The sequence below is a fragment of the Alteromonas gilva genome (assembly GCF_028595265.1).
In the GTDB taxonomy this organism is placed as follows: domain Bacteria; phylum Pseudomonadota; class Gammaproteobacteria; order Enterobacterales; family Alteromonadaceae; genus Alteromonas; species Alteromonas gilva.
Genome location: NZ_JAQQXP010000001.1, coordinates 1325901 through 1383571 on the forward strand (window position 1 = coordinate 1325901; position 57671 = coordinate 1383571).

Genomic DNA, 57671 nt, shown 5'->3' on the forward strand with positions numbered 1-57671 from the left:
TTATTCACAGGACAGTTAGTATGAAAAATATAAACCGGTATATTGTATGTATCGCATTGTTGCTCGGAGCAGGTAAAACTATGGCAGATAGTGATGTATCTTTTGAAGCGTTACCGCCTCTCGAAAATTTTCAGGTAAACAATGACAAAATGATCAGCGCAGGCTTACCCAATGAAGCGCACTTTTCGGTATTTAAAGCGCAGGGAGTTTCCACGGTTATCGACCTGATACCGGGTGATCGCAAGGTTGAAGAGACGATAGTGAGTGATCTGGGCCTGGATTATCATAATATTCAGGTCGAGTGGGAAAACCCCACGGTAGCTAATTTTGCAGCGTACGTTGCCATTATGGATGCTGCTAAGTCTGAGCCTGGCATTGTATTAACACATTGCAGAAAAAACTGGCGTGGAGCCGTATTTACTTATCTGTATCGACTCACTCAGCTTAACGAGCCAGAAGCCGAAGCCAGACGCGATCTCGACGCGATTTGGCAACCTAACGACACATGGCTGGTCTTTATCGAAAAGGTAAAAGCCCACTATAACGTTGATTGATTGTCGATGTTAGCAATTTAACATTTACTGCGCGAATGGGCTGCTGAGAGCATGTGATCTGGTTTAACCGCCAGCGGGGGCGCTCAGCAGTCGCAGTTTTTTTACAATAATGTTGTTGGCATAGAGTAGTTTATCAACCGAATTGAAAAAACTAGATGTAGATCAATTTTTAATCAGCCATTGTTGCTATACTTATTGGGTAAGAAGCGTACAAACGCTGCTACTTATATTTATATAATTAAATCTACCCTACATATCTTTCGAACGTCGTAATACGAAAGACTACGCTCTGGAGATAGCCATGACAGTGCATGCAATAAAACCTACTTTTCGTTCAAAGGCTGATTTGGCTTTACAGGTGGAAAGAGGCCACCTGTGGCTACATTGTTTTCGAACGTGTTCGAGTTGTCAGCAGGTGTCTAAAAATCTGACGAAGTATGAATTTGGCGATGGCAGCTCGGTCATTTTAGACTCAAGCTATGATTTTCCTGCCCCGGTAAAGCCTGAAGAGATTGCACGAAAACAGCAACACCTTAAGGCAAGCAATCACTAATATTATGTAATCAACGTTTAAAAAGCGGCCAAATGAGGCCGTTTTTTTATATCTGTAGATTGACACCCGGACTTATGTATGTGAAATTTCACATATGTGAAAAATCGAATGTGTATTATGGATCCTTGTCAGTTTTTTAAGTGTCTGGCAGATGACACACGGCTGCAGTCGCTACTGTTGATAGCGCTTGAAGGCGAAACGTGCGTCTGTGATTTGATGTTTGCCTTGCAACAGGATCAACCAAAAATATCCCGTCACCTTGCAGCGCTGCGAAAATGTCAGATTGTCAGTGATACCCGGCGTGGAAAATGGGTGTTTTACGATCTTTCGCCAACATTGCCAGATTGGGCCAAAGACGTGATCAATAACACCGCGAGAACCAATCCCGCGTATCTTCAGGACGCGTTAAAGCGGTTACGCGCAGAACGCACCGACTCCACCAATTGTTGTTAATTTTGGAATATCATGAAAATTCTCTATATTTGTACCCATAATCGTTGTCGAAGTATTCTTTCTGAGGCGGTCACTAACCAGCTTGCTGGCGGTGTTATAAATGCCCAAAGTGCCGGCAGTCAACCTGCCGGAGTTGTTCACCCCTTGTCAGTGAAATATCTGGAGCAGGCCGGGTACAACACCGATGGTTTGCAAAGCCAGTCGTGGGATGAATTTGAAAGTTTTGCCCCGGACATTGTGGTCACGGTATGCGACTCTGCTGCAGGTGAGAGTTGTCCGGTATGGTTTGGTAACAGTATCAAGGTGCATTGGGGTCTTAGCGATCCGTCGAAAGTGGTTGGTAGCGATAAGGATATCGAAACTGCGTTTAACCAGTGTATTGCGCTCATCGAAGGGCGGGTTAAAGCGCTTATTACACTGGCGGAAACGGCGCAATCAAAAGGCTTTGACCGCGATGAACTGCGCAAGGCGTTAGCACAATTGGGGGCGCAATAAGATGTCGCCACCGCTAAATACTGATTTACCCAACATTGATGAATCGCAAATAAAATGCCCGTCGCTAAACGACTTTGCGGGCGTTTCTTCCACATCGCCACGGCAGGCGAATCATCCGCCACGTATTTTATTGCTCTATGGCTCGTTGCGAACGCGTTCGTTTAGTCGTTTGGTGATAGAAGAGTGTCAGCGTTTACTTACCTTGTTTGGCGCTGAGGCGAGAATATTCGATCCCAGCGGTTTACCGCAACCAGACACTGATGATGGTTCGCATCCGAAGGTTCAGGAACTCCGGGAGCTAATGATGTGGTCAGAAGGGCAGGTATGGTGTTCACCGGAGCGCCATGGCTCAATGACCAGCATATTTAAGAGCCAGTTAGACTGGGTGCCGCTAAATCTTGGTGGTGTTCGGCCCACCCAAGGCAAAACGTTAGCGGTAATGCAAGTGTGCGGTGGCTCGCAGTCGTTTAACGTGGTTAATCAACTGCGTATTCTTGGCCGTTGGATGCGGATGATCACCATTCCGAATCAATCATCGGTTGCCAAAGCATTTTTAGAGTTCGATGACAATGATCGCATGAAGCCTTCACCTTATTACAACCGGATTGTGGATGTCATGGAAGAACTTATTAAGTTCACGCTGCTCACCCGTGCCAACAGCGACTATCTGGTAGACCGGTATTCAGAGCGTGTTGAATCAGCACAACAGGTCAGCGAACGCGTCAATCAGCGCAGCGTATAAACACGCGCAAAAGGAGAATTTTATGGGATTATTTGAGCGTTATCTGTCGGTATGGGTAGGCCTTGCGATTATCGCAGGGATTGCTGCTGGCAGCATGGTACCCGAGTGGTTTGCGGTGGTGGCCGGGTGGCAGTATGCCCAGGTGAACTTAGTCATAGCGGTGCTGATCTGGTTAATGATTTACCCCATGATGGTACAGGTCGACTTTTCGGCTATTAAGGATGTGGGCAAGAAGCCCAAAGGCATACTGCTCACACTGGTTATAAACTGGTTGATCAAGCCCTTTACCATGGCGTTGTTGGGTTGGTTGTTTTTTAAGGTGTTATTTGTCGATATGGTCGACCCGCAAACTGCCAGTGAATACATTGCCGGTATGATATTGCTAGGCGTGGCGCCGTGTACAGCGATGGTATTTGTATGGAGTCAACTGACACGAGGCGATGCCAATTACACCTTGGTACAGGTCTCTATTAATGATGTCATCATGATTTTTGCCTTTGCGCCAATTGCAGGCTTGCTGCTGGGCGTCACTGATATCACTGTGCCCTGGGACACCCTGCTGTTATCGGTCGTGTTGTATGTACTGATCCCATTGGTGGCAGGAGCTCTTACGCGTAAAGCGCTGGATAATCAGCAAGGTAGCTCCCGCCTTGCCCACTTTTTGCAGGCAATGAAACCCTGGTCTATTGTGGGGCTGCTAACAACTGTTGTTTTATTGTTTGGGTTTCAGTCGCAAACCATTTTGGCGAAACCTGAAGCCATTGTACTGATTGCCATTCCGCTATTGATTCAAACCTATGGTATCTTTGCCATTGCCTACCTCTTAGCCAAACGCATGAAACTGCCGCATAACGTGGCGGCACCGGCGTGTATGATTGGTACTTCCAACTTTTTTGAACTGGCTGTTGCAGTTGCAATTTCAGTATTTGGACTAGAGTCTGGTGCCGCTCTCGCGACAGTGGTTGGTGTGTTAGTTGAAGTGCCGGTAATGCTATCGCTGGTGTGGTTTGCTAACCGCACCCGGGATTGGTTTGATTGACGCGTATTTCCTCGTATTAAGAGAATACCTTGTATAAAAGGAAAAGGGATGGCGATGATTTGCTGTTCCTTTTTTGCTTTTCCCCAGCCCACATCGTCTATCCAATCCACTTCGTCGCTGAATTGCCGGTAAGCTGAAACTGGTTGTCATCCGCGAGGTAATCTTTGTCCCGGAATATCCGCCACTGAATAGCGCACCTATATTGTATATTACTTAATTTCACTTCTCTTACGATCCAGCCGTTTTAAGCAATGGATCTTTATGTCGAAAAGGAAATTTAAAGTATTCCTTAACAGTAGGTTAATTTTGTTCTTACTTTTTTAACAAAAATGTTGGTTAAATAGGCACTTATAGGTAATACTGAAAGAAAAGAATTGCAATTAATTGTGATGTTGGAGTGTCGTCAGTGAACCTTTCTATCAAACAAAAGTTATTGCTTATATCGGTATTACCCGTCATTTTAATCGGCGGCATAATGACGGTTTTGTCGGTTTATCAGGTCAATCAGCAGGCTGAAGAACGCCTGACCAGCAGCCGCGCGGTGATGATCAGCGACCGTGAAAAAGAAGTTAAAGCCCTAGTAGAAATGGCTGTCAGCCTGGTAAAGCCAATTTACGATCGGGGCGGCTCAATGGCAGAAGCTACCGAATTGCTTAAGCAGTTTGAATACGGCGAGTCAGGGTACGTGTTTGGTTACGATGAGCAGGGAATACGGGTCTTCAATGGTAAAAACCCCGCGCGCATCGGCGATAGCTTTTGGGATCTGAAAGACAGTAATGGGGTTTATTTAATCCGTGAGCTGATTAAAGCCGGTAAACGAAACCGTTTTGCTGAGGGTGATGAGTATGTCACCTACTACTTTCCCAAGCTGGGGGAAACCACGCCGTTTCCAAAGCTGTCTTATTCGGCTTATTTTCCTGATTGGGACCTGATGATAGGCACCGGCTTTTACATTGATGAAGTGGAAGCGGAATTGGCAGTCATCGAAGAAGAGGTTTATGCCAGTCGCAACCAGTTGGTGACATTTCTGGTGCTCACCTGCATTGGTTTAGGTGGTGTTGCGTTTGTGGTGGGGTTAATGGTGCGACACAGCATCACCAAACCCCTTGATGAGGTCAATTCGTCAATCCGCGAATTAGCGCAGGGTAATGGTGATTTAACCCGCAAGATAAGCGTGAATGACAATTTTGAGATTGGCAAGCTGGCGGGCAATGTAAATCAGTTACTCAGCAATTTACACAGTATGATGTGCATGATCCGTGATCTGTCAAAAGATATGGAGCAGGAAACCGCCAGATTAAGCGACGGCGCCAACAGAGTGGATAGGATTGCTGCTGAGCAGCAGAGTAATACCGACCAAATTGCGACGGCGGTGACGGAGCTTTCGGTTTCTTCACAGAGTGTAACGGATCACGCTAATGCCGCTGCCGAAGCGGCGCAACAAGCTGAAGAGCAGGGTGAATTAGCCGGTAAAACCGTGGCCGAAACGGTTAACAGCATGAACCAGCTGGTGGAAGAAATTGGCCGGGCCAGCGAGGTGGTAAAACGCGTTGGTGGCGACGTTGATGGCATTGTTGGTTTATTGCAGGTGATTGAGAATATCGCGGCACAAACAAACTTGTTGGCGTTAAACGCGGCTATTGAGGCTGCCAGAGCCGGTGAGCAAGGTCGCGGATTTGCAGTAGTCGCCGACGAAGTGAGAAGCCTGGCGAGTAAAACTCAGTCAAGCACCGAGCAAATTCAGGATATGATCCAACGGTTGCAAACGGGCTCTGAATCAGCCCTCAACACCATGGAAACCAGTATTACCCAAAGTCAGAAAACGCAGCAGCAAGTGGCAGAAACGCAAAGCGCACTAACGATGATCGCCAATGCCACGCAAACCATTAACCGCATGAATGCTGAAATAGCCACTGCCGCCCATGAACAAAGTGAGGTGTCTGCGGATATCAGTGTGCGGGTCAATGAGGTCAACGATCATACCAACCAGCTTGCTCAGGCTTCGGCCGATAATAAACAGGTTTGTATTGTCTTTAATGACAAGACGCAGCGTTTGGATAAGCTGGTGGGTCAATTTAAACTCTGAGCGTGTCGTCATTTTGTCTGGGCAGCGCTGTCTGCGCTGCCCAGCGTTTTATTGGAACCCGTATTCCAGATGTTATACAAAAAACGATGCAGGCCCACGCCCTTCCACTTAAGTATGCTGAATAAGGGCAGTGTGGCAGGCTAATGCAAGCAGCCGGCGAATCCGGTATTATGATCCTGTGTAATAATAACAACAGGATCACAATGAAAAAGCTCGCTTGGTTACTCACCACAATCCCACTTTATATGGCCTGTACGCCTGCTACTGATAATGCATCGCAGGCACAACTACCGCAAAGTACCAACCCATCTGCAGATAACATTAAAGCAGGAGTGGATTATCATTCTTTTTCAAATCCGGATGAAGTGACTGTCACTCATTTGGATATTGAGTTGACCGCTAACTTTACGGCAAAGGTCTTATCGGGCTCGGTGACGCTTGATTATGAGAGACAGACACCGAACGCCAGTTCGCTGATTTTAGATACGCGGGATTTAGCAATTGAGCGCGTGACCGCCAATGGCGAAGCGGTAGATTTTAACCTGCGCCCGGCCGATCCTGAATTAGGCGCAGCGCTTGAGATCAACCTTCCGCAAAGCGCTAGTCAAGTCACGATCGAATACGCAACGTCGCCTCAGGCATCAGGTGTACAATGGTTAACGCCAAGCCAAACAGCCGGTAAAGAGCACCCGTTTTTATTTACTCAGGCACAAGCCGTGCATGCCCGTAGCTTTATTCCGCTGCAGGATTCGCCGCAGGTTCGCGTAACCTATAACGCCACTATTCATACGCCGCCGGAATTGCTGGCAGTAATGAGTGCCGCAAACGATCCACAAACGGAGCGGGATGGTGAGTATGATTTTACTATGCCACAGCCGGTCCCTTCTTATTTGATTGCACTGGCCATTGGCGATTTACATTTTAAACCTATGGGTGAGCGCACCGGGGTGTACGCTGAGCCTGCTTTGCTGGAAGCTGCTGCCGAGGAATTTGCCGATACCGAAAGTATGTTGCTGGCTACGGAGAATACTTACGGGCCTTACGGTTGGGATCGCTACGACTTACTTATACTGCCACCTTCGTTCCCGTTTGGAGGGATGGAAAACCCGCGCCTTTCGTTTATTACGCCGACGGTTATTGCCGGCGACAAGAGCCTGGTGTCGTTAATCGCACACGAGCTGGCACACAGTTGGTCAGGTAATACGGTCACCAACGCCACCTGGCGCGATCTGTGGTTAAACGAAGGTTTTACCACTTATTTAACCTACCGCATTATGGAAATGATCTACGGCAACGACCGCTACCGGATGGAAGCGGTGCTGGGCTATCAGGATTTGCAGAACGATATTGCCGCGCTGGATGACAACGATGAGATCCTGGCTATCGATTTACGTGGCCGTAATCCGGATGATGTTTTTTCGAATATTCCCTATGAGAAGGGCGCTTTGTTTTTACGCGAACTTGAACATAAAGTAGGCCGTGACAACTTTGATCAGTTTTTGCTGAATTACTTTGATCACTTTGCCTTTAAAAGCATTACCACTGATGAGTTTGTGGCGTACCTGAATAAAACCCTGGTAGCAGACTATCCTGAGCAACTTAACGAAGAACGCATTCAGCAATGGATTTTTGAGCCGGGGATCCCGGCCGGTGCGCCAGTGCCAGAATCCGACGCCTTTATGCTGGTGGATCAGGCTCGTCAGAACTGGTTAGCCGGTGAGAAAGCCGCCAGCGATATTAAAACCGCCGGCTGGACCGTGCATGAATGGTTGTATTTTTTAAATAATATGCCCGCGCAGTTATCTGATGAGCAGTTGGCTGAACTCGACAGCGCTTTTGGTTTAACCGCAAGTACTAACAATGAGATTGCTCACAGCTGGTTAATGATTGCGGTGCATAACGAGTACCAACCGGCTTATAACCGTTTATACAATTATTTGGTAACCATTGGCCGTAACAAGCTGGTCAAACCGCTGTACCGGGAATTGTCTAAAACACCAGAGGGTAAGGCTTTTGCCCAAAAAGCCTTTGCTGAAGCCAGACCGGGTTATCATCCACTGACTATCAAAGCCAACGAGGGCTTTGTTGAATAGAATTAGCTTGCTTCTCTTGCAGGCATGCCCGCCATCGCGGGTATGCCTGACTGTTAATTAACCCCATGTCATAACCCCCGCCTTTTACTGTTTCATCCCCAGGTCTGAACTCTTTCAGCACGCATTAGAGCGAAACGTTGATCTTAATTGATTGTTAACAAAGCAATTTGCAAAGTCTTACAAAGCTTCTTATCAAGAGAGTTTTCGGTGTGCAGTTGACCTTATAGCTGGCACGTAGGTGCAGGCCTTTACAACTTAGGTATAAATTTTGTGCAATTGCTCACCCAAAGGCAGGGCAAAATCCGTTTTATCGTCTATTACTTTTTTATTGAGGCTAAGATGTGACTACATAAGGTTATTGAAATGTTCTGGAAGTATTCGACCAATTCTCAAGCACTACAAGCGCTTGAACAATGCATTATGGCAGTGGTGACCATTGATGAAAATAATCAGGTCACGTTTTTTAATCATGCAGCTGAGAAAATCTGGCACTACAGCAAAGAAGAAGTGATTGGCAAAAATGTGGCAATGTTGATTCCACAGGCACTGCGCGCCAATCATGATGGTTACGTTAACCGCCACAGAACAACCAATGAAGATCGCATTGTCGGCAGTTCAAGGGAAGTGCAGTTACAACGTAAAGATGGCTTTAAAGTATGGGTGCAACTGTCGCTATCAAAAATCAATGTGGGTGGTAAAACTCACTATACTGCGTTTGTCAGGGATGTGTCCAAAGAGCGCGAAGACCGTGAGGTGATATCGCAAACTCTTGAGCAAGCGCTGGATGCGGTTGTATGTATAGATGAGCACAACAATGTGACCTTGTATAACGCGGCGGCTGAGAAGTTATGGGGCTACAACAGAGATGAGGTTATCGGGCAAAATGTTAAGATGCTGGTCCCGCAGGCAATTCAGGCCAATCATGATGGGTACGTTGACGCGAATCGTACCACCGGGCAGGACAAAATAGTCGGCACCAGCCGCGAAATTAAAATTGAGCGCAAAGACGGTGAGGTCCTTTGGGGGCAGTTGTCGCTGTCTAAGGTTCGGTTAGACAATAAAACATTGTATACGGCGTTTGTGAAAGATGTGACGGAGGAGGTTCATCAACGAAAAGAGCGCGAGATGCTATCGCTGGTGGCCAATGAAACTGATAACTCGGTCATTATTACCGACCGCAACGGGCTTATCGAGTATGTGAACAATGGCTTTGAACGATTAACCGGTTATCAGCTTGCCGATATCCGCGGTAAAAAACCGGGCACATTTTTACAAGGGCCAGAGACGGACCCGTCCACCGTGGAGCGCATCAGGCAGCACATTTCCTCGCGGACGGCGTTTTACGATGAAATCCTCAACTACACCAGCAAGGGAGAGCCGTATTGGGTGTCGCTGTCGATCAATCCGGTATTCGGCGACGACGGTAACTTAAAGAATTTTATTTCAGTACAGGCCAATATTACCGACGTAAAACAAATGGCCCTCGACTTTACCCGCAAGCTCAATGCAATTAATGACTCGCTTATTCTGGTTGATATTAATGTACATGGCGAGGTACTCAATGAAAGCGAACTGTTAGCACAAAAGCTCGCCGGCCGGATGTCTCAAAACGAATTCGCCAGACAGGTATTTAGCAACTTAAGCGCCGAAGAACGCAGCAAGCTCGACACGGCCGGGGCGATTTCACTGCAAGTGAATATGTCACCTGATAACCATCCAATTAGTCTTGATGCGGGCTTATGTGCACTGAAAAACTTTAAAAATGAAGTTACCCAGTATGTATTGTTTGGCATTGATATTACGGCACGCAAAATAGCTGTCAGAGAAACCCAGGAAGCCATGCAAGGAGTGTTAACCGTGAGCCAAACCATCAGTAATATTATTGGCACCATTAATGGTATTTCAGAGCAAACCAATTTACTGGCTTTAAATGCCGCAATTGAGGCCGCCAGAGCCGGTGAGGTGGGGCGGGGCTTTGCGGTGGTTGCCGACGAGGTAAGGAGTCTGGCTTCTCACTCCCGTCAGGCCAGCAACGAAATTGACAAACTGGTAAAAGACACTGTTTCGCGTATTGATGAACTGGCAACGATGCTGAATCGAATTGACAGTTAACCTGTCGCACGGAATATCGGTTTTTCAACCGGCTCAGCAAGTAGTTGGCATGCCTGAAACACCGTGCTAACTTAACCGCCAAAAGGTCAAGGAGTCATTTTGGTGAAACGAACATTATTTATCTGTTTAGCCGTGTTGGGGATAAGTGTTTTAAGGCCAGCTGTCGCAGAGATATTCCAACAAAAAGTTGAATTGTATGCTGGCGACATTCCCAACGCCATCCGCACTGACAACCCCGGCGTGGTGCATGATGAGCGCTTTAACGATCAGTTTGTGATCGGAATAAGTAAGCCCTCACTTACCGCTTATCTTCCAGAAGGTAAAGACAAGGCGAGCTCTGCAGTGGTGATTTGCCCGGGTGGTGGATATTTTGGGGTATCGGCCATTAAGGAAGGCCAGGAAGTTGCTGAGCGTTTTGCGGAAAATGGTATTGCCGCGTTTGTATTGCATTACAGAATGCCTAGTCCGGAGACAATGAACAATCCGGATACTGGTCCGTTGCAGGATCTGCAACAAGCGCTCGCAGTGGTGAAGTCCCGGGCCGAAAAGTGGCATATAAATCCTGATCATATCGGCGTGATGGGGTTTTCTGCCGGCGGTCATTTGGCTGCTACCGCCGCGACCCATTATCAAAAGCCGGTGCTGTCGTCGCTGACTACAGAGCTGGTTACGCCGGATTTTCAGATTCTGGTGTATCCGGTGATCAGTATGCAATCGGGCATTACTCATCAGGGATCACGGGATTTACTGTTAGGCAATCCTGCCTTAGAAGCCAGAGTTGACGCCTTTTCCAACGAAAAGCGGGTCTCCGGCGATACCGCTCCGGCGTATATCGTGCATGCGAATGATGACCAGGCTGTGGTAGTCGACAATGCGCTGGAATACTACAATGCCTTGCGTGCCCACGACGTATCGGTACAAATGCTATTGCTGCAAGAGGGCGGTCACGGTTTTGGTATGCGCCATCCAGTTGATTGGTTTGATGGTGTACTTCAATGGGTAACAGCGCGATCAAATTAACGTTTCTGGTTAATTAACGCTAATCTAAAGTGGATTGTTATCGCTGCAGGGCATCGGCAGCGATAATATGACCTGCCGCGATAACATTATTTGCCACTCTGTCACTTTAAATCATTAAATCAACCCCTCACAAAGGCCAGTTTACAGTCCAAAACGATTGGTTACACTTTACTGGCTAAACCTCATAAATAATTGATGTTATTATCCGCCGTAATAATTAACCCCCAAAACTACAAAAAATCTATCTACTTTTCGACAGTGAGGAATTATTAATGAAAAGACTCTTATCCTGGGTCTCATGCATGTTGTTGCTGGTGGCTCATAGCGCCATCGCAAAAGATGTAGAATATCGGTTGCCAAGTGCAATTGAACCAACTTTTCAGCAAATTCACTTAAACATTGATCCTGATAAGCCTGACTACTCAGGTTCGACCATCATTGACGTTACCGTAAAAGAAGACGTCACTAAGGTGGGCTTTTATCAAATGGATATTCAGGTTACTAACGCCGAGCTGCGTCAGGGCAATCGCATTTATCCGCTGCGTATCGAACATGGCGATTTTAATATGACCTGGGGGCTTAGCTCTGCTACTGTCCCTGCCGGCAAATACGAGCTGGCGATTGATTTTGAAGGTAAGGTAAACACCTCCTCTGATGGTATGTATTTGTCGAGCTTCGAGGGCAATAACTATATTTTCACGCAATTTGAAGACATGCATGCCCGCAAGGCGTTCCCGAGCTTTGACGAGCCAGACTTTAAAATTCCGTACCAAATGACGATTACCACTCCTGAGCAGCAGGTTGTGGCGTCGAATACGCCGGTTGAAAAGCGCACCGTTGAAGACGGGATGCAAACCGTAACCTTTATGAAAACTAAACCCATGCCGACCTATTTAATTGCCTACACAGTGGGACCATTTGATAGCGTAGAGATGGAAGGTTTGTCGGTTCCCGGTAAACTGTACGTGCCAAAAGGCTATGCCGATAAAACCAAATTTGTGGTTCAGCATACGCCGGAAATTCTGCAAGCGCTGGAGAACTTTTTTGGTAGCGAATATCCTTACCGCAAACTCGACTTTGTCGCGGTACCTAACTTTACTCACGGCGCAATGGAAAATGCCGGTCTGATTACGTACCGCGATAGTCTTTTGCTACTGGAAGATAATCCGGGGTTGGCAGAGCGTTCTGGCCCGCTTAATGTGATTGCCCACGAACTGGCTCACCAGTGGTATGGCAACCTGGTTACCATGGCCTGGTGGGACGACCTGTGGTTAAACGAAGCGTTTGCTTCGTGGATGGCCAGCTATGTGATGATGGAGCTTTACCCTGAACTGAACTTTAAAGACCGTATCATTCAGGAAGGTGCCTTTAGTGCAGACGCCAGCCCAACAGTGAAGCCAGTTAAAAAGGTTGTTCGCACGCAACCGGATGTCATGGACGGATTGGGTTTAAATTACTCGAAAGGGGAATCCATTCTGCAAATGATTGAGTCACTGATCGGCACAGAGAACTTTCAGAAAGGTGTTCAGGCGTATATGAAAAAACACGCCTGGGGCAACACCCAGGCCGACGATTTGTGGGCCGCGCTGGACAAGGTGTCTGATTTTGATTTAAGCGCCATGATGAAAGGCTATCTTGAGCAACCGGGCTACCCGTTGATGGAAATAAGCAACAACGGTGAGATCAGTCAAAAACGTTTCCATTTAGCCGGTGCGAAAGTTGCGCCGCAAACCTGGGCTGTGCCGCTCAATATCAGTTATAAAAAAGACGGCCAGATAAAGCGTGAAATTGTATTTATTGACAGCGCTACCACGCGTTTACCGCAACTCGCCGAAGCGGACTGGGTATTCCCTAATGACAATGCAACGGGCTATTTCCGCTGGCGTATTACCGCTGAGCAGCTCGATGGCTTGTTAGCCGATCTGGATGTGCTTAACAATCGTGAAAAGAAAAACGTCCTGTACAACGCCCAGGCTTTGTTGAATGGTGGTGAAACCGGTATCGACACTGTTATGCAAGTGCTTAATGCACTCGCTCAGGACGAAGATCCGGTAGTGATCCGTGCGTCGGTAAGCACTCTGGCGGGTTTTCTGTATTTAGTTAATGACGACAACGAAGCTGAGTTTGCCGCATTGCTTAACGACAAATATATGCCGTTGTTGAATAAACTCACGTTGACGCAGAGTGATGATGATGACGAAAGTGTCATTCGTTTGCGTACTCAGTTGTACAGTATGTTAGGTCATCACAGTGACAACGAAGCGTTAACGGCAAAAAGTAAAAAGCTGGCAGAGCAGTATTTGGCGGATACCTCGAGTATTTCTAACGGTATTGCCCGCACTGCACTGAGCGTTGTCACAAAGGGTGAAGATGCTGACCCGGCCTGGTTTGAGCGCATTATGAAAGTCTTTGCGGACAGTAAGCTGCCCAATGTTAAAAACACGCTACTTTACTCTATGAGCTATGAAGATGAAGTAATGGTCAATAAAATGTTGGATCTGGCTCTGACCGATAATGTAACACCAGCGAATACCATCAGTATGCTGGGTGTGGTTGCCCGCAACCTCGACGATCAGACGTTATTTTATAAATGGCTGAAAAACAACACCGCCGCGGTGCTTGAGAAAATGCCTGACTACCATGTATCACGAATGCCTGAGTTTTTATCGACTACGTGTGACAGCGATAACTTAAGTAAGGCTATTGCGTTTTATGGTCCGATAAAAGATGACCATGAAGGCATGGCGCGCAGTTATGAAATCATGATGGATGAGTCGAATCAGTGTCTGCGTTTAAAAGACACCTATCAGGATGAGTTTAATACGTTCCTGAGCTCACTATAGAGCGCACTGTCGAAGCGATTTAAACATCGTAAGGTCGTTTTTAAAGGCATCGCTGAGCGATGCCTTTTTTGTTGCCGTTGCCATTTTGGTACCTGCTGTTAGCCTTGCTCTGGGGCCGTGTCTTGCAACACCAGTCGTTCAACAATGCTTTTGACTGCCGGACCGATGAGCATAATTGCCGGCAAAGCAATAATAAATGACTTTGGCCAGGCTGTGAGCCAACGATTAATCAGATCATCCGTCAGGCCAACGTTAAGCAAAGTCACGACGAATGACATAAAAGCAGACATAAAGAAAGCCATAAAAACCGAAAATAACAAAGGGGCAAAGCGGGAAGGAAACATAACAACGGACTCCGATATAACAACACTGACTAAAATTAGAACAATGATAGTCTACAGTGTTGCGAATATGGTATAAATGCCCTATTTGTTAATGTTAAATTGCAAATATGAAACCATCAATCGATGACATTGCCTTGTTTATACAGGTCGTTAAGCATGGCAACCTGGCCGGTGCAGCGCGACAGTTGAGCTTGCCTGCGGCCACGGTGACCCGGCGTTTACAGAAGCTTGAGCATGCCACAGGAGCAAAATTGTTGCACCGCTCTGCACGTCAATGTGTGCTCACTCAGGACGGTGAAGTGTATTACCAGACCTACGCCGGGCTCGTCGGGCAGTTTGAATCAGCCTGGCAATTACTCAGTGAAGAAAGCCAGCAGTTGAGCGGTAAGCTTAAGGTGCTGGCGCCGGTCAATATATCGCACAGTATTCTGCGGCCCATGTGGGTATCATTTACACGCCAGTATCCCGATATTGAGCTGGAGTTACTATTGAGTAATCACCCTATGGATATCATTGAAACGCAGGCCGATCTGGCGGTACGGATCGGAAAACAAAATGATTCCTCGTTATATCAGCGCCGTTTGGGCCAGATAGATACACTGCTGGTCGCCACCCCCGGTTATATTGAGCGATTCGGGATGCCGCAGCACCCCGGTGAATTAGTTGAGCATGATCTGATTGGCCTGACAATGCGACCCAAATGGTTATTGCACAACGAATCAACAGGGCAAACCTTTACGGTTTATCCACGCTGCCGTGCACAGATCAATGACCCGGTATTGGTAAAGCATTTCGTGTGCGACTCCCAGGGCATTGCGTTGGCGCCATGGCTGGAAGTCAAAGCGGAACTCGAAGCCGGTCATTTAGTGAGAGTACTGCCACAATGGGGCGGCGAAGTCAGAGAGTTACTAATGCTGTGGCCTGGCGGCAAGCTAATGACAAAGCGACTTAAGTGTCTCAGTGAACATATTTATCAGTATGTTCAGCAGCATCTTTAATCTACCAATTATCACATGTAGCAGGCTTGCTATCGGTTGTTGCAAAGTAGTGCGGTAAAAAAGCTGCACAGTAATCATGAATGAGGAGTAACGGCGTGTGTGGTGATGTAATCATAATTACGCAATAAAGAGGCCGGCCTTAAGCCAGAACCAGCATGTTACGCCCATGTTGCTTACCTTTGTATAGCGCGGTGTCGGCCCGTTTAAAGGCTTCCGTGAATCCTTCTTGTTGAGACAGTTTGGTTGCTCCAATCGTGGCTGTAAGTGTTAACTGATGCTGGCTGAAACGTTTACGGGCTATTTCCAGGCGAATATTTTCAGCTAAACGTTTAGTATCGTCGGCATGTTTACAGCGAAATAAAACAATAAACTCCTCGCCCCCCCAACGACTCACCAGATCGGTTTGCCGGCAGTTCTGTTTTATTAGCTGGGCGATTTCTTCAAGCACTTGATCGCCCACGTCATGACCGTAATTATCGTTAACTTGTTTGAAATAGTCGATATCGAGAATTAACATGGCGAAATTGTCGAGTTCACCCATACGTTCTATTGTTGATAGCGTTTGAGCCAGACCCTCGCGGTTGCTCAAACCGGTCAGTACATCGGTTTCTGCCTGAACCCGGTATTGCTCACTGATAGCAGCTAATTCAAGTAGCTTTACTTCATCGGCTTTCACGCGTCGCTGAAGTTCAAAATAATGCCACAGCCCCTGGCTAACAAAAATAAATCCCCAAATTATCAATAGACTAAGGTATAACTGTTCTTTCGTAAAATACCTGCCGCTAAAAACAACACTATTAATGGTGATTTGTTCAGGCCCTGAGGTCATGGATTTTGAGCTGTTAACGCCCATAGTAATGACGTCGCGCCAATCAGGATGAGTGTCTGAGGGAGCTATTTTGTTTTCGCTAATCCACCAGTCAAGGACCCGGAAGTCCTTGAGTTTGAGTTCCAGCATGCGGGTTAAATCTGCGGTATCAACAATTGACGCCATGGCTTTATCGGGGACGTCAGTGCGACCATGGGTTGAATAAAAAGTACTGCGGACAATGATCTGAACTGTAGGGGCGTTACCCTGGTAGGTGACATCAATCAACATCTTATCGAAGCCATTACTCAGATCAAGGGTAAGATCCTTTCCATCCCACCATGTAATGGCTGAACCACAATAAGATGTTACGCCGTTGCCAATACTGCATTCATATTGAGTTTGCGCCTGGTCAATCCAGCGCACCGAACTGGTGCCGCCTATTTCTTTATCACTAAACAAACTCACAACCGCATTGTCGGTTGGAAACACTTGCTGGGTTTTATCAGGAATTAAATCATAGCCGAGAACCAACGCTATCGAAATGGCAAACAGCAGGATTTTCAAACGTGAAATAGTCGAAAAATTTAAAAATACTAACGACACTATTTAAAGATCCACAGGCAAGGCATACGCCACACGTTGAAAATTCATCAGGTAAGCCAAAAGCTCACTCCTGTCTAATTATGTCGTCCTTGTTATTTCGTTACCTGACGGGCACATTTTGTGTTCACGACTGCACATATGTGCAATTGTATGACTTATATTTATAGCATAAAAAAAGACCAGCTACAGCAACTCTGGTTAATTAAACACCGTAGCAACGCAATATCACTCATAAAGGTCATGTGCTGAGTTTGATCAAGCCGTTCATTTGCTTGATGAAACATCATTTTTTAATGATTGAAGTGGCGCGGCCGGTTATCAGTCGTTAACCGGCGCCTGCCATTGATCCCCGGACAGAAACAGCGTAAATGCTATATTGGTTTTAACATTGGCTCTTTTATTTATTAGGGATTTCATCAACAGTACGATGTACTGGCCTGCCAACCCAGTAAAGCACAAGATAACCTAACACTGCCGATAACGCAGAGCCCGCCAGAATGCCTACTCGTTCATCAAAAATCTGATTAATTCCCGAATGCTGAAAGGCCAGACCGCCGATAAATAGGCTCATGGTAAATCCCACGCCGCAAAGTAATGAACAGCCATAAATGTGTTTAAGGTTGAGGTCAGACGGTAGTGATGCCAGTTTTAACTTTACGATCAGCCAACAAAATGCAAAAACCCCAACTTGTTTACCGACTACCAAACCTAGAAATATTCCCCAGGTGACGGGGTGAAAAATACCTTCTGGCGAAATATTACCAAAGTTGATACCTGCGTTAGCAAAGGCAAAAATAGGGATAATGGCAAAGCTAACGACTGAGTTTAGTTCATGCTCCAGGCGAGTCACCGGTGAGCTTCGGCTGTCTTGCTTCGACCGCATAGGTATGAAGGCAGCCAACAGCACTCCCGCTAACGTTGCATGAACACCAGACTTAAGCAGGGCAACCCAAAGCACCACGCCAACAATAATGTAGCCCGGCAAATCCACAACATTGCGACGGTTCATTATCCATAAAATACCAAAGCAAACCGCCGCAATAAATAATGCGGTTACCGTAATATTCTCGGTATAAAACAGCGCAATGATCACAATAGCGCCAATGTCGTCAATAATAGCCAGCGTTACCAAAAACACTTTTAGACTGGCTGGTGCGCGGCTGCCTAACAACGCCATGATGCCTAATGCAAAGGCGATGTCTGTCGCCGCGGGAATAGCCCAACCGGATATGGCAGTAGGACTGCCCCAGTTAATCGCCACATATATCAGCGCGGGAACAAGCATACCGCCAATGGCGCCGGCAGCAGGTAAAATGATATCTTTGGGGTTAGATAGCTCGCCTTCACAGACTTCACGTTTGAGTTCCAATCCAACGTGGAAAAAAAACACCGCCATTAAGCCATCGTTTATCCACAGCAGCAGTGGTTTATCAATGCTAAAGCTACCCGCGGCAATAACAACCGGTAACGATACTAATTGATCGTAATAAACATTCAGAGGAGAATTGGCGACAATTAATGCCGCTACCGTGGCGAATATTAACAATATACCGGCAGAGGACTCGCGCTTCAGGAAATTCTCTACCACATCAGAAATTTCAGTAATTTTATCCATTTACTCTTCCGCGTTGTTAAACTCACTATACGTCTACATCCTAAGGATAGATTAATCAAAAAGCCATGAAAGTTTACCTTTGAGTTGAACGAAGCAGCGCAACATACTGGTTAACCTGCGCGGTTATGTTATGAATGTTGCGATGATAAAGCGGCGCTATGTGGCGCCGCCAGTCATGAGTAACACGTTAAAGGTCGACGGTTTTGGTTAACTCAAAGTCGAACTCATCAACGTTTATCACTTTTTTGCGCAGCGTATCAGCACGGGCAATTTGTGCCGCGTCGTCGGCTGTAATAACGCCCGCCTGCAGGGCGGCTTCACTGAGTTGGAATATACTGCCCTTGCGAGGTAATTTTTTGGTAATCTGGGCGGCTTTTACTTTCTTCACCAATGGTGCCAGCTCGTCAATAGCGGTCATGGCCAGGTTGAGTATTGCCACAGGATCATGGTCATGCTGCCCCATATAGCACATCGGCGTAATGCTGTTGCGAAATGTCTTATCCTGGCATAACCGTAAGGCGAGTTCTGTCTTTAAGGTATCTTTAGGTGGGTTATAACTGCTTCCCCATGGGAACAGCAAGCGTTTCAACAATGTGCCCACCAGTGGGTTGGAGATGTGACGGCAGTAGCCTTTTAACGCCACCTCGCACTTGTATAAGCTTTGGGTAATGAGGTAATCCACCGTCGCTTGTTCACTTTGCGGAGCGCCACGGCTGTAAAAGTGCTTAAGTACAGCTGATGATAAATATAACTCACTGAGTACATCACCTAAGCGGGCCGAGAGCATCTCACGGCGTTTTAACTCGCCGCCGAGCATCAGCATGGCAACATCAGCACACAAGGCCAGTGCATTACTCATACGTTGAATTTGTTGGGTGTGGCGTTTGTTGGCATCGGATTTAGGCGCATTGGCAAAGCGCGCACCGGTTAAACCATGACCAAAAGCCGCTAAGGCATTACCGATTGCGAATCTGATATGTTTACCCAACAGTGGCTCAAATTTCGCCAGCCCGGTGTCAAAGTCTGGCTCAGCAGCTGCGACCATTTCGTCAAACACGTACGGATGACAGCGCGTGGCTCCCTGACCGAATATCATCAGATTGCGCGTGAGGATATTAGCGCCCTCTACTGTAATGGAGACTGGCATCGCCATATACAGCGAGGCCAGATAGTTATTGGGGCCCATTTGAATACCTTTACCACCGCTGATGTCCATAGCAATGTTGATGCTCTGGCGTGCCAGTTCGGTCATGTGGTATTTGGCAATGGCTGTTACCACCGCAGGTTTTTGACCCAGATCGATGGCGCCGGCAGTAAGGTGGCGAACGGCTTCCACCTGATAGGCATTGGCGGTTAACTGTGCCAGTCCTTCCTGCACGCCTTCAAACTCATAAAGCGAGCAGCCGAACTGCTGACGAATTGTGCTGTAAATTGCTGTGGTTTGCGCACTCAGTTGCGCGTTGCCGGTAGATAACGCCGGCAAAGATATACCGCGTCCTGCGGATAAGCACTCCATCAGCATGCGCCAGCCTTTACCGGCATACCCGGCACCGCCAATAATCCAGTCAAGCGGAATAAACACATCTTTACCGCGCGTGGTGCCATTCATAAAGGCCTGTTCCAGCGGCAGATGGCGCTGACCTGTTTCAACCCCCGGATGATCAGTAGGTATTAAGGCGCAGGTGATACCAATGTCCTTTTTATCGCCTAATAATCCATCGGGATCGAACAGTTTGAAGGCCAATCCGAGTACCGTAGCAACCGGTGCCAGCGTAATATAACGCTTGTCCCAGTTCAGGCGAATACCCAGGGTATCTTTGCCTTCGTACTCACCCATAGTGATAACTCCCGTATCGGGGATACCACCGGCGTCTGAACCGGCTTCTGGGCCGGTTAACGCGAAGCAGGGGATGTCAGTGCCATTTGCTAATCGCGGTAGCCAGTAATTTTTTTGCTCTTCAGTACCGTAATGACTGAGTAATTCGCCGGGGCCCAGTGAGTTGGGCACCATCACGGTGACACCGGCACTGACCGAACGACTGGCAATTTTTGACACAATCGTCGAATTTGCCAGGGCAGAAAAAGCTTTACCACCATACTCTTTGGGTATGATCATGGCAAAGAAGCCTTTTTCTCGCATGTACTGCCAGGCCGCCGGTGAAAAGTCTTTATCTGTATGGACAGCAGAGAAGTCGTCGATCAATGTCATCAGTTCATTGACTTCATTGTCGATAAAGGACTGCTCTTCTGCAGTAAGCTTGGGAAGATCCAGAGAATACAGTCGTTGCCAATCTGGCTTGCCGGCGAATAAATCGCCCTCAACCCAAACAGAGCCTGCCTCCATAGCTTCGCGTTCGGTTTGCGTCAGTGGCGGCAAAACATTTTTAAACCATTTAAAAATCGGGCCGGTCAGCCATTGCTGGCGTAGTGATTTTACTTTTAACAGCGCAACGATCAGCGCCACGACTATCAACCAAAAGAGCATAAAAAATCCTCGGTAAATGTACCTGTTTGCCTGTACGTAACGCTCGGAATTAAACAGGTGTTTGAATTGCGTAAATTTAAACACTTGTTTTAATTTTCGTCAATCGACAAATTAACGCAATAATCTACGGCGGCAAGCAAAGCATTGTCCGCTGTCACCGCGCTCGTTGTGACAGCATTACTTCAACAGTGTAGATGTTCGGCAGCAATAATGTGCGCAGAACGCAGCTTTTGTATCAAAAGCGGCACGATTATTACGCTTTAAAATGGCCACAAGATGTGGCGGCAAGCATTGCGAAATATTTTCACACTGTCTGTGTAAACTACAGTGAAACCGCCGGTTAAAAGCAATGCATACCAATTTTTGTTTATTGTTTTCAATAGATTAAGTTTTGGCGCAAAGATTGAATAGTAGTACTTAGAGCGTTAAGTAAATGACGGAGGACATTATGTCTACCCATCAAAATGACAGGTCAAAACTGACCAGTGCCAAACATATTCAGATAGCGTCAATATTTAGTAGTAAAGAAACTGCCGACGATGCCATTGATGAGGTTGTGAAGTCGACAGACGTGGGCCAACAGCAAATCACCCTGGTGCAGCCCGGTGACACAGAGTTTAATCGTAAGCTCGAAGGCGACAGCAAAGCACTGGGTAAAATGATGTGGTATTCGCACCTGATCCTCGGTGCCTCAGGTCTGGTGGTCGGGCTCATCATTGCCTACTTGCTGGTCGCTTACGGACCCGCCTTAACCCAGCAAAATCCCACTGCAACCTATATTGCGATGGTATCACCAGGCATATTTACCGGTGTATTCGTTGCTGGTTTATTAAGTTTACGGCCGGATCGGACGCAAATTATCGACGTGGTGCGTCAGGCTGTTAAACGGAGCCAGTACGCGGTGGTCGTGAACCTGCGAAAAGATCAGTCTGTATCGCGCATTAGTGAATTGTTTAGCCGCAACAGCAATAAGGTTGTTGAGTCTATTCAGTAAAGGGGTATGTGTTCCCTTTCCCGTTTTGCCCACAGTGTTTGCTGTGGGCTTTTTTTTATGCGGTCGCGCGCAGAAATGATTATCGACACTTTTTAAAATAATCAAATATCGTAGTATAGGCATAGTTTAACTACATTTGGCTGACAATCATTATGGCTATCCACGAAATCACACACCCGCTTATTCAACATAAAATTGGTTTAATGCGTGAAGCTTCAATCAGTAGTAAAGACTTTCGCGAACTCGCTGCTGAAGTGGGAAGTTTGCTGACCTATGAAGCAACCAGACACTTGCCAACAGAGACCGTAAACATAAAAGGCTGGACAGGGGAGGCCTTGCAGGTAAAGAGTATCAAAGGTAAAAAAATCACTGTGGTGCCTATTTTGCGTGCAGGGCTGGGGATGCTGGAAGGAGTTCTGAATTTAATTCCTAATGCAAAAATCAGTGTGGTGGGGCTTTATCGCAATGAAGAAACATTAAAACCGGTGGCTTATTTTGACAAAGTGGTGAAGCAAATTGATAAACGTACAGCATTAATTGTTGACCCAATGCTGGCGACTGGCGGAACACTTATAGCCACCATTGACCTGCTCAAAGCCAAAGGGTGTCAGAACATCTCAGGATTATTTTTAGTTGCCGCACCGGAGGGGATCAAAGCGGTTCAGCATGTTCACCCCGATGTTGAAATTTATACCGCGTCAATTGATCAGCGACTAAACAAAAAAGGCTATATTTTGCCGGGGTTAGGCGATGCCGGAGATAAAATATTCGGCACACGTTAGCGGCAATAATGTGTGGCGTGTTGAAAATAACAGCATAGACACTGGCTTATCGTAAAACTAAAAAGCATAAAAAGGTTAAACGATTTAGAAACTTTAACATATTGTTTTATGCTAAAATTATTGTTGATTTTAAGTTAAACTTAACGCACTTAACGTTGTCTTAAGCTAATCGCGTCAAACGTTGTTAACTTTTACCGCTGGTGTCGGAACAATAATAATTATCATGAAAAAACTCACACTCAAAGATGTAGCAAAGCAACTCGGCGTATCGACCGCAACCATCTCCAATGCGTTTAACCGTCCGGACCAGTTGTCAGCGTCGAAGCGCACTGAAATTCTTGATGCGTGTAAACGGATTGGTTACACCGGTCCTAACCGGGCGGCGCAAATTCTCCGTAAAGGGCAGTCCAACATTGTGGCATTGGTACTTGCCGACAGCCTTGATTATATGGTGACAGATCCGGTAGCAAATACTTTTATCCAGGGCGTTTCCCGGGTGTTGCGGGAAAATCACAAACACCTTTTGTTGTATGCCGGTGACTCTGAGTCGATTATTGATGTAGTGGACTTTGTTGATGGTTTTATTTGTTATGGTGCGCCGCGTAACCCCGATCTATCTGTTCAACTTAAACAACAAAATAAGCCCGTTGTCACAGTCGATTTTAACCTTGAAGGCAGTCCTGCAATCAATATTGACAACGAACAAGCCAGTTATGAAATAGCCAAAGCAGCATTAAAGCCAGGCGATAAAGTGGCTATTCTCGGCTTACGATTAATTGAGTCACCGAACACGTGCCGAATTTACGACAGCCCATTACTCGATGCCGAGTCATCTATTACTCACCGGCGTCTGGACGGATATTTTCAGGCACTCAAAGAAGTAGATATTAAAGTTGAGTCCGACTGGATCTGGAACCTCCCTGAGAACGCGGGTATGTATGCAGTGCAGGCGGCCAAAGAAGTGTTGAGCTGTCATCCACGCCCGAATGTTATTTTATGCATGAGTGACATTATTGCCCTGGAGTTGTTGCAATGCGCGTTGTCGATGGGCATCGACGTGCCGGGTGAGTTGAGAATTACCGGATTCGATGGTATCGAAGAAGCCGCCAGAACCCGTCCTTACATGGCTACGGTATGTCAGTCCAGCGTTGAAAAAGGCATGCAGTCTGCCAGGTTACTGTTGAGCGGCGAGAATAAAAGTATGTCATTGCCTTACGAAGTAAGGCTGGGCGAAACCATTTGAGTGTTGGCTGAATAACAGGGCAATGCATTTTGCTTATGCCCCGGGCAATTCACTTATTGTACCGGGATGAACTCTATTGCCTGCCCACCGCCCGGTTTTAAATTCAAGGTCAGGGATTGGCCGGCATTAACCTGTTGTTCAACAATTTCGTAGTCCTCGGGATTGTTCTCCCAATGCGCATCGGGGCCGTCCTGGTAGCGGATCGCCTTATAGGTCACATGCGGATCAAGAAAGTTAAGTGCGAGGGAAAGAGTTCTGGGCTCTTCATTAGTCGTAGCGCCGACATACCAGTTATTACTGTGCTTATCCTGTCGCGCCGTCACTAAAAACTCGCCAATGTCTCCTTGCAATGCGTGACTTTGCTGCCAGTCTGTTGGCACTGCATCAATGAAGGCAAAGGCCGGATGACCAGCGTAATTTTCGGGCAAATCTGCAGCCATCTGTAGCGGACTGTACAGCGTCACGTAAAGTGCCAGCTGTTTCGCCAGTGTCGTTGGCACGCGGTTGTGCGGACGATACTTCTGGTAATCAAAATTAAATATTCCGGGAGTGAAATCTATAGGCCCGGCAAGGCCACGCGTAAAGGGAATGATCACTGTATGATTAGGCAGGTTACCGGTATCCGGACTGCCACCGTTATACTCCATACCGCGCACTGACTCACGGGTCATAAGATTTGGATAAGTGCGTCGCAAGCCGGTGTCTTTAATTGTTTCATGGGCATTTATCATAATCTGATTAGCCGCCGCGGTTTTTACCACCCTGGCAAAATGACGCACCATAAACTGGCCATGGTGCCATTCTTTACCGTCTACGCGGGTGCCTACATAACCCATTTTTACGGATTGAACTCCAAGAGCCTCATACAAAGAGAAACCGTCTTCCATTTGTTGCTCGTAGTAACTAATGCCTGCTGCGGTTTCGTGGTGACCAATCAGTCGAAGCCCCTTGTCTATGGCATACTGACTGACTTTTTCAATGTCAAACCCTGCGGTGGCATCGGTAAAGCTGAATGTTGGGGCTCGCTCCCACCAGTTGCCTTCCCAGCCAGTATTCCAGCCTTCTACCAACACGCCGTCAATATCATGCTGACTGGCAAAGTCGATATATTCCATGGCACGTTTTGTTGTGGCACCCTGTTTCGGACCCGGCGACCAGTCTTTTTCGCCAATGTGCATTTCCCACCAGATCCCCATGTATTTGCCAGGCTTAATATAGCTGGTATCGACCTGTTCTGCCGGCGGCTCGTTTAAATTAAGCAGCAACGAAGAGTTAAGTAACTCCACGGCTTTTTCGGCAACAGTAATGGTGCGCCACGGCGAGCTAAATGGCAGGTTGATATAGGCTTTGTCACCGTTTGCCCAGGGAACTAAATCAGCAGTGAAAGTAATTTGATTATCTGACTGGTTACGCAAGGTCATCGACGTATAGTCAACCAATGCGGCTTCGTGCACAGCGACCGCGATCCCCGCCTGTTTGTCTTCCAGCGTGAGCGGTGTATGGGCGACATCAACGCTGCTCAGCGCTGAGTTCATGTACTGATATTCGTAACGTTGGTCGCGGTAAGCCGGAATCCACCAGGCTGAAAAGTTGCGGTCAAAGGCAAACTCTGTGAGCTCATTAGTAACAGTAAGCTGAGCTGGGTTGTTATCCGTTTCAGGTAATGTGTAGCGTAAACCCAGCCCATCATTAAATACCCGAAATACATAGCCAATGCGGCGTTCAGGACTGGCTTTTTCAGCCAGAGCCAGCGTTAACTGTTTGTAGTGGTTGGTGATGACGGCTTGCTCCCCCCAGACTGGCTGCCATTGCTGGTTGGTGATACTGACGTCGGCACTCTCAAGCTGTAAATTAGCCTGCAGCGGCGGGGCGTTTTTCAAAGCCAGGCCAAGTTTCGACCAACGCAATACCGGCTTATCGTTAAAGCTGAGCCGGTAATAGAGCGAGTCGCTCTCAAGTTTTACTTCTAACAGCACCTGCTCATCAGGCGAAACAATTTTCCAGTATTTTTCAGCATCAGCATCAGCATGGGCATGGAGGCTGAAAATCAACCATAAACTAACACTGATTATTAACCTTTGCATGACGTGTTACTCCGTATTTCGGGGCGCGTAGCCAGGCGGGGAAAAATTCATTAAACAGCCGCTGAAAAACGCTTCAAGTTCTTTTTCGGTATAGAGGTCGCCCTGACCGGGTTGATTGGCACCGAGGGCCGGAAAGGCGCCGTATCCGGCCAACAGGCAGTGCCATGATGTACTGCCAAAATGTGAATCAAGTTGTTGGCGCTTAATTTCTGCACGCAGATCGCCACGCCGGTACCAGACATCTAAAATCTGTAGCAGCGATTCTGACAGATATTCATTGTGACGGTTGGCCTGCCAGTATTCGCTGTCACTGCGGGTATTGAGTTTATAATGGGCGACAATGTAATCGCGCACCCGCTCAAAACGCTTACTGACTAACTGGTTATAGCGGTGTTGCTGCTGTTCACCGAGACCGCCATCATTAACGGTGTCGATAAACTGCTCCACACTGGTTTGCACTAAATGCAATGCGGTGGCTTCCAGGGGCTCAATAAAACCCTGCGACAGACCTAACGCCAAACAGTTTCCTGACCAGTGCCGGGCTACCTGGCCGACGTTCATAGTCAGTGTTCGTAGATCGGCACTAGCTTCGTTTATCTGCAAGTGCTTGCACAGTTCGGTTGCGGCGCGCTCGTCATCAATAAAATGACTGCTGTAAACATAGCCATTGCCGGTGCGGTTGGTCAGGGGGATTTGCCATGCCCAGCCGTTTGACAGTGCCGTTGAACGCGTTTCTACCGGAGTGTCACTGAGCGCGGGCGTGGGGCACACCACGGCGCGATCATTATAGAGATTGTTGGCGAAAGATTTGAACGGTACCTTCAGAGTTTGTTGTAACAACAAAGATTTGAAGCCTGTGCAGTCTATAAAAAAGTCGCCTGTGATGATGTTGCCTTCAGCGGTTTGTAAGCCGGCAATATCACCATTGGGATGGCGCTGAACCGAGGATATATTGCCTGCCATGTAGTTAACCCCCAGCCGGGCTGCATGGCTTTTTAAAAACTGCCCCAGCAACGCAGAGTCGAAGTGATAGCCATACTCAACGCGAAACGGGAAGTTTGCCGGTGTGACCGGACTGCGCCGGTATCGGGCAAGCCAGCCATTAAACAAAAAGTCGCCGGGGGTGGTGTTGACATCAAGGCCTAATCGCCGGGTATAACAATTAACATCAAAGGGGCGCTCGCTGAACGTATCCAGTTGACTAATAAACGGATGAGAGTAGGTGTTTATACCAGAGCCGGGACTCCAGTCGTCAAACCGAATGCTGACCTTATAGGTTGCATTACACGCAGGCATCCAGATACTTTCAGCAATGCCCAAATCGTTAAAAAAACGTTTAAGGGTAGGGGTTGAGCCTTCGCCGACACCAATAATGCCAATCTCCGGTGACTCTACCAGCGTAATGTGCACCGGACGAAGCGCGTTGTTATCTGCTGACCAGTGGGTAGCCAGTAAATTAGCCGCCATCCAGCCAGCGGTGCCGCCGCCGGCAATGACAATGCGCAGCGCCTGGCTGTTGTCCTGTGTTGGCGTTTTGCTGGTCATAGTGAGGTGTACTGCGAAATAAACGTATCATGCGCCAGGAGTTTGGCCAGCGGTTGGTGTTTGGCATGATGGATTTGCCGCATGGCATCAAGCAGCGCCTGGCTGTCCATGGCGTCGGCGGCCGGGTGATAGTCGGCAGGGAACAAACCTTGCCCCATCATGACCTGTACCCAGGAAGCATCGCGGAAGATATCGCTTTGTTCATTAAAAATAGCCGCGGTGTCTTTAAAGGCGGCTATTTTTTGCTCCAACCGAGTGGGGATTGACATGTTGCGCATATCCCGCCAAAAGTCAGAATCGTCGCGTTCGTTGACATGGTAGTGCAAAATAATAAAGTCGCGAATGGTCTCAAACTCATGCTGCGATTCAGCGTTATACAGGTCGGTCATCGCCTGTGAAATGCCCTGATTGGGGAACATCTTCATGAGGCGGATAATGCCCGACTGGATTAGGTGAATACTGGTAGACTCAAGGGGCTCTAAAAAACCACTGGATAAACCAATGGCAACGACATTTTTACACCATTGCTGTTCGGTACGCCCGGTTTCAAAGCGTATCGTCCTTGGCTCGCCAATGGCTTTGGTATCGAGATTGGCCAGCAGGGTGTTTGTGGCGTGCTCATCGGTTAAGTATTTTGAGCTGTAGACGATGCCGTTGCCGTTACGGTGAGTTAACGGGATACGCCACTGCCAGCCAACCGGATGCGCAATACTGCGCGTATACGGCAAAGTTTTATCATGCCGCTCGCTGGGCACAGCCTGGGCAGAGTCAGCGGGTAACCAATGGCTCCAGTCTGCGTAATTTACCCCTAATGTCTGGCGAATCAACAGGCCTCGTAGTCCGGTGCAATCAATAAACAGATCGCCCGTTATCTGCTTGCCATCCTGCAGTTGCAGCGCCGTAATAAAGCCGTCTTCAGTGCTTTGTTGGACGTGTTCGATAATACCTTCGGTACGGGTAACACCGGCTTGCTCTGCAAGCTTACGTAAAAACTGCCCGTACAGGGCCGAATCGAAGTGATAGGCATAAGGCATATCATAGAGCGGATTCTGGGTGTTAATTTTATTGAATTTGCCCGCCTCACAGGCCAGATAATTAAGGTCAAAATCCCACAGTGACTGCGCCATGTTGGCTTGTTGGGCTTTCAACCAGTAATGATGAAAACTACAAAATCCCATGGTGGTGCCTGGCGCGCCAAAGGTGTGATAATAGCTCTCACCCGGTACCCGCCAGTTTTCAAACTTTATGGCCAGCTTTATGGTGCCGTGCGTTTCACGCAGGAACGCCTTTTCGTCGATACCTAAAAAACGGTTAAAGGTTTGGATAGGCGGGATTGTGGCTTCACCGACGCCGACGATACCAATCTGTTCTGACTCAATAAGCTCTATGCTTACCTTATCACTAAGCACTTTTCTGAGCAGTGCTGCGGTCATCCAGCCAGCGGTGCCGCCGCCGGCAATCACCACTTTTTGTACCGGTGTCGCCATGCATGTTCCTAATGAGTAAGTAAAAAGACTGTGCTTTTGACTCTAGCTAATTAAGAGCTAAAAGCAAAACCTATTATAGTTGACAAAGAAAAGCCCCGTTAAGCATGCTTAACGGGGCTCACAAGCTCGCTTAGTAGAACGAGTAGTTAAGGTTCAGCATGTACGAAGGACCAAACTCTCGACGCAGTGTAACTATACCGTTACCACCGATGGTTTCTTCTTTCTCATCTGTCAGGTTAACGCCCTGCAGCGAGACACGCAGCCCTTTGAGGTACTCAATACCGCTGTCTTCAAAGTCGTAGCTGATTTGCGCATCGATTTGCGTAATTGCATCACGGGTCGCGGTTTCAATTTTGTTGGAGCCGCCGCGCTGATAGGTGGCAAACTCCGAACGGTCGGTCGCAGCTACGCGAAATTCAAAGCCATTGCGTTCATAGTAAGCTGTCAGTGATATGATCTCATCAGATTGACCCGGGATAGGCGAGCCATTGTCGAGCTCTGCATCAATAAAGGTTGCAGAACCGGCAATACCAAAGCCTTCCAGCGCATCAGCAAACATACCCAGAGGAATGTTGGCAGTCAATTCTGCGCCCTGAACGGTACCTTTAAGGCCGTCCTGGAAGTACTCAAAGTAACCAAAGTCAGGTGGTGTCGCCAGGTCGCCCGATGAATAGGCGATGTTGGCCGGACCATACAAACCGTCTTCCTGAATCACGCGGTCGTGGAACCCCGGGATAAAGTAATTGGCACCATTGTTGGTTGAGTCGTTGGTAAAGTTAATGAGTTCACGGGCATCATCTGTCCAGTTAACCAGATCTTTGTAGAACAACGCGAGCGACACGTAACCCTGATCGTCAAAGTAGTTTTCAAACGAAATATCAAAATTGTTCGCTTCGAGTGGACGCAGGCGCGGATTGCCCTGGAATTTAGACCACGGAGAACCGTATTGCTCAACCGCATCCTGACTGTTCGGAATGGCAATGAGGTCAATATTCTGGTCGAACTTTACAAAGCCTGATGCTTTCATCTGGTCGATACGGGCGCGGCTAATCGTTTTGTTGGCGGCAAACCGTACAAAACGGTTGTCAGCCACTTCAACGCTTACGTTTAAACTCGGCAGGAAGTGATTGTATGAATCGCCATCACTCAGCGCGCAGTCAGCATCTACCTCGCCGTTGCCGTCATCGTCACAAACTGCGAAGTTTGAACCAACAACACCGATGTAACCGGTAGAGGTTTGATCAGTTTGTACATACTGTGCACCGAAATTACCGTTTACAAAGAAACCCGCCACGTCGGTTTCAAAATTAAACTTGGCATACAGGGTGGTTACTTCTTCTTCTACAGTAAATGTATCACCTAAGCGATCCGGCTCAAGCAAACCCGCATCATTAAGGGTATATTCACCATCGCGGTAGGGGGCGAAGCCGTTGTAAGCAACAACCTGACCTAAACCAGCCCAACTAAGATCGGCTAAGCCGTTATACAGGTACTCAGCTGGGATTGCCTCAGAAAACGGGTAAGATGACGCGGTGGCAAAAAAGCCTTTGTTGTCTTTCATCTTATAGCGATCGCTGTAGTTAAAGCCAAACTTAACTTTATTAATCATGCCCCATTCAACATACCCTTCCGTTTCTAAACGCACGGTGGTGAGTTCTTCTTCGAAGTCGGCATAGTTTAAGAAGCCGTCTTGCGCGTTCAGGTAGCTAAATGGCGTTGGGTTGCCGTTTTCGTCAGTAAATACCGTGTTAACGTCGGTGGTAAACTGGTCGGCGATATTGGCCATGCCGCCACCCCATTGCTGAGGGCCGGTAAGTTGCAGTAATGCCGGGTCTGCAAAAGCACCTAAACCCGAGCTACCAGTAAAAAATATACCGTCAGCGCTCATTTGGAACTGACGCGAACCAAACTCATCAATAGCACCGTTACGAGCCAGACCGGCGTAGGATTCGCCGCGAAGATCACGTTTTTCCGATTGGCTGTCAGCCACGTCCAACATTACCGACCAGTTGTCGTCGATGTTGTATTTAACATTTAATCCAAAGGTTTGTAGTTCGCCGTCTTTTTGCGCCGGATCAGTTCGCAGTACCGGGTTCGCATTCACCTGTGTACCCGACACATTTACGCCGGTACCGGTCAACGAATCAGGATCTGCGTTGAAGGGTTCAATGAAACCGCGGATAACGCCTGAGTCAGAGTAATCAATGCTTAATGCATCGACCACGATGTCAAGATTATCGGTAGGACGCCATTGGAAAATGGCTGATACGGTGTCACGCTCAAGTACACGGCTGTTAGCTTGGGTATCTAATCCGGTTGGTAATATCTGACCGTTGTCATTTTCGCTGTAACCCCACACACCATATTTGCGTTCGTTACGAGGAGACTCTGTGGTGGCCACAGCAACCGCTAAGCCGATGGTGTCATCGGCAAATTTTTCTACGAATGAGAGGGCAAAGCGCTTACCCGTATTATCAAACTCAGGGTTATCTGAATCGTTTCCACCCATTTCATAAACACCCGTCAGCGTGAGTGTTTCCTGAGCGGTTAAAGGACGGACCGTTTGTAAATCAACCGTACCACCAATTCCCTGTACCAGGAGATCCGCTTCAGTCGTTTTGTAGATGGTGGCGCCCGTCATGATTTCAGAAGGATAAAGATCGTATTCAACGCCTCGGTTGTCGCCAATACCAATTAATTCGCGCCCATTTAATGAGGTACCGGTAAAATCTTCTTTAAAACCGCGTACTGAGATACCGGAGGTGCGCCCGCCGACCCTTTCACCGGCAAGGCCCGGCAAACGTGCTAAGGATTCGGCAATTGAAGAGTCGGGCAGTTTACCGATATCTTCTGCAGAGATAGCTTCAACAATTGAGGCTTTGTCCATTTTAATGGCTTGCGCTCGCATTAATGAGCCACGGATCCCTTTAACGGCGATAACTTCAACTTGTTGCTCGTCAGCCTCATTATTATTCTCTTGCGACACAGTGTGTCCTGAGTACATTGCTGATGTCACAGCCAGTGATAACAGCGCTGGTTTAAAAATGTGTTTACTCTTCATATCTAGTGCCCTAACTAAAATTTATACAGCGTAATCTTGTTACATCGGTGTTAACAATAGTTAAATATTTAATGGTGGTCAAGATTTTTCTTAATCAATTAAGTAAAATAAATTAACAATATTAATGCGGGCTTTGGGGTTGTTTTGTATGGGGTTAGTGTGAGTGGTGTATTTCGATTAAGTTTGAGGGTGCAGAAAATGCCCACGAGACACACGAGTTATCTCATAGAAGTGCTTGAATAATGATGAGAATAGTACAAGTTTTGTGGAAAGCCAGTGCGAGGTGAACACAACATGACATAACTGCCGGGCGCGCCAGGTTCAGATGAACGTATTCAATGTTATTAAGTTGGCTTAGAGCGTTAGGTTTTGCTGTTGTTTGCAAACGACAGCGTCGGGGGGAGCGTCACCGAAGCGCAGGCGCAGGGCTAACAAAGTGTCCACACCGTGATGAAAGACTTAACGTAATCCCATCCCTCGCGCGGGTCAATAACAAAGAAGATGAAACCTATGGTGTCAGCGCTACTGAGAGATTAATACCGGGTCATTTCAGCCCGTCGCATTGGCATTTGATCAATGTCCTGGAACACAACATCAAAATCGAGGGTGTCGTACACCCCCTTGTTGCCGCCATCCAGTCCGATTAGCAATACAGAGACACGGCCGAGCCTTTCGTTTATTTCCCCCGACTCCATAGCCTTAACTGATTCGGGATAGCTCAGCACAGTGCCCGGCGTCACCACCTGCAGTATCAGTTTTCGTTCCTGCAGGGCGACTTGTTGTGTCTGAGCGCGCTTTAGCCAGTCTTGCGCCTGCTCCTCTGTTTCAGCCTGTGCCAGTACAACGCGGTACTGCCATTGATATTGACCGATGCCGGCGTGTGCTTCGATACTCAATAAAATAAAGATTATCAGGATAAACGTTTTCATACTCTTGATATACGCTGCAGTGGCGAAGAAGATCGACTGCACAACACAAACGCCCATGCATCCTCGCAGCGATCGAGTAATGAGGCATAAGACTTTGCTACTGTTTAGATAGACGCAGGAAATTCACTTTTGTCACAAGCAACAAAAACCGCTACCCTGCAGCAATGATTTACAGTGTTACGATGCAAAGTTACATAGGATAAAATCAAGATGGCAAACGAATTCAATGTATTGGGTAAACCATTAATGCTGTGTTGCCACAATGGCGGTTTCACGCGCGAAGGTTTTTGCTATGTACCGCAATCAGACTTTGGCAACCATAGTGTGTGTGCCGTGTTGACTGATGAGTTTTTACAATTTTCCGCCAGCCGCGGCAACGATCTGTCCACGCCAAGGCCAGAGTTTTCTTTTCCCGGTCTTAAAGCGGGTGATAAGTGGTGTTTGTGCGCCAGTCGCTGGCTGGAGGCCGAACGTGCCGGCAAGGCGCCAAAAGTCCTTCTTGAGGCCTGTAATCAAGCCTGTTTAGAAATAGTTGATTTGGCGACGCTACAAAAGCACGCGATCTAGCTAAACAAAGGACTCCTCGGGTCGGTTTTACCAACCTCTCCCCCTCAAACCTGCACAGATTGAAAGCCCGTTAATCCAACGTTTGGCGCCCGTGATTGCTAGTTTTTATATTGCTTGTATAAGCGCGAAACAGTTCTGCCAGTCCGCGGGTCTGGGTTAAATCACTGTGACAACGCGTAACATGACGCTTAGGCGATACCATCGGCCATGACCTGTCCGTTACTGATACTGCTATGAATGTTCAGGCTTTAGTCCAGCGGACCTCTAAACATTCACAGCCAGGCTCGACAGGCCTGGCTATTGCATGGATGAACCGCGGTAATAATTACCGTTTTTATCACTCAGATCTGGTGAAATAGGTATCACTAAAGTTATGGCTTAGCTTTTCTTTATAGGTAAACGGGTGAAATTTAAAACCAGTTACTTGTCGCGCCGGGTTGACATCAAAGTGCATAAACGCGTCACTGGCAGCGTTTTGATTGTCCCAGCGAATGACAAACGTGTGATCTGAAAATGGTTCGAGGGTGCCGGTTAACATCGTCATCTTGTCTGAGCTTAAACGTAACTGGCCGGCCTGATTCAGGGTAATCTGCATGGTGCCATACCAGGTATCGGTAAACTCTCCGCTATAGGCCAGGGGATCGAGAACGACTTCACCGATACCCTCTGGAACATCAAGATTGGCCAAATAGCGTTGTTCGCGCTCTGCCTGATATTCTTTTAATGTCTGTACCCAGTCAGTGGTTTCCTGCGGGGCAATATAACTTTTAAGAATGTGCTGCATCACTGCACTGCGAGCCCCGTAGTTTGAACCGTTGTTCAACAATACAACGGCTAAGTGCAGTTTGGGAACCATCGCCACATAGGCCTGATAGCCAGATAAGGTACCCGTGTGCGAAATCACCTGGTAACCGTGTACATCGGCCAATCGCCAGCCTAAACCATAGGCTTTAAATAGTGTGTCATCCCACTCATCATCGGTGTCTGATACCGACAGGACAGTGCGGGCCTTGTGAATAGTCTCAACTTGCTCAGGGGTTAATATCTGCGCGCCATTTTGGCCGGTGCCTTTGTTTAACCACATTTGCAGCCATTTGAGCATACCGCTGGCATTACAGACAATGCCACCTGCTGCTGCTGACACCAGCTCAGAACCCTGGATGCCATTGCGAGGAATAGCATAAATACCGCGTTCATCGTTGTGTCCATAACTTAATGCCACATTGTTTAAGGCGGCATCAGTTTGATCACCGGCAAAACACTGCATATCCAATGGCGCAAAAATCTTGTCGTTAATGACCTCGGCAAAGGGTTTTTGATACAGTTTGGCAACCACTTCGCCAGCGGTAATGTACATTAAATTACTGTAAGCATAGGCGCTACGAAAACTGCTGACTGGTGTTAAATAGCGCAGGTTATGAATAATTTCTTCGCGGCTGAAACCACTGGGCTCCGGCCATAGCATGCTGTCACCTGCGCCACTGGCGAGTCCCGAACGGTGCACCAGTAAATCCATAAGCGTAAACTCACGAGTCACCCAGGCATCCTGCATTTGGAAACCGGGCAATATATCTGTCACCCTGGTGTCCCAGCTCAGTTCAAAATCTTCAATCGCCATTGCCAATGCGGCAGCGGTAAACGCTTTTGACGTTGAAGCCAGACGAAAATACGTGTCGGCGTTTACCGGCAATGCAGGGTCGAGCTGGCGTTGGCCAGCGCCATCGAGGTAGACCACTTCACCGTTTTTAATAATGCCAACCGCCATGCCGGGGGTGTAAAACGTTTGCAGAGCGGCATTGACGACGTTGTCGAGATTGGCTAGTCCTGCTGCGGACGACAGTTCTGGCTGCGCAGCGCAGGCTGAGGTTGTCGTCAGCATCAACGTGGCGAAAATGTGTTTGATGCGCAATGTGATCATAGCGAGCCCCTGTATTATTGCTTTTTATGCCCTAAAGGCGGAATATTTTATTCAATTTGCAATGCACCACGGGGATTGTCAATGCATAATACGATCAAGCGTGCTGTATATGAGCCTGAATTAGTGCTATTCGATTAGTTAGCTATACGGGCTTGTTCCAGACCAGTGCTTTGAAATGCTTACGGCACATAGATTCGTAGCGATCGTTGCCGCCAATTTCGACCTGCTCGCCGCTGGTGACTGCCAGGCCGTTTTCATCCATACGCACGACAAAGTTTGCTTTGCGCCCGCAATGACACACGGTCTTAAGCTCAAACAGCTTGTCGGCCCAGGCCAACAGGTAATGACTTCCGGTAAAAGTATCACCTAAAAAGTCGGTCCGCAGGCCGTAGGCTAACACGGGTATATCCAGTTCATCGACGACTTCAATGAGCTGATACACCTGTTCTTTGGTTAAAAACTGTGCCTCATCAATAAATACGCAATCAATATATTGCTTGGCGTGCAAGGCAGAGATTGTGGCCAGTAAGTCATCGGCTTTGCTATACAGCTGCGCGTCAGCTTGCAAGCCAATTCGCGATGCGACTTTACCGGTGCCGTAGCGATTATCAATGGCCGCGGTAAAAATAAGCGGGTTCATGCCCCGTTCGCGATAGTTATAGGCAGATTGCAGTAACGAGGTAGATTTTCCGGCATTCATTGCCGAGTAATAAAAGTAAAGTTGCGCCATGGTGAGGTTTATTTTGTCTTTTGCCAGTTAGTGTACCATTCATCGAAGTCTTTTTTCTTTAATGGGCGGGCAAATAAATACCCCTGCAGGTAGTCGACTCCCATGGTTTTCAGTAAAGATGCCTGCTCTTGCGTTTCGACACCCTCTGCAACGGTTTTGCAGCCAAACTCTTTGGCCATCAATAATGTTGCTTTTACGATAGTATCGTTGCAGTCGGTTAATTTTGTCACGAAGGATCTATCGATTTTGATGAGATCAAAATCGAGTGACTGTAATAGTTTTAATGATGAAAATCCGGTGCCGAAGTCGTCGATAGCCACCTTAATCTGTCTTGATTTCAGTGCATTGATACGCGCAGTCAGTACCGCCGTATCGTCGGCAAAAATAGACTCGGTAACTTCCAGGTGAAGGCGCTCTGGCGATAAGCCAGAGCTGTTGAGTGCTCTGTCTACCTGGCTGATAAAGTTCTCGTTAAGCAGTTGTAATACAGACACATTAATGGATACACCAATGTTTTTATCTTCCCATTGGGCGGCATCAATACAGGCTCTGTGCATAATCCAGGTGCCGATGGCGTTAATCGCTCCGCTTTGTTCGGCTAACGGGATAAACTCATCGGGCCGAACCCACTCGCCCTCAAATTGCCAACGGGCCAGTGCTTCAACTGCCCATAAGTCATTGGTCCTGAGGTCGATAATAGGTTGATACATCACCGATAACTGGTGTTTTTCTATCGCTTGCCAGAGGCCTTCTCTGAGTTGTTGATCGTGACGCATCTTTTCATACAATGCTTCGCTGTAGAGTCCGACTTTACCCGGCGCGATATTTTTCTGGTGATACATCGTAAGGTCGGCCAGTTGTATCAGTGTCGCGGGATCGTCACTATCGGTGGGATACACCGCAATACCTATCGTTGCGCCAAGGGATACGTTGCTCTCGTTAATGGGGTTGAGGTTGGTTAGACTGCTGGCAATGGCAAGCGCAATAGCGCTGGCAGACTCTGCATTGGCATGAGGCAATAAAATAATGAATTCATCGCCGCCCCAACGTCCTATACAGTCAGGCTCACAATACTGAACCAATTTGGAAGACACCTCTGACAAAACGATATCTCCCGCTTTATGGCCCAGGCTGTCGTTGATTTGCTTAAAGCCGTCCAAATCGATAAACAGTACGGCCATGGAGTACTGATTGATGGCTGAATTATTGATTAATTCATTAAAATGCAGCATAAAACCGGTTCGGTTTAATAATCCGGTCAAGGGGTCGATACTGGATAGTTTATGTAGTTCGATGGTGCGACGTTCAACTTTTTGTTCAAGACTGTTATTGGCGTTATCGAGTTTTTTATTGGCTTCAATTAATTCCTTATTAACCCGGTCGACTTCGTTACGCTCTTGCCGCATTAACGCAACCAGCTCCTCTTTTTGATATTTGATATCAATAGCCTGACATATAAATTTATTGGCTTTTTTGGCGGCATTTAACATTGCTAACCAAAATACGATTCCCAGCATGCCGATGAGGTTAAAGTCTTCATGAGAATCAAACACAGCGCGCAGCGACAGGGGCAAAATCATCAGGGTAGTGTAAAGCATCACGAGCGGCAGGTGCGGGGCTAAAATGGTTGCCGCGCCGCCAGCCATCGCCGATATGATGATCATAGCGGTGGTTAGTTCAGGCAGTGTCATGTAAGGGTATAAGCTCACTACGTAGGTGGCCCAGAGACATGCAGTGATGGTGGCGCCACTGATGAACCTGAAAAGTGGCCATCGCGCGTTATACTGACCTTTCCTCAGGCGCAAAAACCAGTAGGCACTGTCGAATCCGCGGATCAGGCATACTACAACCATTAACACCCAAATTGTTAATTTAATATTGTTCTTAACCGGAGTACCAAAACCAAATGCCAGTACGCTAACGCCTAACAACGTTACAATAAGACCGCTAAAGCTGTTTCGGTAGAGTAACTCAACAACTTCCCTTGTCTTTGAGTAAAGCACCTGGGGTTCTGGAGATTGGGGCATAGTGGCTTACTGCTAATAATCAATATTTGAATAGGGAGCGTAGTAGCCAGCATTGGTGTCCCGATGGGCTATAAACGCCACGCAATGATTCGACAGTGTTATGTTTTAGGCTCGATTTTGCAAGCGCTTTTATTGGGCAGCAGATATAAAAAAGCCGGGTAATGATTTACCCGGCCAGTGTGCTTCGCTGCGCTGTTATGCTGCGTCTCTGGTTGTTTCTGAACTTACTTCAGGTGAAACCAGGTCCAAATCAAAGGTAAACTCGTCCACTCTGATGGCCAGTTTACGTTTTTCATTGTAGCTGTGCAGATCGGCGGCTTGTTGCGCATCAATCACGCCACGTTCCTGCAGTTTGTTCAACGCATTTTCAAAGGATACGAAAGGTACCACCGGTTCTTTGCGCAGGGCTTTTTGTACCTTGCTCAATAGTGGAAGTACTTTGTGCTTCGCTTTAAATGCCTGCTCGTTGATGTCGTTACCATCACCAGCGATGGGTTTGACCAGGTGAGTCAGTTGCGCTTTAACGCTGTCATCCTGCAGTGCAGCTAAAGAGAGCTCACGAACCAGGTCATCGCTGATGGTGCTTACGCTGCCACTGTAGGTGTTGGTCAGTAAGCGCATTAAGCCACGGGTAGCAGTGTTAGGGAAATTTCTTACGAAATTCACCAACGCTTGCTCAGCCTGCTGTAACGACCATTGCATGGCGTAGTCAAAATAAGGCTTCGCCTGCTGACGATCTTCAACGCGTTGCTCATAGAAGCGGATAGCGGCCATCGCCCCGTACAGGTAGCTCATCACGTCGCCCAAACGCGCCGACAACAACTCCGCTTTTTTAAGGTCGCCACCTAACACTGCCAGTGACAGATCCGCCATTGGGGCCAGCTTAGCTGATAATGCATTAAGGCGTTTCTCATAGCCTCGCACCTCAGGTAAGCTCGACTGTGCTCCTCTGGTAAAGGGCAGGTAACTCTTCGACAAGCTGCGGAAAGCGTTTTTAACACTGAAGCTAACCGTTTTGCGCAACACTTTATTAAACTGTGCGTCAGCTTTGCTGTCATTGCTATGGATTAAGTCGACCATTTCTTTTAAATGGGGGTGACAGCGCATCGCGCCCTGACCAAAAATCATCAGGTTGCGGGTAAGAATATTTGCCCCTTCAACAGTGATGGCAATTGGCAGTGCACTATAGCCTGCAGCCAGCGTGTTCTGTGGGCCACGTTGAATGGCTTTACCTGCCTGAACGTCCATTGCCGCATTCATTACGTCACGACCAATTTCGGTCATGTGATATTTGGCAATAGCGGTTACCACCGAGGGTTTTAGACCTTCGCCAAGCCCTTCAGTGGTAAGAACGCGCATTGATTCACATAAAAAGGTTTTACCCGCAATCTCAGCCAGCTTTTCCTGGATACCTTCAAAGCGGCCAATAGGCAGACCAAATTGCTCACGAACAAAGGCGTATTCGGCTGTTGATTTTAACGCGCTTTGTGCGGTAGCTGTGCCCATTGCCGGCAATGAAATACCGCGGCCTGCGCCCAGACAGCTCACCAGCATTTGCCAGCCACGGCCGATGTTTTTCTGTCCGCCAATGATGAAGTCCATTGGAATAAACACATTCTGACCGCGCGTAGTGCCATTATAGAATTTTACGCCCATTGGGTCGTGACGGTTGCCCAGTTCTACACCCGGGTGAGATTTGGGCAGCAGTGCGCAGGTAATCCCTAATTCTAATTTGTCACCCAGCAGTTGATCCGGGTCGAATACCTTAAACGCCAGACCTAATACTGTGGCAATGGGGGCCAGCGTAATGTAACGCTTGTCCCAGCTCACAGACAAACCAATCACTTCTTCGCCGTTCCATTCGCCTTTAGTCACGATGGCGGCATCAGGAATACCGCCTGCATCTGAACCGGCTTCAGGGCTGGTTAATGCAAAGCAGGGAATATCTTTACCGACTGACAAGCGCGGCAGCCAGTAGTCTTGCTGCGCTGTGGTCCCGTAATGCATCAATAGCTCGCCCGGGCCTAATGAATTAGGCACCATGACGGTAACTGCCAGGGCACCACTTTTGGCAGCGATGGTGGCAACGATAGTAGAGTTTGCATACGGGCTAAATTCCAGACCACCAAATTTCTTTGGAATGATCATAGAGAAGAAACGGTTTTCACCCAGGAAATCAAGAATATGTTGGGGAATATGCTTTGAATTACCCAATTCAAAGTCATCAACCATTGCCAGTAGTTTCTGCACAGGGCCATCGAGGAAAGCCTGCTCATCGGCACTCAGTTTAGCCTGAGGTACACGGCGCAGCGCCTCCATATCAGGGACACCACGATAAATAGACGACTCTAACCAAATGTCGCCTGCATCAAGTGCTTCCTGCTCGGTAATTGAAATTGGAGGTAATACTTTCTTTAAACTTGTTCTGATACTCATAACTCATCCGCTCATCTGACCAGTTGGATAGGCTAATAATACAGAATCTGCATACATTTGCAAATTAATTGTTAAGCCCTTGAAATTAATATAAAAAATATAATTTTAACTGTGATTTGTAGAAAAATGTTTACATAAACTGGTTGGTTTTCGACATCTTACGACGCGAGTTTTAGAGGTGGTTGAAGCGTATTCTTGGGTATTTCATCGATTTTTTTTCGGTTCCGCGAACAAAAACACCGCCTGACCTGCAATACTTAGCTATTCAGCCGGTGACTGTATGTGAACCCGTATATTGAGCTTGGAATTTCCTCGTTACAATGTGAGTATGCAGATTGCAAAACACGCTCGTCAGCCACGGCAAGGACTTACGTAACTGTGGATTTTTATCTCAGCCCTTTTTTATTAGGTAGCAAAGCCAATGAATGTGAAAGTAACCTGTATGACTGTTTTGTCAGGTCTGATGACGACCAACGTGACCGCCATGGAGCGACTGTATGCAGTAGTCGGTGCCGGGTACAGTGATATTGAAGTAAATAGTGCGGCAGAAACCGATGCCGGCTATCGGGTCGTGTTGGGTCATCAGTTTCATCGCCAGTGGCACGTTGAGGCCGGTTTTTATCGGTTAGCTGATATCAACGATGTAAATCAGGGCAGCGAGAGGAATTTTAGCGCGGATGCAATTTATTTAGGGGTGAACGGCAAAGCGTCTAACGAGGTAGGTGAGTTGTATTATCGGCTGGGCGTTGCCAATGTGTCCTTACAATATTCGTCGGCCGACAGCACCGGTAATTGTAGTGCAGAAAGTAACGCCACCAGTCAGAATAACTGCCGGTATGACAGCGATACGATTGCCGGAATTGTCGGACTGGGTTTTGATTATTCGGTTGCAGCTAATACCTTTGTGCGTTTTGAAGCCGAGTATTTGCGTGGTAAAGATGGTTTTGATGCCAGTATTTTCTCAGTGGGCGTCCGTTACGATTTTAATTAATACCAGTTGTGCACCATGCAGTCCTTACCGAATAGTTAATCTAAAGCTATGAGTTAGCTGTATTAATAGTACAGGAGGTAACAATGAAAAATGAACTAGATACAAAAATGGTGTTACGCGTCTATGACAAAATACGTCAGGAAGGCAAAGAAACCGATGGCAAGTACCGGCTTGAAGGTGTTGTGGCCTATACCGATTTCGATGGCTATACGCTGTACATCAACGATGCAAAAGTAGCGATGCAGTTTGGTTTTCATAATCAGTATCATTTTGACTACCAAAAATCAGATGATTTTGATGAATTCGAGAAAAAGCTCAAATACATAGATAAAACTTACTGACTACACGCTGCCAGTTACCTGATGGCATTGTCATTGTTGCTGGCTGGCGCGAACCTTTGCAAACGAATGTTTTTTTACTTGCCTGGCCTCGTCGAAGCAGAGCGTCTGTCAAAACAGCACATGTGCTTTCTTCCCATCTCGCGATGCTTGCTAACCTTTTTGGGCCGTTGTCGTCTACCGTTTGGTCAGGAACTTTCATCACATCTGCATGGCTTTTTGCCTCACTTTACCAGGGAGTATGGTGACATACTTATGCAGCGCTAAAAATACGCCAAGTGCTTGTTAATTCACGCCGCGTGAGTATTCAAACGTCATCACATAAGCTACAATGCAACGCAAAATTTAGTGGCGTTTTTTAAGCGTCGCTCTTCGTTATTCGCCAGACTCAAGAGGAATTCAGCATTGGCTGTAGCAATTAAGCCGCCCAGCTTCTCCCTGCGCTTTTTAGGCCCCCGTTATTGGTTAGTATGGTTAGGTGTTGCCTTCTTGTATGTTGTGAGCTGGCTGCCGTTACCGGTGATTCGATTGTTTGGTCGGCTAACCGGCTGGTTGTTAAGTAAGTTTGCCCGCTCGCGGGTAAATGTCGCGAGGCGTAATATCGCTTTATGTTACCCCAACATGCCCGCTGCCGAACAAGACAAGCTTGTTCGTCAAAACCTGTATCGTGCCGGGATGGCAGTGTATGAAACCGCAATGGGCTGGTGGTGGCCGGACTGGCGGGTGCGAAAGCACGGAGAAGTTGAAGGCTTTGAACATGCAGCGGCTATTTTAGCTAAGCACAAAGGGGTGTTTGGTATGGCGCTGCACAATATGAATCTGGAGTTTGCTTGCCGGGTGCTGGGCCTGAAATACCCAAGCATTGCCTTTTATCGAAAGCATAATAATCCACTGATGGATTACCTTCAGTATCATGGCCGGGCTCGCTCTAATAAATACATGATCCATAAGAGAAACGCGCGTGCACTGATGGGCGCGCTTGACGGCGCTGAGCTTTGTTTGTATTTGCCCGATCAGGACTATGGTCGAAGCCAAAGCATTTTTGTGCCTTTTGCCGGAGTCAGTGAGGCCGCCACGACGACCGCAACGATGATGTTTATTCGCCGCACTAACAGTGAACCCTTATTGATCACATCCCAATATACGCAAGGCGGCTATAAGGTAAAATTCTATCCCGCCATGCCAGATTTAAAAAATCTTGACGATGTGAGCGGTTTGACTTTACTAAATCAAAAAATTGCCGATATCATTAATGAGCAGCCTGATAGTTACTTGTGGATGCATAAACGGTTTAAAACCAGGCCCGATCCGAACGCGCCATCATTGTATAAGTAAGACTTGTTCAGCGGCGTTTTCACGACAACATGAACGTTACCAGTGATCCAGGCCATAACCTTTTTAGCCAAACAATCAGGCAATATCATTACCAGACACAACCAGGATAGTATGATTTGAGAGCTGCAATGAATAAAAAGCCGACCTCCTCCGTATTTTGGGCGAAACATTTAGGGCTGGCATTGGTCGTCGTTATTATTGCGGCTGTCGTTATTCATTTGCAAATGAATCTTAGCTCTCAGCCTACACCTGTTGATGCTCCGGAAGAGCGCTCCGTGGCCAAAGGTTTATCCGACTTTTACCGTGATTTCAGAATGACCAAGGAAGAGCCCTTCAATGAAGGGGCTGATATGGTATTAGATATGGCGATATCTGAGGAAAGTCTCGAAGAGCGCCTGGAGTCGATGTCGAGTGATTTTAAGGCGGTAGATGATCGGTGGGTTGGTGAATATAAGTATCGCACCTTTACTGCCGGTAATACCCTTCGAAAAGCGATTTCTGCTTACGCTGAACAAGAGGGTATGCAGGTTATCTGGAACTTAAAACAAGACTTCGTGATTAAACATCAGTTTCAGATGGATGATACCGTTGCTGGCTCACTGGCGACAATCGCCAGCGCCATCGATAGTAACTTTGAAGGCAAGGTTGCGACCTTTGTGTGCCCTAAACAACGCTCGCTGGTAGTGACCGAAGAGATCTCTGACTACCTGACTACACAATGTAATCAGGTGCGCAGTTATTAGCACACCGGAGTGTGCTGTCAATGATTACACGGGGCTGCCATACGCCGCTGGCTCAATGTACCTAATGTCCTTCCCCAAATAGCTGTAGCCATTGTTCTGTAACATGGCGGCGAACCAGTTCGACCTCTTCGTTACTGTGGGCAAACTTCTGGCCCGCCAGGGTAAGCTGATGGTAATGTTCCCGCAGGGTTAAATAGGCGGTTTGTAACCTCCCGGCTTGATCCGCTGGCAGCAGGCCGGCATCTCTGGCTGCGGCGATGATTCTTAAATTATCAGGCCATCGGGTAAGTTCGGAATACTGACTTGCGAAGCCGAGCACCCAGTATTGCACCATAAACTCGATATCGGTAATCCCCCCCTCACATTGCTTTAGATCGAGGCCTGTGGCGTGTTTGTCAATCAGGTGATCGCGCATTTTCAGGCGCATCTTAACCACGTCATCAGCAAGCTCGTTAGGTTTGCGCCGACGCTGTAACACACTGGTTCTGGTGGCATTAAATTCACTTTTCAGTGCATCGTCACCTAATATACTACGCGCCCTTACTAATGCCTGGTGTTCCCAGGTCCATGCTTCGTGTTGTTGATAATGAGTGAAACCATCGATATGGCAACACAATAACCCTGAGTTACCCGAAGGCCGCAAGCGTAAATCGGTCTCAAATAATTGGCCAGACAGGGTACGGGTATTTAACAAGTGCATGATGCGCTGTGCCAGTTTGATATAAAAATGCTGCGCCGAGACTGATTTTGCGCCACGGGTGTTACTGTCTGCCGGGGCATTATGAATAAATACCAGGTCGAGATCAGAGCCGTAACCGAGTTCGAAACCGCCTAATTTGCCATAGCCTACAATCAAAAAGCCGGTTTCGCCGGCGTTAAGGTGTTGCGGTTCACCGAACTTTTCGGTTACCTGTTGCCATGCTGAATGAAAAACTGCGTTGAGTAAGACCTCAGCAAGAGCGGTTAATTTATCACTGACTCTTGCAATGGGCAGCGAACCTGACACATCGCTGGCGGCTATGCGCAATTGCTGACAAAGTTTGAATTGTCGCCATTGTTCCATCAGTTGCTCAATGTCATCAGGTTCTACCCTTAGCAATGCCTGACGAAGTTCGTCGTTATATTGCTCATAGACCTTTTCAATGTCGGTTTCTTGTTGCTGCAAATAAAGCGGCGTGAGCAATTCGTCGAGCAGTAGTGGGAAATTACGTATTTGCGTTGTGATCCACTCACTGCGCGAACACAGTTTAATGAGCTGCTTGAGAACATCCGGATTCTCGTGCAATAAGTCTAAATAAGTTGTACGTCCGGTAATCGCATTAATCACACTAAACAAGCGGGGCAGTATGCTGGTGATATCTGCCGGGCACTGTTTAAGCATAAAATAAACCAGTTCAGGCATGAGTTTAGACAGGGTATCTTCACCCTTTTGACCCATCCGTTGCCGCCGCAGGTGTTGCTTAAACTCACTCAGCTGTTCATACAGCTGGCTGACTGAGTCAGCGGGCAAATCCCTGACGAACAGATCGCTGAATTCGTCGGCTGACATGTTAAGTAACCAGGCATCCTTGCAACGGCTAAATAAGGAGTCTTGCTCCTGTTGTTCGTCACCAGGCTCTGCAACTAACTGGTTAAACTGCTCATGGACACGTTGCATAACACGCGCTAACTCGGCGTAAAACGCATTGTAATCGGCAAAGCCCATGACTGATGCCACAACCGCCTGAGGCCATTCAGCCTCTGGCAGTAACTGAGTTTGCTCGTCATTAAATTGCTGCAGTGTATGCTCGGTTTTTCGTAAAAAGTAGTAGTCTTTGAGCAGTTGTTTAATGGCATCAGGCTCAATTAAGCTAAGTTCTGCTAGCATGTTGAGGACATGACGCAGCTCTTTGGACTGTAATGTAACCTCGCGACCACCGTGGATCAGTTGAAAGCTCTGCGCGAAAAATTCGATTTCGCGAATGCCTCCGGCACCCAGTTTAATGTTGTCTGACAAACGGCGGCGACGCAGTTCTTTGTTGATCAGTCGCTTCATATCCCGTATTGCATCGATGGTGGTAAAGTCCAGATAACGCCGGTAAATAAACGGTGCCAGAATAGACTCCAGTTGCTGGGTGTAGACCGACGCAGGATTTAATACCCTGGCCTTGATCATGGCGTATCGCTCCCATTGGCGGCCTTGCTCCTGATAATAGTCTTCCAGGGCGCCAAAATGGGCTACCAGGGGACCACTCTCACCAAAGGGCCGTAGCCGCATATCGACTCTGAACACCTGCCCGTGGGGCGTGATTTTATTTAATGCGGCGATGAGTTTTTGCGCTAGCTTGGTAAAAAATTGCTGGTTTTCAATAGGCTTGCGAGGATGATCGGTTTCGCCTTTGTAGGGATAACTAAAAATAAGGTCGATATCGCTGGAAAAATTGAGTTCTTTCCCGCCTAGTTTCCCCATACCTAAAATAAGCATTGGTTGCGGGCCATCAGGGCCTTGCGGGGTGCCGTATCGTTTAACGTGGGCGGCGTATAACCAGTCATAAGCGGCCAGAATTAACGTGTCTGCTAACAGACTCATTTGTAACAATGAGTGTTCGATAGACTGTTGTTGAGTGAGATCGCGCCAGGCTAAGGCTGCCATTTGCTCTGCCCTGAACTGACGAAGCGTGACGAATAACTCATCCTCGCTACTTACCTCGTCAATGCGTTGTTTAAATGCACGGCACACGGTCGCGATGTCAATGTCTGTATGCCAATGGTTATCAATAATATTGCTCAGCAACGAGGGTTTCGTCAGTGCTGTCTCAGCAACAAAGTTACTCAACCCAATGACGTGCTGAATACTGGCATGTGAATGCGCCGGTAGTTGAGCCATTGCGGGACCGGCAAGGAGTTTTTGCCAGTTTTGCTCAGCCTGCTGCTGAATAATCCTGATAGTAGTTTTTTCCGTAGACATAATCACTTAGGATAGAGAGCTATAACAAAAGAGTCTGGCACAATCTTGTACCGGGCTCCAGTGTTAGACGCACGCAAAGAGGTATAAATGGATACACTGGTAAAATTGGTTCCGCTAGCGCATGATCTGTGGGTTTACGTGGCTATTGATGTGGCTCTAGCCTTAGTGTTGCTGCTGGTGATGAAATGGCTGTCACGTTCGCGCGCTAAAATATCGGTCAGCGATGAGCTGGGCGTTAAAGATAATTTTGCCTTTGGTATCAGTGTTGCTGGTGGCATGTTATCGCTGTGTTTAGTGCTGAGTTCTGTAGTTGGCCGCCATGTAGGGCAGGGCTATGAAGGGGCAGCGCTAGGGATGGTAGTATTTGGTTTTGTTGGTATTTTGCTGGTAAAAATCGGCCGCTTTGCACACGACAAAATTGTCCTGGATGATATCGAAACCTACCAGAAAATCGGCGAGCGAAATGTCAGTATAGCCCTCGTTGACGCCGCCAGTGTTGTTTCGAGTGCCATTATATTACGTAGCATAATGGTGTGGGTGGATGGCACCGATATGAATGCGGTTATTGCGATTGTCAGCGGCTTTTTGGTTGTACTGGCCATTTTATTGTTAATGACCCGCCTTTTTGAGATACGTTACGCGTTGCAAAATCAGAATCATTCGTTTCAGTCTGCGCTCGACGTCGGGCAAATGGCGCTGGCCCTGCAGCACGCCGGTAATTTGCTGGGCACGGCAATCGTGGTGTCTTCTGCCGGTGCGCTGCTTGTATACAGCCCGGAAGGGTATGTCAGTAACGTTACCGGCTGGCTGATTACGAGTGTTTTATTGTCCTTGCTGCTGTGGTTTTTGGTGGCGATCAGCAAACGGACCGTACTTAACGGTATCAATTATCAGAAAGAAGTTGATGAGCAGCACAATGTTGGCGTTGCGGCTGTGGAGTTTACCTTAAGTATTGGTATTGCGTTGATTGTCAGTGGTGTGCTGAGTTCAACTGCCGGATAAGCTCAGTACTTAGCTTTTGCGCTGTTACCGGCAGTTCGATTTCTACCGGTTCGTTGGCTAACTTGTCTTTGATACTGCGGTTACAGCCTTTGATCCAGGCTTCCAAACGCAGTGCATGGCTTTTATTTTCGACTTCGAAAATGCAGTAGTAGTGAAGTGGTAACTTACCCCGTAACGCTTTTGCGCCGCCTTTAATATCACCACTGTGCTGACGCAGTCGCCGTTTTGGATCGGTAGTAACGCCAGTGTATAGCGTATTTCGCGCGGTTTTTAATAAATATACATACCATGATGTCACGGGTTGGCTCTCGTCTGTACTTCGCTGTTATACTTGCGCCACTAGTGTAACGAAAAAGACAGTAATGACACTCCCGAATTTTAATCAAATACATATTCTCGTGGTCGGTGACGTCATGTTGGACCGCTACTGGAGCGGCTCAACCGCGCGCGTTTCCCCTGAGGCACCGGTGCCGGTAGTCAACATTAACAATACCGAGGACCGCCCCGGCGGCGCTGCAAATGTGGCCATTAATTTAGCGTCACTGGGAGTTAAAGTTACCTTGCTGGGGATGGTCGGCAACGATGAAAATGCCGATATTTTGCGTAACCGCCTTGCAGGCTATGGCATTGAATGCATGTTCACCACGTGTGACGGGCTCGATACCATCACTAAATTACGAGTAATGAGCCGCAATCAGCAGCTCCTGAGAATGGATTTTGAACGTTCTTTTGCTGAGCAGGATAAGTCGGCGCTCAACGCCAACTTCAAGGCGCACCTCGCGGGGTGTGACGCGGTTATTTTATCGGACTATGCCAAAGGCGCATTAAGCGATCCTCAGACGCTGATCGCCCATGCCCGTAAGCATTCAGTGCCTGTTATTGTCGATCCCAAAGGCGATGATTTCACAAAATACCACGGGGCAACGTTAATTACGCCGAATATGGCCGAGTTTAAAACAGTTGCGGGCGCTATCAACAGTGAACAGCAGCTTATCGAGCGTGCCAATGCACTGTGTGAGACGTTAGCGCTGGAGGCATTGCTGGTCACCCGTTCAGAGCAGGGAATGACATTATTTGTACCCGGCGAGCCTGAACTGCATTTGCCCGCTAAAGCCAAAGAGGTCTACGACGTTACCGGCGCCGGCGACACGGTTATCTCCATATTGGCGGCCAGTGTTGCTGCCGGGGAAAGTTTAGCGCGTGCCAGTGTGCTGGCTAATCTGGCTGCCAGTATTGTGGTAGGTAAATTGGGCACGTCTGCCATTACCACCACCGAACTTGCTGTGGCGGCTGGTCAGCATAGCCACCCTGATGGTGGGGTAATGTCCGAAGAACAGTTAGTCCTGGCGGTGACCGCGGCGCAGGCCCGCGGCGAAAAAGTGGTTATGACCAATGGCTGTTTTGATATTTTGCATGCGGGTCATGTGTCGTACCTGGAGGCCGCCGCTAAATTGGGAGACAGGCTCATCGTAGCGGTTAATACCGATGCGTCTGTCCAGGCGTTGAAAGGCCCAGGCCGGCCTGTCAATACGGTCGCCAGACGTATGGCCGTGCTGGCCGGTTTAAGTGCGGTGGACTGGGTAGTGCCCTTTAGCGAAGATACCCCGCAACGTCTTATTGCCCGGTTGTTGCCGAATATACTGGTAAAAGGTGGTGATTATAAAGTGGAGGACATCGCCGGTGGTCAGGAAGTGCTCGACAACGGCGGTGCCGTGAAAGTGCTTCACTTTGAAGAGGGTGTGTCGACAACAGGTATCATCGAAACGATTGTTAGCCAACAGAGTTTTCGCAAGTGATGGAGTAATGTTGTTGGGCTGGTATTTCCTTTTCCAGCACGCATGTCAGCATTTCGGTAAACCCGGGTGGGTGATTACACTCATCCGACATTGATAGGCAGTTATCATTTATGTACGAAAGTTACTATGGTTTTAAGTCGAAACCGTTTCAGTTAACGCCTGATCCGGCATTTTTTTTCGCGAGTAAACTACATAAACGGGCTATCTCTTATCTGCAATACGGGCTCTCCCAGGCCGAGGGGTTTATTGTTATCACCGGGGGGGTGGGAACCGGAAAAACAACCATTGCAAATAGCTTGCTGGCAGATCTGCAACAGGACATTGTTGCGGCACAGATCGTTACGCCAAAGTTGTCGCCTGATGAATTGGTAAAAATGGTGGGCAGCCGGTTTGGCATTAACGTGGCTGGGAAGAGCAAAGCCGATATTATCGGTGAGCTAGAAAAGTATTTGTACTCATTAAGTGGTCAGGGACGTCGTGCGCTATTATTGGTCGATGAAGCGCAAAATTTGCCGTTGGAAGCCATCGAAGAGCTGCGTATGCTGTCTAACTTTCAGCATGCAGGAAAGCCCCTGTTGCAGAGTTTTTTATTAGGTCAGCAAGAGTTACAACCGATTTTACGCGCGCCAAATATGGAGCAGTTTCGCCAGCGAATTGTTGCCTCCTGCCATTTGCAGCCGCTCAATGCCGAAGAAGTACAAGCCTATATTGAGTTCAGACTGGCTCAGGCAGGCCGCAGTGGCAGTGCGTTGTTTACTGAGGCTGCCTATGAGGTCATTTTTGACTTCTCCAAAGGGATCCCCCGCAAGGTTAATACATTGCTCGACAGGGCGCTATTATTTGGTTATCTGGAAGACATAACTGTTTTTGAGGGAAGCGCCATCACTCAGGTGGTCGAAGAAATAAACAGCGAAATGTTTATTGCCGACGATACTGGTGTTGAGGATGAGCCAGACTATGCACCTGGGCAAACCGCCCCCTATGGTTTTACCACCCGCAATGGCAAGACAATTACAGAAATTGATTATTATAAAGACATGCTGGGCGAGCTGGTGGACGCGTTAGATGATGTCATCGTTCATAAAGTAAAGCTGACCCAGCATATTGATAAGGTAATGAAGAAAAAGTATCAGGATTACATGCAGCTAAAAAGCGAGAGCGCTGATAAAGAAGATACTGAAGTGCCCAGAGAAGACGAGCTCAGTTCGCGCTGACATTACCGGGCCTGCCGGACGGTTTCGAGAAGTAAGGGGCTTGCGTGCAGACCAACAGCCCTACACCTGATATCAGCAGGCGGTGTTGATGACTTTTCTTGTCAGTCTGACTTGCTTACTGAAGTTGGTATCTTAGCCCCAGCGCCAACTGAGTATCGGTAAAATTGTTGCCAAAGAATCCAAACGTTTCAAAATCGCCTTCCTGATCAACAATGGTAAGCGTCAGATACGCGCTGAGATGATCGCTCAGCGTATGGCGGGTATCCAGCGATATTCTTTTGGCTGTCGACTCTTGCTGAATTAATTCCTGTGATTGTCCTTCACTATCAGAATATTGCAGCGTCGCAACAATTTTAGTATCTCTGCTTGCAGCGAAGCTGCCGGTTAACGTCACTGAATCAAAGGATCTTAGTCTTTCCAAATCAAGATAGTCATCCTCAGCGCGACGCAGTGACAGGTTAAATTGAAGTCTTGAGAAGCTATATCCAATAGCGGCGTTTAAGGCTTTGCGCAGAATGATATTGTCATCCAGCTCAAATACGTTCTGACTAAATTGCGCCAGAGTCTCGCCGGGCTGGGGAGTATAATCGACGGAATCAGGTTGCTGACACTCACTAATGTCGGTAAACGAAGCAGGGCATACAAACAGCCCCAGGTCTTCCACGGAAGATAATAAACGTGTCGCATTGGTAACGGTTTCTGTATAGCCTAACGTACTACGAAAGTACTTACTGTTGTATCTCAGTGCCGATTGGGCGCTGCGGCCAAAAAAGCGCTTGTTAAGACGCAGAAAAAAACCGGTTCTGTTGCTGAACGCCCATTTGACATCTGCCGCAATAAAATTATCGTCGTCAGCTGAATCTGTCTGGCTGTCGACGCCGTTCAGCGTGACGCTGATAACTCTGTATGGGCTTTGGCGGTAAGTTAGTCCGGCGCCATAAGTATTGTATTGCCGGGAACTATCAAATGCTGAATCAGGTGCCGAGGTATCGTAGCGCTCTGTGGTGCCGGAGAGCCTGATACCCAGCCACGGCAACATCATAAAATCTGCTTCGGCGTTACTATTAATACTTCTGAAATTGCCGTAAGCATTATTCCCGCGTCGCGACTCCTGTAAACTGGCATCAGCCTGCCAGTATACAAAGGATGCATTGTCGCCATTACTTAAACCAAGCTCTACACTGGCATTTTTTGAGTCGATGTCATTACCGGTAGCACTCTGTGCACGCGTTACTTTTAGCTGTGTATAGCTCGCGTTGAGTAACGTATTAATATAGTCACCTTGCGTAGTTTCGAGGGTTGCTGCCAGGTTGTGATTGGTGGTTTTAGCCAGTGCATCCGGGTTACTGATAAAGTTGGCTAAAATAAAATTCTGCCCCCCGTCCGGACGATATTGCATTGAACTTTGTGCGTTAAAGGTAATTAGGTCCTCAAGCAGTGAGTAGGTTAAAAAGGAGCGATAGGTTGAAAAGTTATTTTCTGTAGAAAGCGCCTCATTATCCCGTTTTAAATAGGTATGTGTACCACTGAAGCTGGCGTCTATTGTCCGGCTGTTGAAAAAAGCTGTTAGAGCCGGCGCTACCGAGTAAGACTGGAGCGACAGGTCAGCTTCATTTTGTCTGTCGACGCGCTGACTAATGTATTCAGCCTTAACCGACGGCAACAAGCCCGCTTCAGCCGAAAACGGACTGCGGATGTGGGCAAGAAGCGTTAACGGTAATAACCAGGAAGCGGTTATTAAGACTCGTTTAGAACTACTCTGAACCATAGCCGTAGTAACCGTAATATCCCATATCACCGTCGTTGTAGACGGACTTGTTCACCACAAAGCCAATTGCCATATCGGGGTTCAACCGTTCAATGGAGACCTTTATATCGTGCATTTTCGCTTTGCCTTCCTCGACGACGACAACGGCTTGCCCTGCAAAGTTGGCCAGTACGGCGGTTTCAGTGATACCTATCAAAGGCGGAGAGTCAATAATCACTACACGGTCTGCGTATCGGTTGGCAAACTCTTCTATGATTTCGTGCATTTTTTGACTGGCGAGCAATTCCGTACTTAAGTGATGGGTTTTGCCGGCGGGGATGATTTTTAATTTATCAATATTGGTAGAATACAGTACATCAGCAATGTCATCGACTTCACCAGTGAGATATTCCATCAGGCCTTGTCTGCGCTCTACACCCAGGCTAAACAGCACATTAGGTTTTAGTACGTCTGCATCCACCAGCAATACGGTCTTGTCTTGTTCCGACGCTATACTTAGCGCAAGGTTCGTCGCCGTGAAGGTTTTCCCTTCGGCAGGCCGACTGCTGGAGACCATAATGATATTACTGTTTTTAAGCGTTTTAGCCAGCTTACCAAATGCATTGGACAATAGTTTACGTTTGATTTCTCGAAACTCTTCATTGATCTGTCTTCGGCCGCCAGACATGGTGACATAGCCCTTTTCTTCAAGCATTTCCAAATCAAGAAACATGGGCTCTTTGGTGTCATGGCCAGCAGAATTCTTGACTGCTGGGGCAGCTTCGTCGCTGGATTGTTGCTCCTGGCGTTGCTGTTGATTTCGTTGTAACGCTTTTTCAATCGTATTAGTCATAATCAACCTTCTCAGAATAGCTTGATATTCATGATTTCAGCCCCCACGAGTAGGCAATAAATGGCCAGTAATAAGCCCGTTGATAAACCAAATATGGTCAAACGATGGCGGTTACGGGCTTTGATCTGTGGTTTGTTGAAGTGACTTACCGTACCCCATATCGGGTAGTCAGATAAGTTATGCAGTTGCTTTGCTCTTATCAGTACCGGAGATAACTGGCTGAGTAAAAAGGCAATGCCGACTCCCAAACCAAAGCCGGCAATCAGGATACCGGTATACATCATAATTCTGTTTGGGGCTGAGGGGGCAGTAGGAACCACGGGTGGCTCAATGATCTGAAATTGTAAATCTTCTGCTGAAACGTCGGCGCGGCGGGAAATACTTGCCGCTTCCTTTCTGCTAAGCAAATCTTCGTACTTATCTTTAGTAATACCGTAGTCTCTGTTTAACGCCGTCGATTCAGCCTCGATTTGTGGTACCAAATCGATTTTAGATCTTAGCTCGGTTATTTTATCGTTCAGGTATTGCTCCTTCACTAAGAGCGCGGCTTTACTACTTTTAAGACGGCTTAGTTCAAGTCTTATCTCGGTATTAAGCTCACTCGCCACAGCGTCTTCGTTATCATTATCGAGGAAGGCCTCAATTTCTTTTTTTCTGGCTTCTTCGAGAGACGTCAGCAACGCTTTGGTACCCTGAACATCAGGGTGAAGTTCGGTAAACCGCAATAATAAGCGGTCCAGCTCTTCCTCCAACGCCTTAATACGATTATCGTAACGGGTTTTTAACACAGGACTATCGTTATTGGTGACGTCAAAACTGTCTGCTGATTTAAAAGAATCAAATTGTTGTTTCATCGACTCAATTTGCTCATCAACCTGCTTCACCTCCAGCTTGGTCGCGTCGAGCTGGTCTTTGAATGATTGTAGTGATGAATAGTATGAGCCCTGGAGCGGCAAAATATTACTGTATTGCCGTTTAAAGTCAGCCAGGCGTTGTTCGGCCTCAGTCAGGCGGTTTTCGTAGTCAGCTATCTGCTCATCTAAAAAGCGCCCGGCGGTGTCAGTATCGCGGCGATTGTTACCTAATGAGCCTTCGACGAATAAATCCAGGGTTTCCTGCACCACTTTCTGCGCGGTTTCAGGAGAGCGATGGCTGAAAGAAATACGATAAATGTTGTCGCGACCCGTGGAGTCCAGGTCGATATTCTGGGTTAACGACGTTACCAGGGCATTAAATTGCTCTTTGGTCTGAGTGTTGAGATCTAAGTCACTCTCCCGGGCAATTTTTTCGACATTGCTGCGGCTGAGCAACGTTTTGGCCATCATGCTGACTTCTTGCTCGGGATTCGACTGAATCGCCAGACCACGTAATAACGGCTGCAAAACAGAGCGGGTATCAACATACACAACGGCTTTTGACTGGAAAGTGTCTGGGAGTGATGCGACATAAAGAAAGCCAACAGGGCATAACAGCCACGTGCTTATCATGACGTAGCGCTTTTTAATCCAAATGCCTTTAACGTAGTCAAGCACTTGATTTAGCAGTTGCTGAAAATCCTGCATTGCGAGTTCGTTCCGTTTTAATTAGTAATTATTTAGTACCAGGCTTCAGGAATGATAACGATATCACCAGGCAGCATATCCACATTTTGTGAGATGTCTCCTTCTCTGATTAACTCATCAATTTCAATGTCAAAAGAACGTTTTTCGCCGTCAATGACTCGAATTAATTTAGCGTTATCGCCATCGGCAAATTCAGTTAATCCGCCAACGGCTATCATGAGGTCGAGCAGGGTCATATGTTCAGTATAATTAATGGCCCGGGGATTGGTCGCTTCACCAATCACTCTGACTTGTTCGCTCAGGGGGCCCTGAAAACCTGTCACGCTGACCGTTACTCTTGGGCTGTTGATGTACTTGGAGAGTTCTTCTTCAATCTCGCGTGCAAGTGCGGTGGGTGTTTTACCGGAAACATCGAGATCTTCTACTAATGCCGTAGTGACCTTACCGTCTGGTCTAACCAGGAAGTTCCCTGAAATTTCAGGGTTACGCCATACAAATATGGTGAGATTGTCGCCGGGGCCGATTAAATAGCGGTAGTCGTTGACGTCGCTGGTTAACGATATCCGGGTGGTCGCCTCTGGTAGTCTGTTGCTTTGGCAACCAGTTACCATTATTGCCATTAGCGTGAACAGGCAAAATTTAATCATATTGCTCATTATGCAATTCCTTTAACGACTACAACGCAAAGAGCGCATCGTCAACGTTGAATGTTACACCAAACCCATTAAATATTTGTGCTGCTTTGACAATTATTTAACGATAAGGCAAAACTAGTCTATATCAACTAATTAAAATGTCATATTATAAATGTTCATAGCAGCATGGTTAATAAACACAATAATATGGCAGTTGCAAAAAACCGACAAAATAAACGCTCCAATGCGTTAGTAATTACCGAGGCGTTGCTGGTTGCTTACATAGGATACATTGCCAGCTTTATCTTAGTTCAGTTAGATCTTATTCCAGCTCCGGATATCGAAACAAACACCGTTAATATGTTTCTGATTACGATCACAGTGTTACTGTGTTCGCTCTCGGTAGGTCTTTACGAAGCCAAACTTCGTGAAACGTTCAGGGGAATAATCAGGCGGGTTTTTGTGAGTTTAGGGTTGACATACTTCATTGTAGAAGTGGTTACCCAAACGTTTTTTGATTTGCTGCAAATGCATCCTTACTACCTCCCTACCGCCATATCGTTAAATTTAATCGCCATTGTGTTTTTTCGGTATTTTACCAATCGTCTGGGGCTGCTGGGACTGGGCCGGTTACGACTGGTGGTGTTAGGGGCCGGTGAAAGAGCCTCGATCATAGAGCGTCGCATGCGCCGTGACGCAGACAGAATCGGTATCGATATTCTTGGCTTTATTCCGTTGCCTGGTGATAATCGTGAAGACGGTATTAAAAACGAGAAAATCATTCATTTAAAGGTTGATCAAAGCCTGCGTCATTTCTTAATCGAAAACGATATTGAAGAGGTGGTGATTGCCTGTGATCAGCGTCGTGGAACGTTACCACTGGATGTGCTTTTTGACTGCCGGTTAAGGGGCGTCGAAATCACCGATCTGCTGGATTTTATTGAGCGTGAGACCGGTCAGATTGCGGTGAATCTGATGTATCCGAGCTGGGTAATATACTCCAATGGGTTCCACTCACAAAACTACCTCAGAGACGCCCTGGACTATACCCTCAATGCATTACTTGCCACGGTGATGTTGTTGCTCACCTGGCCGTTCATGCTGTTCACGGCAATATTGATTTATTTCGATGATGGACGACGTAGCAAAGCGCCGATTTTTTATCGTCAGGAACGCGTCGGTCATAACGGTAAGCTGTTTAAGATTATTAAGTTCAGAAGTATGCGGGTGGATGCTGAAAAAGACGGTGCTAAATGGGCCTCTAAAAACGATGCCAGGGTTACCCGGATTGGTAATTTTATTCGTAAATACCGTATCGATGAATTACCACAGCTTATTAATGTGTTTAAAGGTGAAATGTCCTTTATTGGTCCTCGCCCCGAGAGGCCAGAGTTCGTTGAGCAGCTCGTCAAGGAAGTACCTTATTACAATCAACGACACAACGTTAAACCAGGGCTGGCGGGCTGGGCGCAGCTCAACTATCCTTATGGTGCCTCAGTGGATGACTCAATCGAAAAGTTAAAATTTGACCTGTATTACGTTAAACACCAAAGCATGTTATTGGATATCCTGATCCTGATTAGAACCGTTGAAGTCATCTTGTTTGGAAAAGGGCGGTAGAATGGCAACGGCAAACCAGCTCACCACAAATAAGAATGCAATGACCGTAGATGTCGAAGATTATTTTCAGGTGTCAGCATTCGAATCGTCAATTGTCGTAGAACAGTGGGACACCATTCCTCTGCGCGTTGGCGATAACATGCACCGGCTGTTAGATCTGTTTGCCGAAAAAAACGTCAAGTCGACATTTTTTACTTTGGGTTGGATTGCCAAACGATGCCCGGACATGATTCGCCGCA

Annotated in this window: 43 protein-coding genes (1 of these 43 only partly in view); 24 read left to right on the forward strand and 19 right to left on the reverse strand. The window is 47.5% G+C overall.

The window, feature by feature from the left end; all coding sequences use genetic code 11:
• Positions 1 to 20: 20 nt before the first annotated feature.
• The 10 genes from OIK42_RS05830 (at position 21) to OIK42_RS05875 (ending at position 13990) form a co-directional block, all read left to right on the forward strand.
• The gene (locus OIK42_RS05830; protein ID WP_273639037.1) at positions 21 to 554 is read left to right on the forward strand and encodes a protein tyrosine phosphatase family protein; all 534 of its coding nucleotides are present in this window, start codon (positions 21 to 23) and stop codon (positions 552 to 554) included.
• 670 nt (positions 555 to 1224) lie between these two features.
• Positions 1225 to 1560 carry a metalloregulator ArsR/SmtB family transcription factor gene (locus tag OIK42_RS05835; RefSeq protein WP_273639038.1) on the forward strand — a complete coding sequence of 112 codons (336 nt, stop codon included), beginning with the start codon at positions 1225 to 1227 and terminating at the stop codon, positions 1558 to 1560.
• A gap of 12 nt (positions 1561 to 1572) precedes the next feature.
• Complete coding sequence (locus tag OIK42_RS05840; RefSeq protein WP_273639039.1) at positions 1573 to 2055, forward strand: arsenate reductase ArsC; 483 nt, start codon at positions 1573 to 1575, stop codon at positions 2053 to 2055.
• Between the two features lies 1 nt (position 2056).
• Complete coding sequence (arsH, locus tag OIK42_RS05845) at positions 2057 to 2797, forward strand: arsenical resistance protein ArsH (protein WP_273639040.1); 741 nt, start codon at positions 2057 to 2059, stop codon at positions 2795 to 2797.
• Between the two features lie 22 nt (positions 2798 to 2819).
• Positions 2820 to 3836: an ACR3 family arsenite efflux transporter gene (arsB, locus tag OIK42_RS05850; RefSeq protein ID WP_273639041.1), complete on the forward strand. Its 1017-nt coding sequence runs from the start codon at positions 2820 to 2822 to the stop codon at positions 3834 to 3836.
• 406 nt (positions 3837 to 4242) lie between these two features.
• Complete coding sequence (locus tag OIK42_RS05855) at positions 4243 to 5922, forward strand: methyl-accepting chemotaxis protein (RefSeq protein ID WP_273639042.1); 1680 nt, start codon at positions 4243 to 4245, stop codon at positions 5920 to 5922.
• A gap of 203 nt (positions 5923 to 6125) precedes the next feature.
• Entirely contained in the window at positions 6126 to 8015 is a 1890-nt protein-coding gene (locus OIK42_RS05860) for a M1 family metallopeptidase (protein ID WP_273639043.1), read from the forward strand.
• A 363-nt stretch (positions 8016 to 8378) separates the two neighbouring features.
• Positions 8379 to 10127, forward strand: coding sequence for a PAS domain S-box protein (locus OIK42_RS05865; protein WP_273639044.1), 1749 nt, complete (start codon positions 8379 to 8381; stop codon positions 10125 to 10127).
• 102 nt (positions 10128 to 10229) lie between these two features.
• Positions 10230 to 11147 carry an alpha/beta hydrolase gene (locus OIK42_RS05870; protein ID WP_273639045.1) on the forward strand — a complete coding sequence of 306 codons (918 nt, stop codon included), beginning with the start codon at positions 10230 to 10232 and terminating at the stop codon, positions 11145 to 11147.
• A gap of 272 nt (positions 11148 to 11419) precedes the next feature.
• Positions 11420 to 13990 carry a M1 family metallopeptidase gene (locus tag OIK42_RS05875; RefSeq protein ID WP_273639046.1) on the forward strand — a complete coding sequence of 857 codons (2571 nt, stop codon included), beginning with the start codon at positions 11420 to 11422 and terminating at the stop codon, positions 13988 to 13990.
• Positions 13991 to 14088: 98 nt separating this feature from the next.
• Here the strand turns inward: OIK42_RS05875 and OIK42_RS05880 are convergent, their stop codons facing one another.
• The gene (locus OIK42_RS05880) at positions 14089 to 14334 is read right to left on the reverse strand and encodes a DUF2798 domain-containing protein (protein ID WP_309568755.1); all 246 of its coding nucleotides are present in this window, start codon (positions 14332 to 14334) and stop codon (positions 14089 to 14091) included.
• Positions 14335 to 14441: 107 nt separating this feature from the next.
• Between OIK42_RS05880 and OIK42_RS05885 the strand changes: the two genes are divergently transcribed.
• On the forward strand, positions 14442 to 15332 hold the full coding sequence (locus OIK42_RS05885) for a LysR family transcriptional regulator (protein ID WP_273639047.1): 891 nt from the start codon (positions 14442 to 14444) through the stop codon (positions 15330 to 15332).
• Positions 15333 to 15471: 139 nt separating this feature from the next.
• Here the strand turns inward: OIK42_RS05885 and OIK42_RS05890 are convergent, their stop codons facing one another.
• The 3 genes from OIK42_RS05890 to OIK42_RS05900 form a co-directional block, all read right to left on the reverse strand.
• Complete coding sequence (locus tag OIK42_RS05890) at positions 15472 to 16746, reverse strand: GGDEF domain-containing protein (RefSeq protein ID WP_273639048.1); 1275 nt, start codon at positions 16744 to 16746, stop codon at positions 15472 to 15474.
• Between the two features lie 397 nt (positions 16747 to 17143).
• Positions 17144 to 18361, reverse strand: coding sequence for a Na+/H+ antiporter NhaA (gene nhaA / locus OIK42_RS05895; protein ID WP_273639049.1), 1218 nt, complete (start codon positions 18359 to 18361; stop codon positions 17144 to 17146).
• 187 nt (positions 18362 to 18548) lie between these two features.
• Positions 18549 to 20846 (reverse strand): acyl-CoA dehydrogenase, encoded by a 2298-nt coding sequence (locus OIK42_RS05900; RefSeq protein WP_273639050.1) that lies wholly within the window; start codon positions 20844 to 20846, stop codon positions 18549 to 18551.
• 448 nt (positions 20847 to 21294) lie between these two features.
• On the opposite strand from OIK42_RS05900, the gene OIK42_RS05905 reads away from it, so the two are divergent.
• The 3 genes from OIK42_RS05905 to OIK42_RS05915 all read left to right on the forward strand — a co-directional run bounded on the left by OIK42_RS05905 (position 21295) and on the right by OIK42_RS05915 (position 23865).
• A complete protein-coding gene (locus OIK42_RS05905) occupies positions 21295 to 21840 on the forward strand; it encodes a hypothetical protein (RefSeq protein WP_273639051.1) in 546 nt (181 codons plus the stop codon).
• Positions 21841 to 21992: 152 nt separating this feature from the next.
• Positions 21993 to 22622, forward strand: coding sequence for a uracil phosphoribosyltransferase (gene upp, locus OIK42_RS05910; RefSeq protein WP_273639052.1), 630 nt, complete (start codon positions 21993 to 21995; stop codon positions 22620 to 22622).
• Positions 22623 to 22845: 223 nt separating this feature from the next.
• A complete protein-coding gene (locus tag OIK42_RS05915) occupies positions 22846 to 23865 on the forward strand; it encodes a LacI family DNA-binding transcriptional regulator (RefSeq protein WP_374211840.1) in 1020 nt (339 codons plus the stop codon).
• A 53-nt stretch (positions 23866 to 23918) separates the two neighbouring features.
• Here OIK42_RS05915 and OIK42_RS05920 read toward each other — a convergent pair whose 3' ends face one another.
• The 5 genes from OIK42_RS05920 to OIK42_RS05940 form a co-directional block, all read right to left on the reverse strand.
• Positions 23919 to 25949 (reverse strand): glycoside hydrolase family 97 protein, encoded by a 2031-nt coding sequence (locus tag OIK42_RS05920; protein ID WP_273639053.1) that lies wholly within the window; start codon positions 25947 to 25949, stop codon positions 23919 to 23921.
• Positions 25950 to 25955: 6 nt separating this feature from the next.
• Entirely contained in the window at positions 25956 to 27494 is a 1539-nt protein-coding gene (locus OIK42_RS05925) for a tryptophan halogenase family protein (protein WP_273639054.1), read from the reverse strand.
• On the reverse strand, positions 27491 to 28981 hold the full coding sequence (locus OIK42_RS05930) for a tryptophan halogenase family protein (RefSeq protein ID WP_273639055.1): 1491 nt from the start codon (positions 28979 to 28981) through the stop codon (positions 27491 to 27493). Before OIK42_RS05930 ends, OIK42_RS05925 begins: the two co-directional genes overlap by 4 nt.
• 130 nt (positions 28982 to 29111) lie before the next feature.
• A complete protein-coding gene (locus OIK42_RS05935) occupies positions 29112 to 32042 on the reverse strand; it encodes a TonB-dependent receptor (RefSeq protein WP_273639056.1) in 2931 nt (976 codons plus the stop codon).
• A 533-nt stretch (positions 32043 to 32575) separates the two neighbouring features.
• Entirely contained in the window at positions 32576 to 32971 is a 396-nt protein-coding gene (locus tag OIK42_RS05940; protein WP_273639057.1) for a DUF4174 domain-containing protein, read from the reverse strand.
• A gap of 210 nt (positions 32972 to 33181) precedes the next feature.
• On the opposite strand from OIK42_RS05940, the gene OIK42_RS05945 reads away from it, so the two are divergent.
• Positions 33182 to 33538 carry a DUF2237 family protein gene (locus OIK42_RS05945; RefSeq protein WP_273639058.1) on the forward strand — a complete coding sequence of 119 codons (357 nt, stop codon included), beginning with the start codon at positions 33182 to 33184 and terminating at the stop codon, positions 33536 to 33538.
• 337 nt (positions 33539 to 33875) lie between these two features.
• On the opposite strand, the gene OIK42_RS05950 is transcribed toward OIK42_RS05945, so the two are convergent.
• The 4 genes from OIK42_RS05950 to OIK42_RS05965 all read right to left on the reverse strand — a co-directional run bounded on the left by OIK42_RS05950 (position 33876) and on the right by OIK42_RS05965 (position 40649).
• Positions 33876 to 35456, reverse strand: a complete 1581-nt coding sequence (locus OIK42_RS05950) for a serine hydrolase (protein ID WP_273639059.1) — start codon at positions 35454 to 35456, stop codon at positions 33876 to 33878.
• 142 nt (positions 35457 to 35598) lie between these two features.
• Positions 35599 to 36186, reverse strand: a complete 588-nt coding sequence (locus OIK42_RS05955; RefSeq protein WP_273639060.1) for a thymidine kinase — start codon at positions 36184 to 36186, stop codon at positions 35599 to 35601.
• Between the two features lie 8 nt (positions 36187 to 36194).
• On the reverse strand, positions 36195 to 38213 hold the full coding sequence (locus OIK42_RS05960) for a putative bifunctional diguanylate cyclase/phosphodiesterase (RefSeq protein ID WP_273639061.1): 2019 nt from the start codon (positions 38211 to 38213) through the stop codon (positions 36195 to 36197).
• Positions 38214 to 38408: 195 nt separating this feature from the next.
• Positions 38409 to 40649, reverse strand: coding sequence for an acyl-CoA dehydrogenase (locus OIK42_RS05965; protein ID WP_273639062.1), 2241 nt, complete (start codon positions 40647 to 40649; stop codon positions 38409 to 38411).
• 442 nt (positions 40650 to 41091) lie between these two features.
• On the opposite strand from OIK42_RS05965, the gene OIK42_RS05970 reads away from it, so the two are divergent.
• From OIK42_RS05970 to OIK42_RS05985, 4 genes are all read left to right on the forward strand, one after another.
• Positions 41092 to 41640, forward strand: coding sequence for an outer membrane beta-barrel protein (locus tag OIK42_RS05970; RefSeq protein WP_273639063.1), 549 nt, complete (start codon positions 41092 to 41094; stop codon positions 41638 to 41640).
• Positions 41641 to 41723: 83 nt separating this feature from the next.
• Positions 41724 to 41981 (forward strand): DUF3081 family protein, encoded by a 258-nt coding sequence (locus tag OIK42_RS05975; protein ID WP_273639064.1) that lies wholly within the window; start codon positions 41724 to 41726, stop codon positions 41979 to 41981.
• 402 nt (positions 41982 to 42383) lie between these two features.
• Positions 42384 to 43313 carry an LpxL/LpxP family Kdo(2)-lipid IV(A) lauroyl/palmitoleoyl acyltransferase gene (lpxL, locus tag OIK42_RS05980; RefSeq protein ID WP_273639065.1) on the forward strand — a complete coding sequence of 310 codons (930 nt, stop codon included), beginning with the start codon at positions 42384 to 42386 and terminating at the stop codon, positions 43311 to 43313.
• A gap of 128 nt (positions 43314 to 43441) precedes the next feature.
• Positions 43442 to 44056: a TcpQ domain-containing protein gene (locus OIK42_RS05985; RefSeq protein ID WP_273639066.1), complete on the forward strand. Its 615-nt coding sequence runs from the start codon at positions 43442 to 43444 to the stop codon at positions 44054 to 44056.
• 61 nt (positions 44057 to 44117) lie between these two features.
• Here the strand turns inward: OIK42_RS05985 and glnE are convergent, their stop codons facing one another.
• Positions 44118 to 47003 (reverse strand): bifunctional [glutamate--ammonia ligase]-adenylyl-L-tyrosine phosphorylase/[glutamate--ammonia-ligase] adenylyltransferase, encoded by a 2886-nt coding sequence (gene glnE, locus OIK42_RS05990; RefSeq protein WP_273639067.1) that lies wholly within the window; start codon positions 47001 to 47003, stop codon positions 44118 to 44120.
• 87 nt (positions 47004 to 47090) lie between these two features.
• On the opposite strand from glnE, the gene OIK42_RS05995 reads away from it, so the two are divergent.
• On the forward strand, positions 47091 to 48005 hold the full coding sequence (locus OIK42_RS05995) for a DUF350 domain-containing protein (RefSeq protein WP_273639068.1): 915 nt from the start codon (positions 47091 to 47093) through the stop codon (positions 48003 to 48005).
• On the opposite strand, the gene OIK42_RS06000 is transcribed toward OIK42_RS05995, so the two are convergent.
• A complete protein-coding gene (locus OIK42_RS06000) occupies positions 47974 to 48303 on the reverse strand; it encodes a GIY-YIG nuclease family protein (RefSeq protein ID WP_273639069.1) in 330 nt (109 codons plus the stop codon). The genes OIK42_RS05995 and OIK42_RS06000 overlap by 32 nt on opposite strands.
• Positions 48304 to 48367: 64 nt before the next feature.
• On the opposite strand from OIK42_RS06000, the gene hldE reads away from it, so the two are divergent.
• Together hldE and OIK42_RS06010 are read left to right on the forward strand one after the other, a co-directional pair.
• Positions 48368 to 49801, forward strand: a complete 1434-nt coding sequence (hldE, locus tag OIK42_RS06005; protein WP_273639070.1) for a bifunctional D-glycero-beta-D-manno-heptose-7-phosphate kinase/D-glycero-beta-D-manno-heptose 1-phosphate adenylyltransferase HldE — start codon at positions 48368 to 48370, stop codon at positions 49799 to 49801.
• 110 nt (positions 49802 to 49911) lie between these two features.
• The gene (locus tag OIK42_RS06010; RefSeq protein ID WP_273639071.1) at positions 49912 to 51015 is read left to right on the forward strand and encodes an XrtA/PEP-CTERM system-associated ATPase; all 1104 of its coding nucleotides are present in this window, start codon (positions 49912 to 49914) and stop codon (positions 51013 to 51015) included.
• A gap of 115 nt (positions 51016 to 51130) precedes the next feature.
• On the opposite strand, the gene OIK42_RS06015 is transcribed toward OIK42_RS06010, so the two are convergent.
• The 4 genes from OIK42_RS06015 to OIK42_RS06030 are packed head-to-tail and all read right to left on the reverse strand — an operon-like array spanning position 51131 to position 55824.
• Positions 51131 to 52783, reverse strand: coding sequence for a hypothetical protein (locus tag OIK42_RS06015; protein ID WP_273639072.1), 1653 nt, complete (start codon positions 52781 to 52783; stop codon positions 51131 to 51133).
• Positions 52770 to 53615, reverse strand: a complete 846-nt coding sequence (locus OIK42_RS06020; protein ID WP_273639073.1) for an XrtA-associated tyrosine autokinase — start codon at positions 53613 to 53615, stop codon at positions 52770 to 52772. The genes OIK42_RS06015 and OIK42_RS06020 overlap by 14 nt, the downstream gene beginning before the upstream one ends.
• 11 nt (positions 53616 to 53626) lie before the next feature.
• Positions 53627 to 55177, reverse strand: a complete 1551-nt coding sequence (locus OIK42_RS06025; protein ID WP_273639074.1) for an XrtA system polysaccharide chain length determinant — start codon at positions 55175 to 55177, stop codon at positions 53627 to 53629.
• Positions 55178 to 55209: 32 nt separating this feature from the next.
• Positions 55210 to 55824: an XrtA/PEP-CTERM system exopolysaccharide export protein gene (locus tag OIK42_RS06030; protein WP_374211861.1), complete on the reverse strand. Its 615-nt coding sequence runs from the start codon at positions 55822 to 55824 to the stop codon at positions 55210 to 55212.
• 195 nt (positions 55825 to 56019) lie between these two features.
• On the opposite strand from OIK42_RS06030, the gene OIK42_RS06035 reads away from it, so the two are divergent.
• Together OIK42_RS06035 and OIK42_RS06040 are read left to right on the forward strand one after the other, a co-directional pair.
• The gene (locus tag OIK42_RS06035) at positions 56020 to 57432 is read left to right on the forward strand and encodes a TIGR03013 family XrtA/PEP-CTERM system glycosyltransferase (RefSeq protein ID WP_273639075.1); all 1413 of its coding nucleotides are present in this window, start codon (positions 56020 to 56022) and stop codon (positions 57430 to 57432) included.
• A gap of 1 nt (position 57433) precedes the next feature.
• Positions 57434 to 57671: the 5' end (the start) of an XrtA system polysaccharide deacetylase gene (locus tag OIK42_RS06040; protein ID WP_273639076.1), read on the forward strand. 656 nt of this gene lie beyond the right edge of the window; the window shows 238 of its 894 coding nt (coding positions 1-238); its start codon is at positions 57434 to 57436; its stop codon lies beyond the right edge, outside the window.

Bases quoted from the DNA above. Each gene is read 5' to 3' on its own strand.
- OIK42_RS06010 (WP_273639071.1), top strand. From the start codon at position 49,912: ATGTACGAAAGTTACTATGGTTTTAAGTCGAAACCGTTTCAGTTAACG.
- OIK42_RS05875 (WP_273639046.1), top strand. From the start codon at position 11,420: ATGAAAAGACTCTTATCCTGGGTCTCATGCATGTTGTTGCTGGTGGCT.
- glnE (WP_273639067.1), bottom strand. From the start codon at position 47,003: ATGTCTACGGAAAAAACTACTATCAGGATTATTCAGCAGCAGGCTGAG.
- OIK42_RS05950 (WP_273639059.1), bottom strand. From the start codon at position 35,456: ATGATCACATTGCGCATCAAACACATTTTCGCCACGTTGATGCTGACG.
- OIK42_RS05915 (WP_374211840.1), top strand. From the start codon at position 22,846: ATGAAAAAACTCACACTCAAAGATGTAGCAAAGCAACTCGGCGTATCG.
- OIK42_RS05930 (WP_273639055.1), bottom strand. From the start codon at position 28,981: ATGGCGACACCGGTACAAAAAGTGGTGATTGCCGGCGGCGGCACCGCT.
- arsH (WP_273639040.1), top strand. From the start codon at position 2,057: ATGTCGCCACCGCTAAATACTGATTTACCCAACATTGATGAATCGCAA.
- OIK42_RS06030 (WP_374211861.1), bottom strand. From the start codon at position 55,824: ATGATTAAATTTTGCCTGTTCACGCTAATGGCAATAATGGTAACTGGT.
- OIK42_RS05880 (WP_309568755.1), bottom strand. From the start codon at position 14,334: ATGTTTCCTTCCCGCTTTGCCCCTTTGTTATTTTCGGTTTTTATGGCT.
- OIK42_RS05830 (WP_273639037.1), top strand. From the start codon at position 21: ATGAAAAATATAAACCGGTATATTGTATGTATCGCATTGTTGCTCGGA.
- OIK42_RS06035 (WP_273639075.1), top strand. From the start codon at position 56,020: ATGGCAGTTGCAAAAAACCGACAAAATAAACGCTCCAATGCGTTAGTA.
- OIK42_RS05935 (WP_273639056.1), bottom strand. From the start codon at position 32,042: ATGAAGAGTAAACACATTTTTAAACCAGCGCTGTTATCACTGGCTGTG.
- OIK42_RS05925 (WP_273639054.1), bottom strand. From the start codon at position 27,494: ATGACCAGCAAAACGCCAACACAGGACAACAGCCAGGCGCTGCGCATT.
- OIK42_RS05900 (WP_273639050.1), bottom strand. From the start codon at position 20,846: ATGCTCTTTTGGTTGATAGTCGTGGCGCTGATCGTTGCGCTGTTAAAA.
- OIK42_RS05965 (WP_273639062.1), bottom strand. From the start codon at position 40,649: ATGAGTATCAGAACAAGTTTAAAGAAAGTATTACCTCCAATTTCAATT.
- OIK42_RS05905 (WP_273639051.1), top strand. From the start codon at position 21,295: ATGTCTACCCATCAAAATGACAGGTCAAAACTGACCAGTGCCAAACAT.
- OIK42_RS05865 (WP_273639044.1), top strand. From the start codon at position 8,379: ATGTTCTGGAAGTATTCGACCAATTCTCAAGCACTACAAGCGCTTGAA.
- OIK42_RS05840 (WP_273639039.1), top strand. From the start codon at position 1,573: ATGAAAATTCTCTATATTTGTACCCATAATCGTTGTCGAAGTATTCTT.
- OIK42_RS05945 (WP_273639058.1), top strand. From the start codon at position 33,182: ATGGCAAACGAATTCAATGTATTGGGTAAACCATTAATGCTGTGTTGC.
- OIK42_RS05985 (WP_273639066.1), top strand. From the start codon at position 43,442: ATGAATAAAAAGCCGACCTCCTCCGTATTTTGGGCGAAACATTTAGGG.
- OIK42_RS05885 (WP_273639047.1), top strand. From the start codon at position 14,442: ATGAAACCATCAATCGATGACATTGCCTTGTTTATACAGGTCGTTAAG.
- OIK42_RS05960 (WP_273639061.1), bottom strand. From the start codon at position 38,213: ATGCCCCAATCTCCAGAACCCCAGGTGCTTTACTCAAAGACAAGGGAA.
- OIK42_RS05860 (WP_273639043.1), top strand. From the start codon at position 6,126: ATGAAAAAGCTCGCTTGGTTACTCACCACAATCCCACTTTATATGGCC.
- OIK42_RS05955 (WP_273639060.1), bottom strand. From the start codon at position 36,186: ATGGCGCAACTTTACTTTTATTACTCGGCAATGAATGCCGGAAAATCT.
- OIK42_RS05970 (WP_273639063.1), top strand. From the start codon at position 41,092: ATGACTGTTTTGTCAGGTCTGATGACGACCAACGTGACCGCCATGGAG.
- OIK42_RS05940 (WP_273639057.1), bottom strand. From the start codon at position 32,971: ATGAAAACGTTTATCCTGATAATCTTTATTTTATTGAGTATCGAAGCA.
- upp (WP_273639052.1), top strand. From the start codon at position 21,993: ATGGCTATCCACGAAATCACACACCCGCTTATTCAACATAAAATTGGT.
- arsB (WP_273639041.1), top strand. From the start codon at position 2,820: ATGGGATTATTTGAGCGTTATCTGTCGGTATGGGTAGGCCTTGCGATT.
- OIK42_RS05995 (WP_273639068.1), top strand. From the start codon at position 47,091: ATGGATACACTGGTAAAATTGGTTCCGCTAGCGCATGATCTGTGGGTT.
- nhaA (WP_273639049.1), bottom strand. From the start codon at position 18,361: ATGGATAAAATTACTGAAATTTCTGATGTGGTAGAGAATTTCCTGAAG.
- OIK42_RS06015 (WP_273639072.1), bottom strand. From the start codon at position 52,783: ATGGTTCAGAGTAGTTCTAAACGAGTCTTAATAACCGCTTCCTGGTTA.
- OIK42_RS05835 (WP_273639038.1), top strand. From the start codon at position 1,225: ATGGATCCTTGTCAGTTTTTTAAGTGTCTGGCAGATGACACACGGCTG.
- OIK42_RS05975 (WP_273639064.1), top strand. From the start codon at position 41,724: ATGAAAAATGAACTAGATACAAAAATGGTGTTACGCGTCTATGACAAA.
- OIK42_RS06025 (WP_273639074.1), bottom strand. From the start codon at position 55,177: ATGCAGGATTTTCAGCAACTGCTAAATCAAGTGCTTGACTACGTTAAA.
- OIK42_RS05920 (WP_273639053.1), bottom strand. From the start codon at position 25,949: ATGCAAAGGTTAATAATCAGTGTTAGTTTATGGTTGATTTTCAGCCTC.
- hldE (WP_273639070.1), top strand. From the start codon at position 48,368: ATGACACTCCCGAATTTTAATCAAATACATATTCTCGTGGTCGGTGAC.
- OIK42_RS06020 (WP_273639073.1), bottom strand. From the start codon at position 53,615: ATGACTAATACGATTGAAAAAGCGTTACAACGAAATCAACAGCAACGC.